This window comes from Paraburkholderia sp. USG1 (assembly GCF_031570135.1).
GTDB lineage: Bacteria > Pseudomonadota > Gammaproteobacteria > Burkholderiales > Burkholderiaceae > Paraburkholderia > Paraburkholderia dioscoreae.
This window is the reverse complement of sequence record NZ_JAMWXW010000032.1, coordinates 1-57,671: the sequence shown is the minus strand read 5'-3', so window position 1 is coordinate 57,671 and position 57,671 is coordinate 1. Positions and strand designations below refer to the sequence as shown.

Below are 57,671 nucleotides of genomic sequence, written 5' to 3'. Positions count from 1 at the left end.
CAACGGTTGCCGCTTTTCTTTGCATGCCGCCTGACAGAACTTGCGGAACTAGCGCGCTGCGTGCGTCGACTTGCGCAACTTGGCGACGTCTCCGGCCGTGACCGCCGGCGCACCGTTGTTCCACCCGGCCCGCACGAAGGTCAGCACGTCGGCGATCTGCTGGTCGTTGAGCACCGGCGCGTACTTCGGCATCGGATACGGCGCGGGAATGCCGCCGATCACCAGGTCTTCAGTACCGTTGAGCGTCACGTTGATCAGCGACGACGGATCCTTCTCCAGCACGTTCGGATTGCCGGACAACGGCGCCAGCATCGGCGCGAAGCCGCGCCCGTCGACGCCGTGACAGTGCATGCAATACGCCGTGTAGACGCGCGCGCCTTCATTGTTCGCCGGCCGGTTGAGCGACACCTTCGTCGCCTGCGGATCGTACTTGTATGGCGCCGCACCGCTGCCGCCTGCCGGCGGGAGCGACTTCAGGTACGTCGACATGGCCGCGATGTCCGTGTCGTTCATGCCCTGCGTGCTGTTGTTGATCACGCTGGTCATCGAACCGAACGCAGAGGCATGGCGATTCGCGCCGGTCTTCAGGAACGCCTGCAGGTCCTGATCGTTCCAGCGGCCCAGACCGACGTTGTGCTCGCCGGTCAAGTTTGCCGCGAACCAGCCGTCGAGCAGGCCGCCGGTCAGGAACGCGCTGCCGCTTTCATCCAGCGCCTTCTCCTGGAACGCGATGCCGCGCGGCGTATGGCACGAGCCGCAGTGCCCGAGTCCCTGGATCAGATACGCGCCGCGATTCCATGCCACGTCTTTGCCCGACTTGTCCTGGTAGACGCCCTTTTCGAGGAACACCATGTTCCAGAACTTCAACGGCCAGCGCATGTTCAACGGCCACTTGATGTCCGGCTCGCGGTTCGCCTGCTGCACGGGCGCCACGCCGCTCATGAAATACGCGTACAGCGCTTTCATATCGTCGTCGTTGACCTTGGCGTACGACGGGTACGGCATGGCCGGATAAAGATTGTGGCCGTCTTTGGCGACGCCTTCGCGCATGGCCCGTGCAAAGTCCTCTTCCGTGTAACCGCCAATGCCGGTCTGCTGGTCGGGCGTGATATTGGTGGTGTAGATCTGGCCCATTGGCGTGGTCATCGGCAGGCCGCCCGCGAACGGCTTGCCCTTCGGCGCCGTATGACAGGCGACACAATCGCCGACCTTGGCCAGATAGGCGCCGCGTTGCACCAGGGCTGGATCGGCCGATTGCGCGGCCGCCTGCGCCGGCGTCTGCGCGAGCAACGGCAGCGTCACGCACAACGCCGCACCGAAACCCTTCAGTGTATTTTTCATGTCGGGCTCCGTTAAGCGGTCTGCAACTGGCTGCCGACCGGCAATTGCCGCAGCCGCTTGCCGGTGGCCGCGAAAATCGCATTGGTCAGCGCTGGCGCGAGCGCCGCCGTGCCGGGTTCGCCGATACCGCCGGGCGCCTCGCTGCTCTTCACGATATGCACCTCGATAGGCGGCGTCTGATCGATCCGCAGCATCCGGTAGTCGGTGAAATTGTTCTGCTCCACGCGGCCGTCCTTGATCGTGATCTCGCTATAGAGCGCCGCCGTGATACCGAAGATGATGCCGCCCTGCACCTGCGCCTCCACCGTGTTCGGATTGACCACCATGCCGCAATCGACCGCGCACACCACCCGCTTGACCGCCACCTCGCCCTGATCCACCGCGACGTCGACGACAATCCCGAAGAAGCTGCCGAACGCATGCATGACCGACACGCCGCGCCCTTGCCCCTTCGGCACCGCGCTGCCCCAGTTCGCCGCCTGGGTGGCGACGTTGAGCACGTTCAGCGCGCGCGGCGTCTTGCCGAGCAGATCCTGACGGTATTTGACGGGATCGACTTTGGCCTGGGCCGCGAGTTCGTCGATGAAACTCTCCACCACGAAAGTGCTGCGTGTCGGTCCCACGCCGCGCCAGAATGCGGTGGGCACCGCATGCGGCTCCTGGCGAACGTAATCGACCAACTGGTTAGGCAAGTCATACGGCAGGTCCGAAGCGACTTCAACCGCGTCGGGATCGACGCCGTTCTTGAACGCGGGCGGCGCGAAGCGCGCGATCACCGACGAACCGACTATCCGGTGCTGCCACGCAATCGGCTTGCTGTTCGAATCCAGTCCCGCGGAGATCTTGTCGTAGTAATACGGCCGGTACATGTCGTGCTGAATGTCTTCTTCGCGCGTCCAGACCACTTTCACCGGCGTGGACACCTGTTTGCCGACCTTGACGGCCTGCGTGACCATGTCGAATTCCAGCCGCCGCCCGAAGCCGCCGCCGATCAGATGGTTGTGCACGACAATCTTGTCGGCGGGCAAGCCTGTGACCGCCACGGCGGCGTCCACTACCCGGGTCGGCACTTGCGAGCCGAGCCAGACATCGCAGCCGTCGGGGCGCACATGCACCGTGCAGTTGATCGGCTCCATCGTGGCGTGCGCGAGGAACGGCTGCTGATACACGGCGTCGACGCGCGTCTTCGCGTTGCTGAACGCATTGGCGACGTCGCCGTCTTTACGCGCCACCGCGCCGTTGCGCTGCGAGGCGTTGGCGAGATCGTCGACGATCTGCTTCATCGACAGATTCGCGCCCGAGCCTTCGTTCCACTTGATGACGAGCGCCTGCACGCCGCGCTTGGCTGCCCAGGTGTGGTCGCCGATCACCGCGACCGCGTTATCGATCTTGATGACCTGGCGCACGCCGGGAATCTTTTTCGCATTGGTGTCGTCGACGCTGGCGAGCGTGCCGCCGAACACCGGACAGTTCGCGATCGCCGCATAGACCATGTCGGGCACGCGCACGTCGAGCCCGAACAGCGCGGTGCCGTCCACTTTCTCCGGCGAATCGAGACGCTTGACCGCCGTGCCGATCAGCTTGAAGTCTTTCGGGTCCTTGAGCTTGACATTCTGCGGCGCGGGCAGACTGGCGGCCGCGGTCACCAGCTGGCCATAGCCGATGCTGCGCTTGCTGGCCGCGTGAATCACCTGCCCGGCCTGCGCATGGCAACTGGCCGGGTCGACCTGCCATTGCTGCGCGGCCGCGCTGATCAGGACCGTGCGCGCGGTGGCGCCGGCTTTACGCATCGGCTCCCATGCATAGCGGATCGAGGTCGAACCTCCCGTGAGCTGGCCGCCGAGCAGCGGGTCCATGAAGAGCTTTTCGTTCGGCGGTGCGTGGTCGACGGTGACCGTGTCGAGCGGCACTTCGAGTTCTTCGGCGATCAGCATCGGAATCGACGTATAGACGCCCTGGCCCATCTCCACCTTCGGAATCACCAGCGTGACCTTGCCCGCGGTATCGATCTGGATGAACGCGTTCGGCGCGAACACGCCGCTTTGCGGCGTTTCCACACCGTCGCCGCCAATCACCGATTTGCCGGCCTTCTGATCCTGGCTGGCGGCCGGCATGCTGAAGCCGAGCAGCAGGCCGCCGCCCGCCGCCGCGCCCACCGTCACGCCGAATTTCAGAAAGGTGCGGCGCGACAATCCACCTGCGGCGCGCGCGCCGGCTTTCGACGGCTCTGCGCCGTTCTGTGCATCGAGCAATCCCTGGGACATGTCAGGCTCCCTTCGCGGCTTGCTTGATCGCCGCGCGGATGCGGTTATACGTTCCGCAGCGGCAGATATTGCCGGCCATTGCGGCGTCGATGTCCGCATCGGTAGGATTGGGGTTGCTCGCGAGCAGCGAAGCGGCCGACATCACCTGCCCCGACTGACAGTAGCCGCATTGCACCACGTCGAGTTGACGCCATGCCTGCTGAACTTTCTGGCCGGCCGGCGTGCTGCCCACCGCTTCGATGGTGGTGATCTTGCGGTCGCCGACCGCGGCGGCCGGCAATACGCACGAGCGCACCGCCACGCCGTCGAGGTGCACGGTGCAGGCGCCGCATTGAGCGATGCCGCAACCGAACTTCGTGCCGGTCAGACCGACCAGATCGCGCAAGACCCACAGGAGGGGCATGTCGGGCGGCGCGTCGACGGTGTGCGTCTGGCCGTTGATATTGAGCGTTGTCATGGGGCGGCTCCGAGTGGGGCTTATTGTTTATGAGGCTGTTTAGAGAGAGACGTCGAACCAAACTGTAAAGACCTGCCGTTTTTATTCGACAAGCCGGACTAATACGCAATGCGGCTTTCGGTTAGTTAGAAACGGCAGTTAATACACGGCGCGAACTCGCCGGGACTGACCGGTAAATTGTAGCCGCGCATCAAGAAGTTCGCCGCCTGGCTGCACGCCGCCTGCCGGCCGAAACCGTCTCGCCGGGCATATTGCACCGCTGAAAGCAGATTCGAATCAACGCGTTACCCTTCACACACCGGCCTCACCAGAGAGCCGCTGCGCGATCAGTTAATCTTGTTGAATCAATGCCGTGCGATTTTGTTAGCATGGATCCGGTCTGACTATCCGAAGGAGCAGCACACATGAACGACTCGCAATGCACCCAATTCCTCTCGGAGATTCGCCGGCCGCTATTGGCGCTGCACAAAGCCATTCTCGATCACGAGCGCGCAGCGTACGAAAAGGAATTCGGCCCGGTAACGCCCGCGGCTTTCCTGCAGGTGCTGATCAACGGTTCGGGGTTTCGCTGGCTCACGCCGCTCTCGACGGTGATTGCGAATGTCGACGAAACTCTCGACGACAAGGAGGCCGATGCCACCGACCGGATCGCGGCGGCCGAAGCAGTGGCGGGACTCTTCTCGCCCGACATGCCGAACAATGCTTTCCTGCCGCGCTACCTGCCGCTGCTGCATGCCGATCCGGCGATCCTGCATCATCACGGCCAGGTGACGCAGTTGTTGCGTGGGATCGAATCGAAGTAGTCGGCTCCCGAATTCCCTCACCATTGAGAGCGGGCGTTTCGATCCATCCCGAGGTGCTCGCTCGATGGCCCCATATGCATGCCATTGCCGGATTACCAGGCATTTTCGAATGCGGCCAATCCGGTGAGGCCTATTTTCAAGACAATTTATGCGCGATTCGTAAGAGTATGGCTCGCCTGCATGGCTCGTTTGCTGCTGAAACGAGTGCGAGATGAAGCGCCGTTTGAATTTGCCTGGTTTTGCTGAATAAAATAAAGGTGAGCTTCTGCGGGAGTCGCTACGAGCACACTACGAAGAGCATGCTACGAAAAGGCGGCCAGCATGCGTTACGAAGCCCTGCTAAGGTAAGCAGACCTCCTTGCGACGCTCACCGCTATGCAAAATTTGCCGCTCCCCGAAAGCTATACCTTTAACGATCAATCCGTACGCTTTAACGTGACCGGCAACGGTCCGCCGCTGGTGCTGGTTCACGGCACGCCGTTTTCTTCTTACGTGTGGCACCGCATTGCCCCGCATCTCGCGCAGACGCGCACGGTCTACTACTACGATCTGCTCGGCTACGGGCAATCCGAACAGCGCGATGCTCAGGACGTTTCGCTCGGCGTGCAGAATGGCTTGCTGGCGGAATTGCTGGCGCACTGGCAACTGAAAAACCCGGACGTCATCGCGCACGATTTCGGCGGCGCGACTTCATTGCGCGCGCATCTGATCGACGGCTGCGACTATCGCAGCCTCACGCTGATCGATCCGGTGGCGGTGGCGCCGTGGGGTTCGCCCTTCGTACGGCATGTGCGCGAACACGGTGACGCGTTCGCCGGACTGCCGCCTTACATCCACGAGGCAGTGGTGAAGGCGTATGTGCGCGGCGCGATCGCGCGCGAGATTCCGGATCACGAACTCGCGCCTTATGTGACGCCCTGGCTCGGCGCAACCGGTCAGGCCGCGTTCTACCGCCAGATCGCGCAGATGGATCAGCGCTACACCGACGAGGTCGAAGCACGCTATCCGCAACTGCGCTGTCCGGTGCAGATTCTGTGGGGCGAAGAGGATCAGTGGATTCCGCTGGCGCGCGGCCGTCAACTGGCCGCGGCCATGCCGGAAGCACGGTTTCAGCCGGTACCGAAGGCCGGTCACCTGATGCAGGAAGACGCGCCGGAAGCGATCGTCGCCGCGGCGCTGCGATGGCTGGACTAGGCGCGCGTGCCTAGCCGCGTCCTTGCGGCAGGTACGGCATGGGATCGATCGGCTTGCCGTCGCGGCGCAACTCGAAGCCCAACGACACCCGTGAGTTGTTCTCGTCGCCCATCTCGGCGATCTGCTGTCCCTGCACGACGATATCGCCGGTTTTGACCAGCAGCTTGCGATTGTGCGAGTAAGCCGTCAGAAAGTCCTTGTTGTGCTGGACGATGATCAGGCTGCCGTAGCTGTTCAGGCCCGTGCCGGCGTACATCACCTTGCCGCCGGCCGCCGCCCGTACGGGATCGCCCGGCTTGCCGCTGATTTCGATGCCCCGCGTTTCTCCCGGCTGGAAGGCCTCAACCACGCTCCCGCCCGCAGGCCAGGCCAGCGACACGCCATTCGCGTGACGCGCGGTTTGCTGCGCCACTTCGCGTGCTTCGGCGGCGCTGGGCGCGGGCGACTGTGCGGGCTGCGGTTGCGCCGCGCCTGCTGATCCTGCTGATCCAGCCGATGCCGCCACGGTTTGCCGCGCCGCGCCCGAAGCCGCGGATCCAGAAGCCGCAGCGGCCTTTGCTGCCGCATTGGCTGCATTCACCGCCCGCACGGTTTCCGGCGACGCGACGCGCAACACCTGCCCGCGCTTCAGCCGCGAGGACGCCTTCAATCCATTCCAGGCCTGCAACTGCCCGACACTGCAATGATGACGCTGCGCGATGCGCGCGAGGGTGTCGCCGCGCTTGACGCGATACACCAGCGGCGGCGATTTCTTGAGTGGCGCGCTCTGGTCGGCGCCGGTCACGACCGGCGTTGCCGCCGCCGCGTCCGATGCCGGCACGCTTGCGGCCGGCACCGCTGAAGCAACCGTTGCGCCTGATGCCGCGCCGGTCTGCGCACCCTGCTGCCCCACACTCGCACACCCACTGACCGCCAGCGCAACCCATACGCCGGCCAGACTGGCCATCATCGTTCTGTCGAAACGCTTTCCCATCTTGTTCGACTCCTGCCTCATTCATTGTCGAGCCGGATGCCGGCTTGTAGCGGCGATGCGCACGCCCGAACGGCGCGCTGCTCTCCCTGCTACACAACCACGCCGCCTCGTGCGGCGCTCATCCATAGGCTGCCGGCAACCCAACTCTTCGCGTTCACAGCCTGCCGGATAGCCAGGACGCGCACCTACTGCCCGTCAAAACAGCCGATCTTCTGCGAAAAGGGTCAGATTACCGATTAAAATTCAAGCGGAATTGTAAAGTGCGTTTTATAAAAAACGCGTCAACTCACACACTCTGATACAAACCTTACCCACGGTATTGCCGACTTCGTTGCACTCGCAACGTGTCGGGCGGTAGCGGCTGGTCGCTGAAAGTCCGGCTCCACGCCCGCCTGCCCGCTTGTTGCCGGACTGCGCTTCATACGCCGCACACGGACAAGCGGCCGCATCCGCGAGACACGCAGGACGTACCAACGGCTACGTCTCGGCAACCGCACGATAACGTTTGCTTAACGGCAAAGTGAGGCAAAAACTTGAATCTTCTGTGAAGCGGTGGTGACAGCGGCGAGACAATCGTGACAGCACGAGGACGAATTTACGTCCGTCCCGCACGATGGGACGAGCACGGCTAGCTGTAGTACTCGCCTCGGTACTTCACGTAGCCGACCGGATGATGCGTAAAGTGCAGAACCGGCAGAACAGGGTTGCTATTGTCTTCGGTGGGATAGGCGCTGGCGTCGGGGATGTACTCGCCTTGTGCTTCGATCGGCTGCCTAGCCTCCAAGCCGGGAATTTCATGCGCGAGGCCCTCGTTGTCGCCGAAACGCACGGCGACGAACACCTCGGTGCCCAGCAGATTTTCCGTACCGCCTTCGAACTTCACGACCGTGTCGATCCTGATGATGAAGTGCTGGTGATTGGCGCCGTTGTGATTCTCCGGGCTGGCGAACACCTTGCTGATCGTGCCTTGTACGCAGGCCAGCGGCGCGCCCAGCGAATGAACGTAACTATGATGAGGAAGGATCTGCGTCGCTCGATTGCTCATGAAGTCTCCGCGAAAGGAATCAGCCTTGCTTACAGCGAATCGTAAGGCGCGCCGCAAGCGGGCAGCGGCGCGATACCGTTTGAGCCGGGCATGGCGCGTGAGTTCAGCGCACCGTTCATGGGAAACACGATGACCGTGAACTTCTCTGCGCACTTATGCCGCAAAGGATTGCTTTGCCACCGTGTGGAACAGCACGCCGACCCCGCTCGTGAAATACCGGTCGGCGCGAACGTGGCTGAGGGCTTCGATAGCCGCAGCCCCGACGTCGACCATCGAACCCCTGAACAGTCGGCGCCGATCATGACGATCTCGAGTTCCGCATGGTCGGCGAGTTCGAAGGAAGAGCCAGCATGCTATTGCAGTACGCCACGCTGAATCTGTTCGGCACCTGGCTGGAACGCGGCGAGTTTCCGTGTTTTTCGGACTAATCCTATCTGCCATTAGGAAAAGGACGATAGGTTGGAGAAGGCAATAAAAATATTCTTACGCATCCCATTGAAGTCGACGGGCACCGCGGTCAACCCGGCGCCGGTTTATCAAATGGGAAACCATTTCCGTCAGAATATTTTAAGTTCGCCGCCTTGACCGAGGCAGTGAATAAAGCCGAGGTTCAAGTGGATTCTCTCAGTTCAGCAAACCGGTTCATGAGCGGTTTTTTCTTCGGCACGCTGATTGCCGCCGTCGTCATGGTGCTGTTGTGCAATGCTGGCGAATTTTCGCCGTTTATGGCCAAACTGCATGCGCTGGAACAGGTTATCGTAACCGCGCTGATTTCGATCGTGATTGTCGACGCCAAACCATTGGCCTACAAAACCGTCTGGCGCGAGCGCCGCTGCAGCTTCGTACTCGATGAAGACATTAGCGCGACCCTGCGCGGCCGAACCTTCGGCATTCCGTTCGGCGTGATAGTCGGCATTCTGATTCAGAATTACGTGATCACCTGAGCGTTAATCCGTTCAGTACGCCGCCCGATATTCACGATTTTCGATTCTCACGCCACCGGATATTCGGTCGCGCGGCGCGGCGATGAAACGAAATCGGATATATCGCGCCTAGAACTTATGCCGGATCGCCGCCCGCACCACGACCTGCTTCGACGTCGATGAAGGAGACTGCGTGCCGGGCGTGAAGGCCTCGTCCAGAATCGAATAGGTCGAGTCGCCGGTCACCTGCTGATACTCGCCCTGAATGTAGACGTCGGTGCGCTTGGACAGGTTGTAGTCCGCCATCAGGCCGAACGAATGGATTTTCGGCTTCACACCGCCGGTCGAGGCGTCGTAGGTTTCCATCGTGTACACATACTGCGCGCCGACGAACAGCATTGGTGAGATCTGATACTTGCCGTTCAGCTCGAAGTTCTGATACTTCAGCGAATTCAGCAGTACGCCGGGCGGCACGAGCGGCGTCACGCCGAGATACCCGTTGCCGGTCGGATCCAGATAGTTCGAGTTGGTGTAGACGAAACCGGCCGTCGCCGGGCCGAACGTATAGGTAATGCCGCCGCCGAACACGCGCATGCGGGCAGCGATGAAGCTGGCGTCGTTCGCCGTGATCGCGCCGTTCGCGCCATTGCCGGGATTGTCGGCCTGCAGGTACGCCGCCGCCACCAGCAAGCCGCCATACGCATACTGGCCGCCGAAACTGTACGCGCGATTGTTGGCGAAACCGGTGTCGTTGCTGAAGCTGTAGACACCGCCGAACTGGAAGCCGGAAAGCGACGGACTGGTGTACTTGACCGCGTTGTCGAGGCGAAACGTGTTGTCCGTGTTGTCGTTATCGTACGGGTGCGAAAACAGCAAGCCGCCCCAATTGCCGTTGGCCGTGGTCTGGGCCAGATAGTCGACCACCGAGTCGTACTGGCGGCCGAACGTCAGCGTGCCGTATCGCTGCGCGCTCATACCCACGAAGGCCTGGCGGCCGAACATCCGGCCGCCCTGGTTGAACCGCCCGGAGCTCACGTCGAAACCGTTTTCCAGCTGGAAAATGGCCTTCAGTCCGCCGCCCAGTTCCTCGGCGCCTTTCAGCCCCCAGCGGCTACCCTGCGCATCGCCGCTCGCCAGTTCATAGACATGGCCGCGGCCGACATTGTTGGTGTAGTTGATGCCTTCGTCGAGCACGCCGTAAAGCGTCACGCTCGTCTGCGCCGAGGCGGACGCGGCAAAAGCGACAGACACAGCGGCAGAGACAGCTAGCGCGAACACTTGCCTGTTCATGAAGATCTCCCTGCACTCGAGCAATGGGACAACTCGACCCGGCCGCTGTTGTTCTGGCGCTTCGCCCAGGTGCTGACCGACCCTGACGCGCGCTTTACAGAAATCCTCACACGCCGTTAGCTCGCCGTCCATTGGGTGTGGTGTCGATATCTCAAATTGTTGCGAAATCTCCACTTGGTGCGGCAGCCCCTTTTACCTCGGCCCCCATTGAGGTAAACGAAGCAACGTCGCCTGGACTCGATCCGGACAACGGCTGACGCACCATGGACTTGCGGCGTGGCTGCGCAGTCGCGAGCGGATTTGTCACGGAAAGAAATATAATCGAAAGCTTTTTTGCGGCGCCGCAGCGGAACTCCGCCCCCGTCATGGGGTCATCTTTTACGCCTCCTGCAATCGCGCCGCGCCCGGCCCGGCCGGTTGAAAGCGGCGACGGGGATCGCGTATCCGCCGCTGTACCCCAATCCAATTTCCAGAAAGCCTTGTGAGACGCCTGCCGCGCTGGACTAGCGCGCCGTCGCACGGGGCCTGCTTTGGGCACCATACAATGCAAAAGTCGCAACCCCGCCTGATAGAGCTCGATTTTTTTCGCGGGCTGGTTCTTCTGATCATCGTCGTCGACCACATCGGCGGCAGCATTCTGTCGCGCGTCACGCTGCACGCCTATGCGTTGTGCGACGCCGCCGAGGTCTTCGTGTTCCTCGGCGGCTTCGCCACCGCCACGGCCTATGCCGCGCTCGCCGAACGGCGCAACGAGACGATCGCGCGCGGCCGCTTCCTGCGGCGCTCGCTGGAAATCTATCGGGCGTTTCTCGTCACCGCCGCGTTGATGCTGCTGGTCAGCGCCGCGCTTACCGCGTTGAGCATCGACGGGCCGAATCTCGCCACCACGGATCTCGACGACCTGATCGACACCCCGCTCGCCGCGCTGCGCGACATCCTGCTTTTCCGCCGTCAGCCCTATCTGGCCTCCGTGCTGCCCATGTACGCGTTTTTCGCCCTGCTCGTGCCCATGATCCTGCCGCTCGCGCGCAGCAAGCCGTGGCTGCTGCTGGCAGGCAGCGTCGCGCTGTGGGCCGGCGCGCCGGCGATCGACGCCTACCTGCCCGCCGCGCCGGACATGCACTGGGATTTCAACCCGTTCGCCTGGCAATTGCTGTTCGTGCTCGGCGTGCTGGCCCGTTGCCAGCCGGTCTATCAGCGCGCCAGCACGCACCGGCTGGGGTGGGTCGTCAGCCTGCTGGCGCTCGCCGTGGTCGCGGCCGCGGCGTATTACAAGCTATTTATCGAGCGCGAGCCGCTCGATGGCAGCCTCAAACAGAACCTCTCCTACCTGCGAGCCGTCAATTTTCTCGCCATTGCCTGGCTCGTCGCGAATCTGATCCAGCTAGGCTGGGCGAAGAAGCTCGCGCAATGGATGCCGTGGGTCGGCGTGATCGGCCGCAAAGGGCTGCTGTGCTTTGTCGCCGGTGCCGTGATCTCGCTGGTGGTCGACTCCGTGCTGTACGCGGCGACGGACGGCTATCTGAACTATCCGCTCGGCCTGCTCGCCGACGCGGTCGCGGTCGCCGCGCTGTTCGCGGTGGCGCTGGGCGCGGAGCCGCTCAAGCGTCTGGCTGGCCGCCTGTATGGCGGGCGGCTTGGAACGCAGCCCTGAGCGGCACACGTGGGCCAACGCTCGAGATTCCACAGCCGATCCTGATAAGCACGGTGGCCGCGCGCAACCTGCGCGGCACGCCTTCTGACCCGACATGCGTCAATTCCTACTGTCCGCACTCGTTGCGCTTTACACCGCGGCCACCAGCGCGCCGACGCTCGCCAGCACCGTCATCAGCCGAAGCTTCTATTCGGACGCGCTCGGCCGCGACTGGTCCTACACGATCTATCTGCCTACCGGCTACCGCCACGACGCCAGCCGCATTCCCGTGCTCTATCTCCTGCACGGCAACAATGGCGATGCCAACGACTGGATCACGCAAGGCCATCTGCAAACCACGGCCGACGCGTTGATCGACCACAAGGAGATGCCGCCGGTCGTGATCGTGATGCCGCAAGGCGGCACGGACTGGTACGTCGATCGCAAGGAGAAGATGGAGACCGCGTTCTTCGACAATCTGTTGCCCGAGATCGAAACGCGCTACGCGGTCTCGACACAGCGCGGCGGGCGGATGATCGGCGGCGTTTCGATGGGCGGCTTCGGCGCGCTGCGTTATGCGATGACGCAGCCGGAGCGCTTTTGCGGCGCGCTGCTGCTGAGTCCCGCGATTTATGCGAACGAGCCGCCGCGCGCGTCGACGGCACGCCGCGTGGGTGTGTTCGGCGAGCACGAATTCGACGCGCGCATCTGGCACGAGCTCAACTATCCGGCGCAATGGGAGCGCTACATGAGCCGGCCCTACCGTCTGCCCATGTTCATCGCCGCCGGCGACGACGATCTCGCGATCCAGGCCGAAGCGTCGTCGCTCTATACGCACCTGAGGCTGGCGGGGAATCCGGCGGCGCTGCGCATCATCGACGGCGGCCACACCTGGGACGTCTGGAGCGCGCTGCTGGCCGCCGCGCTGAAATACACGCTCGGCTGCGTGAAGCCGCCGCCGCAGGAACATCCGTCGAATCAGCGGCCTTGAAGGTCAGGGGTCCAAAGGGTCCGTGGGTCCAGGCGTGTCTATCCGGCGTTCGTCCGGATGCGTGGGCAAGTACCGTGCAACTATTGCACGAGGTCGGTCCACAACACCATCAGCACGGTCATCAGCGCGGGGCCGATGAAGATACCGAGCAGCCCGAACGTTTCCGCACCGCCAAGAATGCCGAACAGCACGAGCAGGAACGGCAAGCGCGTGGAGTTGCCGATCAGCACCGGCCGCACGAAATGCTCGGCGATGAACACCACGACGGAGCCGAACACGGCAAGGCCGATCGCCGCCGCCACCGAGCCTTGCAACAACAGCCACAAAGCCGCGATGCCGAAGGTGAGCGGCGCGCAGAACGGCAGCATCGCGGCGATCGCGGTGACGAACGCGAGCAGCGCAACGTGCGGCAAGCCCGTCACGAAGTAGGCGACGCCCAGCAGCGCGCCCTCGCCGAGCCCGACCACGACCAGCCCCGACACCGTGCCGCGCACCGCTGCCGCCATGCGCTGCAGAAGCTGCGCGCCGTCGTCGCCGAAACCGCGCCGCATGCCTTTGAGCAGCGCCCCCGACAAACGCGGACCCGCCTGGAAGATCACGAACAGCGTGACCAGCATGAACGCGAACACCGTCACGGCATGCACCGCACGCGCGCCGAAGTGCCGGCCGAGCGTCACCACGGCGGGGCTGTGCAGTCCCTTCATCGCGGCCGACTCGCGCAGCGGCTGAGTCAGGTTGGCCTGCCACCACGCGGAAATCTGTTGCACGCCGAACGGCAGACGCTGGATGAAATCCGGCAACGGAATGCCGTTTTCCTGCACGGTCTTGAACCACTCGTTCAGGTCATGCGCTTCGCGTAGCGCCTGAGCAATGCCGATGCCCACCGGCAGCACGACCAGCAGCGCGATCAGCAACGTCAGCACGGCGGCGATCAGCGTCGTGCGGCCGGTGAACCAGCGGTTGCCCTCGACCTTGCGCAACAGCGGCCACAGCGCAATGGCGATCACGCCGGCCCACGCCACCACCGCGATGAAATCGCGTACCACCCACAGCGCCAGCAGCACCAATCCGATGTACAGCGCGAGCGAGGCCGTTTTCTGCTTTTTCAGACGGTCTGGCGCATCCGGCGGTTCAGGAGGTGCAACAGGCGGGGATGAAATCATGTGAGCTCTTATGGTTCTGGAAAGACGTCCCTTATGAGGACTTCCTTCGGGCGTGTGCGAGCCGACCGGAAAAATGCAAAACCGCTACACTGGCGTTGCACGGTCGCTCATCAATAACCACATATTAAAGGAAGCGCCGGCGCCCTTTGCTGGCAACGCCCTTGTATCACTGGGTACAACACTGCGTTGCAGAAATCCGGCCTATTATCCTTTGCCCGTTTTTGTGACCCGCAAAGCCCCGTCTTATCGGCATGGGTCGAATGTCAAGTTTAATTGTTGCTGTTTCAAGAACAGTGTTTCAACGACGACACAATGGCTATCCGGGGCGCGCAGGACTACATTCGGCACACCACACAATACGGAGCCGACGACGATGACTTTAGAGTCCATCCCCCTGGACGGTGCCAATGGCGTACGCATCGAAATTCTCGAGCGCTCCGACACGACGCTGGTGATTCGCTGGGTCGAGCCGGGACGATGTCACTACGGTGAACAACGGTGGCGGCGCAGGTCGGCACACACATCCGGTACCTGCGCGGTATCGCGCCGCAAGATTCGCCGCGGCGACGCGGTGTTCAAACCGGCGGAACGGCCGGCACCCTCGAATGCTTCCGCCATGATTTGCGCTGAACTTCTGGAGTGCGTCGAGGACTGACGCCTCAATGCCCCTGCCGGCGCCGTGCACGCTGATCCACCGTGCCCGAGCCGCCCGGCGGAACAACCCACATAGCGGCAAGCGCATCATGCGACCCGTGTCGCACCGTGGGTAACACACCCTTTGATTGCGGCTCTTCGCCACGTGCGTTAAGGTGGACCACATTGCGCCGTGTCACCCTGCCGTGCCACGCACGGCGGTATAGTGACGCGCATTTCCACCCACCGCGCCGCGCCCCTCGCGGCGCCGTTTGAGGGCATATCATGGCCGAAGACACGCCGGAGACCCGCGCCCAGATCGCGCCCCCCGCGCCTCCCGCACCGCTCGTCGCACCGCAACAATTCTCCCTCGACGTTCTGCTGGAAAAATACGCGAAAGGCGATGAGCAATCGGCTGACGACGTATTCAAACGCGTCGCGCGCGGCGTCGCCGAGGCCGAACCGCCGGCGCTGCGCGAGTCGGTCGAGGCGCTGTTCGTCGACAATCTGCGGCACGGCGCGCTCGGCGCCGGCCGCATCATGAGCGCGGCGGGCACCGGCATTGCGGCCACACTGATCAATTGCTTCGTGCAGCCCGTGGGCGACGCGATTCAAGGCGTCGACGAAGAAGGCCTGCCCGGCATTTACGTCGCCTTGCTGCAGGCGGCCGAAACCATGCGCCGCGGCGGCGGGGTCGGCTACAACTTCTCGGCGATCCGGCCCAAGGGCGCGCGGGTTCATACCACCAGTTCGTCGGCCTCGGGACCGTGCAGCTATATGGACGTGTTCGACGCGTCGTGCCGCACCGTCGAGAGCGCCGGTTCGCGGCGCGGCGCGCAGATGGCCGTGCTCGACTGCAATCACCCCGACCTGCTGGAGTTCATCGAGGCCAAGCATTCGAAGGGCCGCTGGAACAACTTCAACGTCTCGGTCGGTGTGACCGATGATTTCATGCGCGCGGTCGAAGAAGATCAGCCCTGGCAACTCGTGCATCGCGCCGAACCGTCGCCGGCACAGCGTGCGGCAGACGACGTGCGGCAACGCGAAGACGGCCTGTGGGTCTACAGCGAACGTCCCGCGCGCGCGATCTGGGATCGCATCATGCGCTCCACTTACGACATCGCGGAACCCGGCATCGTGTTCATCTCGCGCATGAACGAGGACAACAATCTGCGCGCGGTCGAAACCATTCGCGCGACCAATCCGTGCGGCGAACAACCGTTACCGGCGTACGGCTGCTGCAATCTCGGCCCGCTGAACCTCACGCGTTTCGTGATCGATCCGTTCGCGCAGATCAAAGGCCGCAAGCCGTCGTTCGACTGGGATGGCCTCGCGAAACGCACGCGCACCCAGGTGCGCTTTCTCGACAACGTGCTCGACGTCACGCTCTGGCCGCTGCCGCAGCAGTACGAAGAGTCGCGCGCCAAACGGCGCATCGGCGTAGGCTTTACCGGTCTCGGCGATACGCTCGTCATGCTCGGCTTGCGCTACGACTCGCAGGAAGGCCGCGATTTCGCCGTGGGCATCGCGCAGCTGATGCGCGACGAGGCGTATCGCGCATCCGTCGAACTGGCGCGCGAGCGCGGCGCGTTTCCGCTCTTCGACGCCGCGCGCTATCTGGAAACCGGCACGTTCGCTTCGCGCCTGCCCGAGGACATCAAGCAGGCCATTCGCCGCGACGGTATCCGTAACAGCCATCTGCTCTCGATCGCGCCGACCGGAACCGTGAGCCTTGCCTTTGCGGATAACGCCTCGAACGGCATCGAGCCGGCCTTCTCGTGGACTTACACGCGCATGAAGGTGATGGCCGACGGCAGCCGCGAATCGTTCGACGTGGAAGACTACGCGTATCGTCTTTATCGCGAGCTCGGCGGCGACGTCGACCGGCTGCCGGACTATTTCGTCAGCGCGCTGGAAATGTCGGCGCGCGACCATCTCGACATGATGGCGGCCGTGCAACCGTATGTGGACACGTCGATCTCGAAGACCGTGAACGTGCCCGCCGACTATCCGTTCGAAGCGTTCGAAAGCCTCTACTTCGACGCATGGAAAAACGGCCTCAAGGGTCTCGCCACCTACCGGCCCAACGAGACGCTCGGCGCGGTGCTCAGCGTGAGCCCGCCGCAAGCCGACGACACGCTGACCGAGAGCGATCTCGATCCGCTGCGTATCGCAATCGATCATCGGCCCAAGGGCGAGCTGCCCGCGATCATCGAGAAGGTCGAGTATCTGACGCAGGCGGGCAAGAAGTCGCTCTATGTGGCGGTATCGTTTATCGAGGTCACGGGCCGGCTGGGCGGTGAGGACGTCACCATCGAACGGCCTATCGAGTTCTTCATTCCGACCGGTCAGCGCGACGAATCGCAGCAATGGATCACGGCGACGATGCGTTCGCTATCGCTCGCGGCGCGTGGCGGTTTTGTCGCGCGCAACCTGCAGGATATGCGCAAGGTCTCATGGGATCGCGGCCAGGTACGGCTCGGCGAGGTGCAGCGGCTGGACGGGCACCGCACGCCGCGCTGGCACGATTCGGAAGTGGCCGCCCTCGCCTTTGCGATCCAGCAGATTCTGCATCGGCGCGGCTTTCTCGACGCTGAAGGCAATCAGGTGCCCTCGCGCATGCTGGCGCGTCTATCGCGCGGGCAGATGCGGGCCGAAACCGCGCTACCGGCGGATTTCGGCATTCGCCCGCATCCCGTCGAAACCAATGCCGACGCCCTCGTGTTGACGCAGCCAGGCGGCGCGCAAGGGCTGCATACGATGCTCGGGCGCAAGTGCGGGTCGTGCGGAGCGAACGCGGTGATTCGCAAGGATGGCTGCGACTTCTGCACCGCATGCGGTGAAGTGGGCGCGTGCGGGTAAAGTCCGCGCGTGGTCGCGGTTAATGGCTGATCATCCACGGCCTGCCTGCGGGATTGGTCTTCAGGCCGCCCGCGCTCGTCGCGCCCTTTGTACTGCTCGATCCGCATCCACACCCCGGCCCATGCCGGTGTTTGTATTCGCCCGACCGTTGCGGCGCATGCGCCGAACGCTCATTGATCTGATGTCCGGTGCGCGCGCCTGCCGCCATCAACGACAACGAAGGCAGGCTCAACGTACGTTGCGCCTGCGACTCGCAGGTGGGACATGTGCAAGGCATGTCGCGCTCGGCAACGCGGCGGATCGCAGCGAATGGGCCGCAGTTTTCGCAACGGTAATCGTAAGTCGGCATGGTGTGCTCCTTTGGTGCCTCAAGTCGTTCCATCTCCGGTGACCGCCGCGCCATTGCCCGACTCGGCACGGCGGTCTTCCGGGCACGGCCCTCTCAGGTGTTTCGGCAAACCTCTACGTCAGACCAGATCCGGTGACAAAGGCAGATCCACGCCGCCGGTAATATGCTTGACCGGTCCCGCGGAATTCGGCCGGATATCGAAGTCGAAAATCTGCGTCGGCAACCAGAGCGTCGCGCATGCGTTCGGCACATCCACGACGCCGCTGATATGCCCCTGCACCGGTGCCGTGCCCAGAATCGAGTAAGCCTGCGCGCCCGAATAGCCAAACTTCTTCAGATATTCAATCGCATTCAGGCATGCCTGGCGGTAGGCGATATGCACGTCCAGGTAGTGCTGCTTGCCTTGTTCATCGACGGAGATGCCTTCGAAGATCAGGTAGTCGTTGTAGTGAGGCGTGATCGGGCTCGGCTTGAAAATCGGGTTCTTGATGCCGTATTTCTCCATGCCGCCCTTGATCAACTCGACCTTCATGTGCACCCAGCCGGCCATTTCAATGGCGCCGCAGAAGGTGATTTCGCCGTCGCCCTGGCTGAAGTGCAGATCGCCGACGGAAAGGCCCGCGCCATCCACGTACACCGGGAAATACACCTTCGAGCCGCGCGACAGATCCTTGATGTCGCAGTTGCCGCCATGCTCGCGCGGCGGCACCGTGCGCGCCCCTTCGGCGGCGGCTTTGGCGTGCTCGTCGCCGGCGAGACGCCCCATGTGCGCAGTGGCGGCGAACGGCGGATTGGCGAGGCCGGGCACGCGTTGCGGGTCCGTGGCGATCAGCGCGGCTTCGCGCTCGTTCCAGGTGGCCAGCATCTTCGGATCAGGCAGGCAGCCGATCAGCCCCGGGTGGATCAGTCCCGCGAAGTTCACGCCGGGAATATGGCGCGAACTGGTGTAGAGACCATGAAAATCCCAGATCGACTTTTGCGCTTGCGGGAAATGATCGGTCAGGAAACCACCGCCGTTCTTCTTCGAGAAGAAGCCGTTAAAGCCCCATTGGCTCTCCTGCTTCGCGCCGATGTCGAGCAGATCCACCACCAGCAGATCGCCCGGCTCCGCGCCCTTCACGCCCACCGGTCCGGACAGGAAGTGCACGATGGAGAGATCGATATCGCGCACGTCGTCGGCACTGTCGTTGTTCTTGACGAAGCCACCGGTCCAGTCGTAAGTCTCCAGAATGAAATCGTCGCCCGGATTGACCCAGCAGGCCATCGGAATATCCGGGTGCCAGCGGTTGTGGACGTTCTCGTTGTCGTAGGCCGACTGGTTCAGATCGACCTTGATTAGCGTTTCAGCCATTGCAAACTCTCCTCTTGGAAATTGCAGACAGTCGGCTCACACCGACAGGTACTCGCGGATCTTCGCGGTGTCGGCGTCGCTGCGCGTGCTCTCATGCACGAGGCGCCCGCCTTCGATGACGAAGAGCCGGTCGGCCACATCGAGCGCAAAACTCAGCACCTGCTCGGACACGACGATCGTGATGTCGCGCAGCTTGCGGATCTCGTTCAACGCCCGCGCGATGTCCTTGATGATGGACGGCTGAATGCCTTCGGTGGGCTCGTCGAGCAGCAGCACCTTGGGCTCCGTAACCAACGCGCGGGCGATCGCCAGTTGTTGCTGCTGACCGCCGGACAGGTTGCCGCCCTTGCGTGAGCGCATCTCGTAGAGCACCGGAAAGAGCGCATAGATTTCGTCGGGCACGCGCCTCGTGGGTGAGTTCTCCAGACCGGTCTGGATGTTCTCCTCCACGCTCAACGTGGCGAAAATTTGCCGGCCCTGCGGCACATACGCGATACCTTTGGCGACGCGCCGGAAACTTTCGTCGCGCGACACCTCTTCGCCATCCAGTTTCACCGAGCCCGCTTTCAGCGGCAGAATACCGATCAGCGACTTGAACAGCGTGGTCTTGCCCATGCCGTTGCGCCCCATGATCGCCACGGTCTCGTTGCGGGCGGCGTTGAAGCTGATGCCATGCAAGGCCTCGCTTTGGCCATAACTGACGAATACGTCGTCGACATTCAACATGCTGGGCTCCTCGTTGCTCGCTTCATGATCGCCTCCCGTTCGACTCGTGGTCGATTCAACTTCCGTTCCCCACTCAGTGGCCCAGGTAGACGTCAATCACGCGCGGGTCGTTCTGCACCTGTTCCATCGCGCCTTCGGCGAGAATCTTTCCCTGGTGCATCACCGTGACCTTGTGGGCGATCTGTTCGACGAACGCCATGTCATGTTCGATGACGATCATCGAACGGTTCTGGCAGATCCGTTTGAGCAGCTCCGCCGTGATCTCGCGCTCGCGCACGCTCATGCCGGCGATCGGCTCGTCGAGCATCAACAGTTCCGGCTCCTGCATCAGCAACATGCCGATTTCGAGCCACTGTTTCTGGCCGTGCGAGAGCAAACCCGCTTCGAGATCCAGTTGATTCGCGAGGCCGATCTCACCGGCCACGCTGCGCACGCGGTCCATCACGTCGTCAGTGCGGCGAAACGCCAGTGCGCCGAACACGCCACGTCCGCGAGGAAACGACACTTCGAGGTTCTGGAACACGGAGAGGTTTTCGTAAATCGACGGCGTCTGGAACTTGCGGCCTATCCCTTTGCGCACGCGACGAAACTCCGGCAACTGCGTCATCTCCTCGTTGCGGAACTTGATGCTGCCGTGGGTCGCGCGCGTCTTGCCGCAGATGAGATCGAGCAGCGTCGTCTTGCCCGCGCCGTTCGGTCCGATCACCACGCGCAACTCGCCGCGATCCACATACAGGTTGAGCGAATCGATCGCCTTGAAGCCGTCGAACGACACGCTCAGTTCTTCCACGGCCAGCACGAAATCGGTATTGCTCATGAGGCGCTCCTTGCGCCGCGGCGCGCGAGCCACGGCTTCACATGACTGTCGTAAAGACCGGCGAGGCCGTTCGGAAACGCCATCACCACGCCAATAAAGAGTGCCGCCATCAGGAACAGCCACAGGTTCGGAAAGCTCTCGGAAAACCACGTCTTGCCGAGATTGACGAGCACCGCGCCGTAGACCGCGCCGACCAGCGACATGCGCCCGCCCACCGCGGCATAGATCACCATTTCAATGGAAGGCACGATCCCGACGAACGACGGCGACATGAAGCCCACCTGCAACGTGAACATCGCCCCGCCGATCGCGGCCAGCACCGCGGCGACACAGAACGCGAACACCTTGAACATGGCCACGTCATAGCCCGAGAAACGCACGCGGTCTTCCTTGTCGCGCATGGCGAGCAGCAGCGTGCCGAGCTTGCTGCGCTGGATTTGCCGGCAACAGAGAATCGCCACCAGCAGCAGAACCGCATTGACGAAGTACAGGATCAGCTTCGCACCGTCGCCGCGAATGTCCCAGCCAAGCAGGGTGCGCAAATCCGTGATGCCGTTCACGCCGCCCGTATAGCCTTGCTGGCCGATGATCAGCACCGAAAGAATCAGCGCCACCGCCTGCGTGATGATGGCGAAGTACACGCCGCCCACGCGCCGCTTGAACATGGCGAAGCCCACCACGAACGCCAGCGCGCACGGCACGACCACCACCGCCGCAAGCGCGAACGGCAGTGAATGAAACGGCTTCCACCAGAACGGCAGCGCGGTGAGCTGGTTCCAGTCCATGAAGTCGGGAATGCCCGGCGTCGACTGGATCTTCGTGCTGACCGGGTCCGAGGCTTCGAGCTTCAGGAACATGGCCATGCAGTAGCCGCCGAGGCCGAAAAACACGCCTTGCCCGAGACTCAGCACGCCGCCGTAGCCCCACGCCATCACGAGGCCGACGGCGACGAACGCGTAGGTCAGATACTTGCCCATCAGGTTCAGACGGAACACGTCGAGCGCGAGCGGAAACACGACGAGAATCAGCACCGCCAGCACCACGATGCTGCCGTAGCCGTCGGTGGTGAGCCAGCGCCGCAGCGCGGGCCGCAAGCCGGCGCGGGCGGCTGCATGACCCGGCGAAGCGGGCGCGCCGGCGGAAGGGTTCAGCGGGTCCATATGCGTTTCTCCGGGCTGAAGCAATTGATGGAACGGTTCAGAGGCGCACTCGATGAAAAATTACGCACGGCGTACCTTCGACGCGAAGAGTCCTTGCGGCCGCAACATCAGCACGATCACGATGGTCAACAGCGTCACCACGCGCGCCGACGAACCCGTCATGAAGAACTCGCTGATCGACTGCATCTGCGCAATGCCGAAGGCGGACGCCACCGTGCCGAGCAGGCTCGCGGCGCCGCCGAACGTCACCACGAGGAACGAATCGACGATGTAGAGCGAGCCGCTGGTCGGCCCGGTGGAGCCGATCGCGGTGAACGCCGCGCCCGCGACGCCGGCCATGCCGCAGCCGATCGCAAAGGTCAGCCGGTCGGTCTTGCGGGTATCGATGCCCGCCGCGTTCGCCATCTGACGGTTCGCCACCGTGGCCCGCACACGCAAGCCCCAGCGCGAGCGGTACAGCGCCAGCAGCACACCGCCCGTCATCACCACGGCGAGGCTCATCACGAAGAGGCCGTTGATCGGAATGTCGAGCCCCGGCTTAGGCGACCAGGAGCCCATCAGCCAGTCCGGCAAGGTCGGGCTCACTTCTTTCGGGCCGAACACCGAGCGGAATACCTGCTGCATGCCGAGGCTGAGGCCCCAGGTCGCCAGCAGGGTGTCGAGCGGACGCCGGTAAAGATGACGGATCAGCGCCCACTCCGCGACCCAACCCGCCGCGAACGCCAGCGCGAAAGCCGCGCAGATGGCGAGCGGGAAATACACCGGCGCGAAGCCGTGCCAATAGTTGTCGGCCAGTTGGGAAAACATGTAGATCGTGTAAGCGCCGATCGTCATGAATTCGCCGTGCGCCATATTGATGACGCCCATCTGGCCGAAGATCACCGCCAGCCCCAGCCCCATCAGCAGCAGCACGCTGAAAAGGCTCAAGCCCGCGAAACCCTGCATCAGCGTGATGTTAAGAATGTCCGAAGCCGACATGTCGCTCTCCTCGAATTGATCGGCGCGCGCCCGCACAGCGGCGAGCGCGCTTCACGCGTGGCTTGCCGCTGTGATTACTGGTAGCCCTTCGGGAACGGATTAGGCTCGATCAGATCCGGCGATTCCGCGACCACCTTGAACTGGCCGTCCACCTGCGCCTGTCCGATCCGCGTGCGGCTCCACAAGTGATGGTTCGCGTGAATCTTCACGTAGCCCTCCGGCGCGGTCTTCAATTCGATGCCCGGCGAGGCCGCCACCACCTTGTCGACGTCGAAGCTGCCGGCCTTCTCCACCGCGGCTTTCCAGAGCCACGGCCCGAGGTAGGCCGCCTGGGTCACGTCGCCGATCACGGATTTCGGCCCGTATTTCGCCTTGAATGCCGCGACGAATTTCTTGTTGTTGTCGTTATCGAGCGATTCGAAATACTTCATGGCCGAGTAGAAGCCCGCGAAGTTTTCGCCGCCAATGCCGAGCACCTCGTCTTCCGTCACCGAGATGGTCAGCAGGAACTGCTTGTCCGCGGTGATGCCGGCCGCTTTGAGCTGCTTGTAAAACGCCACGTTCGAACCGCCGACGATGATCGCGTAGATGCAATCCGGCTTGGCGATCTTGATCTTGTTGATCAGCGAGTTGAAGTTGGTGGTGCCGAGCGGGTAATACTCTTCGCCCACCACCTTGCAGCCGGTCAGATGCTGCTCGATATGCTTGCGCGCAATCTTGTTCGAGGTGCGCGGCCAGATATAGTCCGAGCCGATCAGGAAGAAGCTCTTCGCCTTCTTGGTCTGGTTCGCCCAGTTCAGCCCCCAGAGAATCTGCTGGGTCGCTTCCTGGCCGGTGTAGAACACGTTGTGCGACTGCTCCAGGCCTTCGTAGAAGGTCGGGTAGTACAGCAGGCCGTTGTCGCGTTCGAAAATCGGCAGCACGGCCTTGCGCGAGGCCGACGTCCAGCAGCCGAACACGGCGGCGACGTGATCGTTCTCCAGCAGCTTCTTCGACTTCTCGGCGAACGTCGGCCAGTCGGATGCACCGTCTTCCTGAATGATCTTGATCTTGCGGCCAAGAATGCCGCCTGCCGAATTGATCTGTTCGATCGCAAGCCGCTCGGCCTGAATCGAGCCGGTTTCGGAGATCGCCATCGTGCCGGTCGCCGAGTGCAACTGGCCCACCGTCACTTCCGTGTCGGTGACGGCAAGGTGCGTGGTGTTGACCTTGGCGGTCGGAAACTGCTGGGCCCGCGCGATGCCGGACATGGCCAGCGCGGGAGCGGCAGCGAGCCCCATCAACAGTTTGCGGCGCAGCGCCGAGGGCATGCCGGACTCGTTCTGATCATCGTGTGACATCGAATTCTCCTTGTAGTCGTGGTCGGGCGACCCGCGCTGGGAACCGGATGGCGGTGTCGACGCCACGAAAGGTAGGTAGCCAATTTGCGCGGCCCAATACGTCAGTTGACGTAGGGCGCGACAAAAATCCGCTCCCTATAATCGCGTCGGCGTAGTAGCCGCACTGGCATGCGGGTAAGGAGGCAAGCGCGAATGGAATGCAATTTGCATGGCCGCACCGCTAGTCACGCAACCCGCCGACGAAAGGCCTCGATGCACCAAACGCAACCACAGACCCCTCTGCCCGCCGGTCCCGCCACCCAAGGTGGGGCATCGCGCCCGCCGGCCGGCGGCACGCAGCGCATCGTCAAGATCCGCCGCGACTACAACGCGTGGGTCGGCGACGAGACGCTCGAGGACTATGCGCTGCGTTTCACGCCGCGCGCGTTCCGGCGCTGGTCGGAATTCCGCGTCGCCAATACGGCGATCGGCGCGGTGTCGTTTCTGGTACTCGAAGCGATTGGCGGCGCGCTGGTCGTGAACTACGGCTTTACCAACGCGATCTGCGCCATCCTCGCCGTCTCCCTGCTGATCTTTCTGACGGGCATCCCGATCAGCTACTACGCCGCACGCAACGGCGTCGACATGGACCTGCTCACGCGCGGCGCGGGTTTCGGCTACCTGGGCTCGACGCTCACTTCGCTGATCTATGCGGTCTTCACCTTCGTTTTCTTCGCGCTGGAAGCGGCCATCATGTCGCTCGCGCTGGAGCTGTATCTGAAGGTGCCGCTTTCCGTGGCCTACGTGATCAGCGCGCTCGTGATCATTCCGGTCGTGACCTTCGGCATTACCTTCATCAATCGCCTTCAGGGCTGGACCCAGCCATTGTGGCTCGTGCTGCTGGTCGTGCCGTACGTCGTGGTGTTGTGGCGTGAACCGCACGTGCTCGCGGAATGGGTGACGTTTAGTGGCGTTTCAGGCAACGGCCACGAATTCAACCTCGTCGCTTTCGGCGCGGGCTGCACCGTGGTGTTTTCGCTGATCGTGCAGATTGGCGAGCAGGTCGACTATCTGCGCTTTCTGCCGCCGCGCACGCGCGCCAACCGGTTTCGCTGGTGGGCCGCGCTGATCGCGGCCGGCCCTGGCTGGATCGTGCCGGGCGCGATGAAAATGCTGGGCGGCGCGTTTCTCGCCTTCCTCGCCATCCAGCACGAGATCGATCCGGTCAAGGCCGTCGAGCCCACGCAGATGTATCTGGTCGCGTATCACTACGTGTTCCATTCGCCTGAAGGCGCGCTTGCTGCGATGACGCTGTTCGTCATCGTGTCGCAACTGAAGATCAACGTGACCAACGCGTATGCCGGCTCGCTCGCGTGGTCGAATTTCTTTGCGCGGCTCACGCATAGCCATCCGGGGCGCGTGGTGTGGCTCGTGTTCAACGTGCTGATTGCACTGCTGCTCGTCGAGATGGGCGTGTTCGAAGCCATCAGCAAGGTGCTTGCGCTGTATGCGAACGTGGCGATTGCCTGGATTGGCGCGGTGGTGGGCGACCTCGTCATCAACAAGCCGCTCGGGTATAGCCCGCGCCATGTCGAGTTCAAACGCGCGCATCTGTACGACGTCAATCCGGTCGGCGTGGGCGCGATGCTGATCGCCTCCGTGATTGCCGCGCTCTCGCATGCGGGTGTGTTCGGCACCACGGCCGAGGCGCTGTCGTCGTTCATTGCGTTGCTGGTGGCGTTCATCTGCGCACCGCTGCTGGCCATCGCCACACGCGGACGCTTCTATCTGGCGCGCGACGGCCGCGACCTCGAAGAAGGCGCGATACTGCGCTGCGTGATCTGCGAAAACACCTTCGAACGCGAGGACATGGCGCACTGCCCGGCTTACGCCGGTTCGATCTGTTCGCTGTGCTGCTCGCTCGATTCGCGCTGCAACGACTCCTGCAAGCCGCACGCGCGACTGCCCGCGCAATTCGGCAAGTCGATGCGCACACTCTTTCCCAGGCTCACGCTTGGGCCGGCGGGTTTGCGGCTCGCACAGTACGCCGGCTTGCTGATCGCCGTGGTGACGTTGCTCGGCGGGGTGCTGGCGGTGCAGTGGTATCAGAGCGTACGCACCCTGCCCAATCTCGACACGACCGTTCACGACGTGCTGCTGCAGGGCTATCTGAAGGCGTTTTTTGCGCTGGCGCTGGTCGGATGTATTGCCGCCTGGTGGCTCGTGCTCGCCAACGAAAACCGCAAGGTCACCCAGGAAGAATCGCAGCGGCAAGCCGAATTGCTGATGCAGGAGATCGAGGCGCACCGCAAGACCGACGCCGCGCTTCAGCGCGCGAGCGCCGCAGCCGAGTCCGCCAATCGTGCCAAGAGCCGCTATGTGACGGGCCTGAGTCACGAACTGCGCACGCCGCTCAACAGCATTCTCGGTTACGCACAACTACTGCTGCAAGGCACCGACGAACTGCCGCCGGCGCGGCGCAACGCCGTGGCGACCATCTATCGCAGCGGCGAGCATCTGCTGGCGCTGGTGGACGGCCTGCTCGACGTCGCACGGATCGAGGCCGGCAAGCTGCAGTTGAACGTGACGGAGATTTCGCTGCCGGACTTCGTCGCGCAACTCGCTGCCATGCTCGAACCGCAGGCCACCGACAAAGGACTGCAGTTCGAATTCCAGACGAGCGGCCGCATGGCGGACGTGGTGCGCATCGACGAAAAACGCGTGCGGCAGATTCTCATCAACCTGATCGGCAACGCGATCCGCTTCACCTCGCACGGTTCGGTGAAGGTGCGCGCGAGCTATGCGTGGGAAGCCATTACCTTTGAAATCGCCGATACCGGGCCCGGCATGCCGGCCAGCGAACTGGAGCGGCTATTCCTGCCATTCGAGCGCGGCGCGGCGGCGCGCGAACACGATCATGGCGCGGGGCTGGGACTGACCATCTGCCGCCTGCTCACGGAACTGATGGGCGGCAACCTGGAAGTGCAAAGCGAAGTGGGCAAAGGCACGCGCTTTATCGTCAAACTGTTCGCGCCTGAAGTGCGCGCGCCGCAGTTGCTCGCGAGCGGCCCGCTCAACGTGAAGGGTTACGACGGGCCGCGCCGCACCGTGCTCGTGGTGGACGATCTCGCCGAGCAACGCCGCATCGTCGTGCAGACGCTGGCGCCGCTGGGCTTCAACGTGGTGGAAGCCGCCAGCGGACCGGAGGCGCTGCAATGGCTCGGGACCGCGTCGGCGGATCTGATCGTGATGGACGTGTCGATGCCGGACATGGACGGCTTCGAGGCGAGCCGGCTGATTCGCGACAATCATCTGTCGTCGGCGCCGGTTCTGATCCTGTCCGCCAACGCATTCGCGGACGATCGCGACAAAGGCGCCGCAGCCGGTTGCGACGACTACCTCGCCAAGCCGCTCTACATTCCGCTGCTGCTCGACAAACTGGCCGCGCTGCTGCAACTGCACTGGATCGTCGAGCCGACCGAAGCGGTAGCGGCCGCCTCCGCCGTTGCACGTGTCGACGTGACGGCGAGCCTGCCCGCCTCGTTGCGCGAAAAGCTGCATGCGCAACTGGAAATGGGTTACGTGCAGGGCTTTATCGAACAACTCGACGCCGCCGAGCATGGCGCACCGGAACTCGCCGCCGTGCTCGAACCATTGCGCGCGCTTGCGCGCCGCTTCCGGTTGACTGAACTCGCGCATCTGCTCGCGCCTACCCAGCAGGTCCATCCCGATGCATGACGAAACTTTGCTTTTGCCGCCCGACACGCAACCGGACTTGCCCGATGGCAAACCGGTCGTGCTGATCGTCGACGACACGCCCGACAATCTCGCGCTGCTTTCCGATACGCTGCAGGCGGCCGGTTACGCGGTACTGGTGGCGCTCGATGGCCAGTCCGCGCTGCAACGCCTCGCGCGCATCACGCCTGACGCCGTTCTGCTCGACGCGCTGATGCCCGGCCTCGACGGCTTCGAGACGTGCCGGCGGATCAAGGCCGATCCGCGCAACCGGCATCTACCCGTGATCTTCATGACCGCACTGACCGATAGCGAGCATGTGGTGCAGGGCTTCCGCGTGGGCGGCATTGATTACGTCACCAAACCCGTCAAGCCAAGCGAGGTCAGCGCGCGGATTGCCGCGCACGTGCAGCGCTCGCGTCAGCAGCGTCAGGCGGACAGGGTGCTGGAGATCGGTATGCGCGCGGCGCTGATTGCGGCCGCGAGCGGTGAGATCAGGTGGCAGAGCGACCTGGCGCGGCAACGGCTGGCGTGGTATGGGTCGGGGCGTGGGCTGATGGATGAGGCAAATGAAGCGGGAAATCAAGCGGCAAATGAACAGGCAAATGAAGACGGCGGCTGTCTGGCTTCGACTTCGTTCACACCTCGACGTGTTGACGAAGCCGCGCTATTGCATCACCCGCTGAGCGAAGCTGGCCTGCGTCTGCCGATGGTGCTGGAGCAATGGTTCATGCGCTGGATCGAAGCCGGTTGCGACCTGCAAGCCGCCTTCGAGACCGCCGCCGACGGCGTGCGCCGCGTTGTACGCGTATTGGGACCGGCGACGCGCGGCGAATGGGTGATCCTGCTGGAAGAGTTCGACGACGCCACTCACACCAGCGCGCTCGCCGCGCAATTCAGCCTGACCGCACGCGAAGCGGAAGTGCTGCTGTGGCTGTCGCGCGGCAAGACGAACCGGGATATCGGCGACATTCTTGGAATGGCGCCACGCACGGTCAACAAGCACCTCGAACATGTGTTCGGCAAACTGCATGTCGAAACGCGCGCTGCTGCCGCAGCGATTGCGGCGAAGGCGAGCACGCGGTATTGAGGTTTAGCGTGCCCGGGTAGGAGCGGTTCGTCGTCTCAGGGGAATTGCTCTTTCAGCACCCTTTGTCCATCGTCGCAATTATCTGGTCAATTTCTGCCACTTTCGCCTACAACAGTCGGCGTTCGACAATCATTCGTAAATGATGATTGAGCAGGCACGCGCCCGCTCCGTTCATATGCGTCCTGCCGCCCTGCCGACAGGGCGGTAATTCTCATAGTCAGCCCCGCACATTCGAAGGACAATTCATGATTCTGGTAACGGGCGGCGCCGGTTTTATCGGCGCCAATTTCGTGCTCGACTGGCTCAATGCCTCGGACGAAGCGGTACTGAACGTGGACAAGCTGACGTATGCCGGCAATCTGGGTACGCTCAAGTCGCAACAGGGCAACCCGAAACACGTTTTCGTGCGCGCGGACATCTGCGATCGCAGCGCACTCGACGCGTTGTTTGCTGAGCATAAGCCGCGTGCCGTGCTGCACTTTGCCGCGGAAAGCCACGTGGACCGTTCGATTCATGGACCGGCTGATTTCGTGCAAACGAACGTGGTCGGCACCTTCACGCTACTCGAAGCAACCCGTCAGTACTGGAACGCGCTCGGCGAGGCCGACAAGGCCGCGTTCCGCTTCCTGCACGTCTCGACCGACGAAGTATTCGGCTCGCTGTCCTCTACCGACCCGCAGTTCTCCGAAACCACGCCTTATGCGCCGAACAGTCCTTACTCGGCCACCAAGGCGGGTTCCGACCACCTCGTGCGCGCTTACCATCATACGTATGGGCTGCCGGTGCTGACCACGAACTGCTCGAACAACTACGGTCCGTACCAGTTCCCCGAAAAACTGATCCCGCTGATGATCGCCAGCGCGCTCGCCGGCAAGCCGCTGCCGGTCTACGGCGACGGCCAGAACGTGCGCGACTGGCTGTACGTGGGTGACCACTGCAGCGCGATCCGCGAAGTGCTCGCGCGCGGCACGCCGGGCGAGACGTACAACGTGGGCGGCTGGAACGAGAAGAAGAACCTCGAAGTGGTCCACACGCTGTGCGACCTGCTCGACCAGTTGCGTCCGAAGGCGGGCGCGTCGTACCACGACCAGATCACGTATGTGAAGGATCGTCCGGGCCACGACCGCCGCTATGCGATCGACGCGCGCAAGCTCGAACGTGAGCTTGGATGGAAGCCTGCGGAAACGTTCGAAACGGGTCTGGCGAAGACGGTCCGGTGGTATCTGGACAATCAGGCGTGGTCGGACGAAGTCGCCTCGGGCGAGTACCGCAAGTGGGTTGAGACCAACTACGCGCAGCGCGCGTAAGGGCACGGCAATGGCGCGTAAAGGCATTATTCTCGCGGGCGGTTCGGGCACGCGCCTGTATCCGATCACGCACGTCGTCTCGAAGCAGCTGCTGCCGGTGTACGACAAGCCGATGATCTACTACCCGCTGTCCACGCTGATGGTGGCGGGCATTCGCGACGTGCTGATCATTTCGACGCCGCAGGACACGCCGCGCTTCGAGGCGATGCTCGGCGACGGCAGCCAGTGGGGAATGAATATCCGGTATGCGGTCCAGCCTTCGCCGGATGGTCTTGCGCAGGCGTTTATTATCGGTCGCGACTTTGTGGGCAACGATCCGTCTGCGCTGATTCTGGGCGACAACATCTTCTACGGTCACGATCTGGCGAAGCAGCTGGAAAACGCCAACGGGAAAACGGAAGGCGCGACCGTCTTTGCGTACCACGTGCAGGACCCGGAACGGTATGGCGTGGTCGAATTCGACCGGCAGTTCCGCGCGCTGTCGATCGAGGAGAAGCCTGTGAAGCCGCGTTCGAACTACGCGGTCACGGGTCTGTACTTCTACGACAACCAGGTGTGCGATATCGCCGCCGACATCAAGCCATCGCCGCGCGGCGAGCTTGAAATCACCGACGTCAACTCGCGCTATCTCGCCAATGCGGCGCTCACTGTCGAAATCATGGGCCGCGGTTATGCGTGGCTCGACACCGGCACGCATGATTCGCTGATCGAGGCGGCCACGTTCATCGCCACGCTGCAGAAGCGTCAGGGGCTCGTGGTCGCGTGTCCCGAGGAAATCGCTTATCGGCAACAATGGATCGACGGCGAGCAACTGCAGGCACTCGCCAAACCGCTCGCCAAGAACGCCTACGGCAAGTACCTGCAAAACCTTCTTACGGATCAAGTGGCATGGCCATCCAAGTAACCGCTACCGCACTGCCTGAAGTCAAGATCATCGAGCCGAAAGTGTTTGGAGACGCGAGAGGCTTTTTCTTCGAGAGCTTCAATGCGAAGGAATTCGTTGCGCGGATCTGGCCTGGCTTCCGGTTCGAGACAAGCAACGTGCAGAACGATCCGGAATTGACATTGAATACCCGATCGACTGTGAACCGCTGCTTGCCACGAAGGACTCGGCCGGCAGAACGCCAACAGATTCGCAGTCTGAAATGTGAAATGAAATTCTTCGACCTGTCAGGAGCCGCGGTGAGACTGTTGCGCGCGTGTCTGTTGTGTCTTGTTGCAGTGTCCACCTCCGGCTTCGCTCAATATCGCACCGCATCGAGCCGGCAGCCCACTCCGTCGCCTTACTCCACCGGTAATGCGAGCGAATTGGACTATACGTCAGTCGATCCGGCCACATTGACCTCTTATTCATCGACAGGTTTGCCTGTGTCAGATGACTCGGACGCGTCGAAGTTGGGGCATTACAAGCGTCGCTATGCAGGCCACCAACGTCGACGGGATCTCGACGACAGAAAAAACGCCAGCAACTCGCCATACACGCCACCCGACCTCACCAAGGAAGCGACAGTAGGGAAAGATTTGATAGATGAGCCGGACTACCTCACCAGCATGATGATTGAATCCGCATCTGAAAGCGGCGACGATCTTGCCCTTGGCGATAACGACAAAAAAGGCCGTCAATCAAAGTTTCAAACGTCAAAGAAGCGGGCACTTGAGTCGTCTCTCCTCTCTCAAGGCGCTTCTGCGGACACGAGTAGCCTTACTTCCTATTCCGCAGCGACTTCAACACTTGATAACACCGAGGCGTCGCCCAACTCGAAGCGCTTCAGGCTAAGTCCTGCAATGAAGTCCTACAGGAGCATGCTGAGCGGTGTGGGCGCCAACTGACGAAGCTATTGCGCCTTCGCTTATATTGCTTGAATCCTGCTTCAGTCGCTGACCGCAACTCCCGCTGGCAAGGACCGCCCTCCGCCAGGCGGCTCCATCGCCCGCGCAAACGTTTGCTCAAAGCTTGCCGACGCTCCGCTCCGAACTGGTAGACTAAGGCGCTGCCTGCTTTGGAGCCATCGTGCGAGATTTGCGAACACTGACACGCTTAAGGAACGTTGGCGAGAGTCTCGCCCTGGTGTTCCTTGCCATTGCCGTTTGCATTGCCGTCGTGATCCGCAAGGTTTGTGGCAGCGTCGCTCGCCTGTGGGGACATCGCAAGGATCGTCCTCAACAGACTGGCGCGATGGATGAATATGTGCGGTCCCTGCATGAGGCACGCACGAGGCGCACGTCTGCCGATCGGGTCGGGCAACGTCTGGAAAAACGTCACGAATCCAGTCAACACCAGAAGCGATCGGCCAATGAGGAGAATGCTCCGACTCCTCATTGCCCGGCCGAAGACGCTCACAGCCGGGACTGAGCGCGAGGTCGCGAGCCAGTCACGCACGCGCCGAAGCCGCAAGCCGAAACTACTCATCAGGAGTTGGCGCATCGCGGAGATCCTGAACCACGTTATCTTCCACGGAAACCCTCCCCGGATTGTCGGAGCGAATCCAGGCAGTGACGCTCGCCATGTCTTTCTGTCCGGGCTCAGCAGAAAGTGAATTGGCGGACCGGGACGTATCGGTCGAAACAAAAATCCGGTTTCGGGCCACCTGCCATCGCCGGGAAAGGCTTCCCGGGCCAATCCAGATCGCGTAATAGCAATCGCCAATCAACTCGTTCTCGTAGATCCCGCCAAAATTCCAACCCTTGCTCGCCGAATTGGCACCGGTAACGACATGGCTGCCCCGCCCCAGCATCTGCTCTTTTCTCACCCTTCCGCCCGCGATCCATTGCGGAGAGAAACTTGTGTTCTGGTATATCTCGGCATTCCCCGCGCAGTAGAAATGAATGTTATTGCATTTATTCAAGACATTATTCATTACCCTGATGCCGCGATTTCGCTCGGAGATCCAGATCCCACCCACCTCGGCATATCGGCTATTCGACGCGATGGCGCACTGACTCAGCGAGTTATGGTGAATATCCACGTTCAGATTCGAGTTATTCACACCGTTGGCGTAGAAGAACTCGGAAAACCGGTCTACCGTATCTCTGGCCAGCAGAATGCCAATGGCGTCCGTTCTCGATATCTTGTTGAAGCAAACTTCACCGCCCGATACGCCGCCGAGGAAAATTCCACGAGCGGCCCCGTCCTCGCAAATATTATTTGCGATTCTGACGTTCGAGCTATATTTTTCGCCCAGACCATTTCCGACGTACGACTCCTCATTTCCCGTGAACCACGTTACGGCAACACAGTCGTCGCCCGGAAACCTCACCCGATTCGAAATAATTCTTATATTGGCTCCACAACCCTGACAGGTTATGCCGTCGGCTTTGGTGTGATGGACATCATTGTCGTGAATATAAACATTGGTCGATTTCTGCACCCAGATACCGGCCGACCAACTTCCATCGATCTCAACGCCCGAAATCTCGATCCCCCGAGCACCCTCCACATAAATGGCAAAATTATTGTCGATTCGGGTAGCCGGCGCCGATACGTAGGTTATTTTTCCATTTCTCACTTGCAGATTCTGGCATCCACCTAACCTGGACGACGATTTAAAGGTCAGCCCCGACGGCGAAGGACCTGTCGGCGTAGGCCTATCTACCAGGAGGGTCGAACCATTCAGATCCAATGTTGCGTTCTTTAAATCGACAAACACGAGCGGCTTGACGCGATACACCTTTCCCTTTTCAGCAACGACCGTGACGTTGGAACGCAAGGCACGCGTGAAATAATCCGTATCGTCGTCAATTCCGTTACCGTTCGCACCCGTTTCGTCGATGCGCACGCTAATTTTTGTGCCGTTCGCCACTGCAATGCCAGATGAAACAGCTACACCGCCCGCCGCTGGTCGCCCCAAAGATGGCAACAGAAAAGACATCCCGGCCAGGATAACTTTCGCAACGGAGCGTCTTTTCTCCAGGCGATCAACCCGTTTCATCGGCTCTCCGTCGACCGCGATCCAAACGTCTTGGCCGGTTGAACAGCATCTTCGGCCAACCCGTCAGTTTGCTCTTCCGCGGCCGGCACGATTGCGCCATACACGCCCTCATGCTGGGCCGCTATCTCGTCCCACGTGGGTGCAATATGCCTTCTCACCGGCGGATTCCACGGTTCCGTCCAGTCCAGAATCCTTGCCGCAATATCGGCAGGATCATCGCCCGCGGGAACCAGCAGCACACGCTCGTCATGCGAAGGCTCATAACCTGTTCCGCACTGCTCGAATTCGTCCGCCGCGCCTGGAAACGTGGAAAGAACCCGCGTTCCCAGTTCGGCCGAATACCAGAAACTTCCCCGTCTTGCCGATAGACCGTCGGAGAACAGTTGAAGAACTACGTCACACGCAGAGAGCCTTAACGCCAGTTCATCCGCCCGCTCGATGTAGCCGCATAATTCGATATTGCCTTCAAGTCCATTCTCCGCAATTTTCTTGCGAAAATCTTCCCGTTTTTCGTCGTGCCCATCCGGAAAATCACCGCACATAACCAGCTTCACCGCGCAACCTTTGTTCAGCAGTTCCTTGACGATATACAGCATTTTGTCCGGCTGCTTCCATTCATAGACGAACCCGAAAAAGCCTAGCACGATCTGCCGGGTGTACCCGTTATCGTCATGCGGGCTTTTTTCGGCGTGCAGGCGCGATAGCACATTTTCACGTGCCGCCAGAACATCGGCGGTTTCAAGTTCTGGAATATCGACATTCACGGCGATCGGAATCACAACCAGTTTTTGATTGCGCCTCGTATACCTCGCGATTCGTGAACTCAAAAATGCTTTCCGCTCCCGTTCGGAGGCAAAGATCAGGACGTCTGCCAGAAGAATGGTCAAGTAAACGCTTGCACGGCGCAGCACGTGCATGCTTCTCCATTCGTGCAACGTGATAGCCAGGCGGCTCGATCGAAAAAAGATCCGGCCAATGACCGGCACGACGCCAGGCATGACAGATGTTCCCCATCCTTCAACCGGATATTGAATATGTACGATATTCGATCGGCTAAAGAATCGAAGAAATCCCAACCATTTAAAAATATTTCGCGGTTTGAACCTTGAATGAACAAAGCCAATCCTGGTACCGGGAGTTGCTCGTCGGCCCAGAGCTGCCGCCACTTGTTCCGCATAGTCGCCGATACCGTCACGATCAATAGCGGGGTCGTGACCAACCACGTAGTCGACATGAATCATATAATCCTCGATAAATCCGGCCAACTACTCCATGAACCCCGCGGCGCCCACCGTCTCTGCGTGCGGAATTACCGCCTGATACATCTGCAGCATTTTTTCGTTCATCGCTTGCGATTTAAAAACGCTGGTATAGCGCTCGCGCGCTGCATGTCTCAGGAGGGTCAGGTTTTCAAGCTTCAGGTCCGAGAAGAAGGCCACCGCGTTCTCTTCATTTTCAAAATCGAGGTGGTATCCGCTAATCCCGTGTTCCACGATATCCGGCAACGCTCCCGCCACATTGCATATCACCGGCGTGCCCGCTCTGAATGCCTCAACGGCAACGAGACCAAATCCTTCCCAACGTGAAGGCACCACGAGAGCATCTGCGAGATCATAAAAAATCTGCAATGCGTCTCGCTCCTGCCAGCCGACGATCTGCACATTCTCAGGACACGATCCACGCACCTGAGCCCACCAGCCGGAATTGACGACCGCCTCCCCGACCAGCGTCAATTCGATATCTTTTCGCGCAGCCAATCGAAGCGCGTTGAACAACAGATCGACACCCTTCTGGTAATCCAGCCGACCGACGAATAACAGGCGTATTGCACGGTTTTCGGATGACATAGCCTGATTCCGCGGGGCGTCCGAGACGACATCGGAGATTCCGCTTACGATCAGTTCGAGCTTCTGTTTCGGCAAGCCGGCATCGAGTGCCGCGTTGTACTCATGTTTGGAGATGCAAACGATCTTGTTACACGCCAACGCAAGCATCGTTTCGATCTTCTTCCACAGCCAGTTCGTACGTTCGGCACCCTGGCGCAGATACGACCAACCGTGCGGACAATAAATAACCTTCGTCTCCTTGCGTAATGCCATCAATACGACGCGACCAATGGCGCCGGCAAAAGAGCTGTGCAGGTGAATGACATCCGGCGCTTGTGTCCTGACGATCTGGAGAATCGCGAGGCAGAGATTCAGCATCGTCGAGAAGGAACGCCCCTGTCTCCTGAATTCCCAGATAACGGCGTCGTGAAACTCCCTTCGCCCATCATCTCCATCGCGCGGGACGATTATGTGGATATTGTCCGCCCCGTACAAACCCACCTGGTACGGAATAATCTCCGCCAGATACGATTCGATGCCGCCCTTCAGGGTCTCGCACACGTGCACTATTTTCATCAGGTCCCCCCGATTGCATCTCGAGCCAGAATCAAACTCACTTGCTGGTCAATGTAGTTTTTTGAGGTCAGCGTTTCGTTGCGCGCACGGTCGAACGCTGCACGCTGATAACTCCGTCGCGCCGAGACATCCGTGGCAAATCTCCTGACTTGCAAACCAAGCGATTCGGCACTACCGGTCTCGTAGTACATCACCTCGCCTTCGTCGAAATAGTCAGTCAGCCCTCCGGTATTTGCCGCAATAACAGGCACGCCGAGGAACGCCGCCTCCAGTACGCATGTAATGCCGGACGCGTGCATATTGCCTTTAAGCGGCACCACGACGAGGTCCGCCCAGGCATACGCGTTTTTCACTTCACTTAGCGAATTCGCGGACTCTATTTCCCAATCGTCTGGACATGACGCAACCGATTTCCTGAAGGTGCGGCTAAGCACGCGGACGCGCACGTCGCCCATGTCGGACAGAGCCGAACAAAACGTCTTCCAGTCGCGATGTTCGTCGTTACCGATTGCGAGAATTCTCAGCGCCGAATCGTCCCGTATAGCCGGGAGCGCCTCAGCCGAAAAGCTGTCGTGACAAATGCCGAATTTCACCGACTTCGCGTTGATCCGGCTATCGAGCTGATTCAGCCAGTCCTGGTTCTGGCTGGACAACGTTATTACCAGATCTGACTTCCTCAAAACGGCGCCCAGCAGCTTTGCGCCGAATTTACTCTGCTGTTTCAGCAGGTCCGGGGTCCAGATAATCTGGCAGACGGTCTTTGCTTTTATCAGCCACGGGAAAACCGTTCTCAACAGCAGAACGGAGAAAGTTTCTCTATCCGTGTGCGTAAATATGTAGTCCGACTTTGCCATGCCTCTGATATTTCTCAGCGCATGCACAAGATCGGCACGAAAGATTCTGGAGATACTTTTCCTGATAATTCTGGAAAGGTGGTTTTCCTTAACTGATTTCGAATAAAGCACATCGAATCCAGACTCCTCCAGATAATGATATCCATAGGGAGACCTGTCCGGCCGAATACCTTCTTCGAAGGATTTCTTCCAGTTCTCCACGGAAATCTCGGCCCAGAGCAATACGAATGCTTTTCGCACGGTTCACGCTCCGTTCGCAGAAAGAACCACATTGGGGAGCACCTTCGTCCAGCATTCGTAATAACCCGAATTCTTGCCGTACGAGTTATCAATCAAAACGATTTCCTTATCCAGCAAAGCGCCAAGAATGTGCCCATGCAATCTGGACGTCACGACGCGCTCATATTTCGAGAAAAAATTCACATTCGCCTCGATGATTGAGCGCACCATCGGCAGGTACATTTTCCACGGACGAACTACCCTGACCGGAGCCATCCCGGCAACCCGATGAAATTTGCTCGACCATTGCTCAAGAAACGGCGCTGAAAATTTTTGCAAATCGTTCCAGTCGCCCTGGAAATCCCGTCCGTGAACCGGCAATTCCGAAACATGTGAAGTCTGCGGCTGCTCCTTGTCTTCACGAATCAGCCAGAGCGTGCCTTTTGCGGCGTCGCGCGTTGCCGGTTTGAACGCCGATGATCCGTAAAGCCAATGCGCCATATCCGGCAACAAATAGACTTTGTCGCTCAGAAAATTCACGGCAAATTGGTAGCTTTTTTCGTCTCTGACGCAGATGTGCAGATTTTTATGGCTTCTGAAAATTGCCGCCGATTCCCTGGCCCTGGCCATATCAGAAAAATGGATCGTCTGCGGCAACAGAACAATCCTGTTGTCGCGAAACTGACTTACGATGTGTTCGCGGAACGACTGATGCCACGGATAAAGATCACCGAAATTCCCCCCACCCTGCAATACAATCGTTCTGTCGCCAACCGTGTGTCTGGAAAGCTGCGATTTTTCCTTCAGACTAAATCGGTCATCGATCAAAATATTATTATCGCGGAAGAAATTCTCACTCCCCTGAAATATCAGCAAGTCCCCGATGTTGAAGTAAACGGGATAGTCGGCAAATATTATGTGCTCGCCCTGTGGAATAATTTCCAGCAACGACGTCAGTTTGTATTTTAATGAATTCATTTAGCCACCCCGTTTGAAAAAACCCAATGCCCCACCCCAGTCGGTTCGTGAAGGCATCCAATTTTCAGATCGCGTCTCAAAAGCACTCTTGAACATCACCCACGCTACGGTGAGTTTTAGAACGGAGGACATCAGAATCCCGGTCGCAACGCCCACGACTCCGAGCTGCAACCCGAGAAAATACGCAAATACAATCGCGGACAAGCCGCCCACCAGTTGGCGGATCGCCCCCTTATGCGGCTCGCCTACCGCACTGAACGCCTGAGAAACAATCAGGCTTCCTCCGGCCACACAGGAGTCGATAGACAGAATGCACAGCACCTTGACGAATCGGGAAATCTCCACGTTCGTGATAAAGAACGACGACAGCATTACCGGAGCCAGGCAACCCGCCATCAGCACGGACAAAACCGTGATATATCGGAAATTAACCGCGGTTTGTTCCACAACCGCGCTTCTTGATTTCCCGATTGCCTTTGCCAGAAGCACCTGACTCAACGAAATTGGAATCTGGCCTACACCCCGCGCAATTGCTGCGACGATCGTATAGATACCCACTTCCCGCATCGGCATGGACAGTGCGATTAGCGCGATCTTGTCCACCTGCCAAACCAGAATATTCATTACATCGCCAATCCAGTACAGCGACGCGAGGCGGCCCAGTTCGCGAACGTCCTTGCGGGCCAGCACCCCTCTATTTTTGTATTCCTTGACGCAGACGACTATCGTGAACGCACTGCTTACCAGCGATCCGGCGGCGTAAGCAGCCAGATAAGCTTGCGTTTCCACCACCGAGAAAAGACCGAAAACCAGAATGCCCACTGCGGTCACGGCGGGCGACATCAATCGCGAGACACTAAATACGTGGAACAGCTTTTCCGTTTGGCATGCTCCTGAAAACAGCGCGTAGACGATCGTCGTATCGGTCAGAACGATTGTCCAGATCGTTACCAGCGTTTTGTCGGCCGAAATTTTGCTGGCGATATACGGCGCAATTGTCAGGCTGACGAGCGTGCCCGCACCGATGGAAAAAATGGCGCAGACAATCAGACATTTAAATAGACTTTCCGCCCGCTCGGGGAATCGTTGCGTCAGGTACACAAAACCCAGATGAAGACCAAAGCAGCATATCGAAGCTAACAATGGCGGATAGGCCATGATCGCCGTAACGGCACCGCGCGTGCTTAAACCGGCGAACAGCGACGTAAGGGCCACGTTGCCAAAATTCAGCCCCAATATCGCGACGTTCGATCCCAGCGCCTGGCGAAAGAGTGAGTTGAAGTGCCGCGTCATATCCGCACTCTCATCGAGTTCGCGGTAGCCATTCGTCTGGAACCACGGTTAAACACCCACTCAATCAAGGCAACGAAAATTACCAGGAATAAGTACCGGTTGGTATAAAACACCGCCAACACCGGGTCACCGTTTCTAAACAGAAACCAGCAGTACATGATGAAAATCATGTAGGCGCTCAGGAAACTCCAGTGTTTCCGCGTTCTGCTCTTCAGCCACCGATCAACCCGGCCGATAACGTATCCGAGCGCAATCCCATATGGAATCAGGCCAAGCCACCCGAACACGAGAAAGGCGTAACCGAAAATAGTGGGCGGAATTCCCCAGCCGGAAATTCCCATTGATCGCTCAACCAGAATGTGGTCGAGCGGCACGTAGGAGTCGAACGGCATGAACGGCGAGACGAACGCCGTGAGGTGAAGCCAACCATAGTCATAATCAGTCAATGCAATGCCGTTCTGGTACACGTTCATGATCTGATCGAGTACCCAGAACTCGGACGTGTCGAGTAGAGCCAAAGGAACGACAACTGCGTCGCCAGGCTGAAATCCGGATCTGACTAGAAACAGCAGGAAGAGCATTCCCGCAGCCGCAAAGCCGATTAGTGCGAGTCTTTGCAGCCTGACCACGGATTTTCTTGCAACCAGCGTGACGATAATCGCCATCAATACGTCGAACGCGTACTCGCGCTTGATGAAGCAGACCGACATCACCAGCGAAATCCCGCACAAAACGGAATAGGAAATCACCATTTTTCGCGATTTCTCCAACGTAAACAGCGCTGCACTTACGATAGTGAATCCCGAAATCAGCGTGTAAATCGACCCGTTCTTGCTCGCGGAACCGACCTCGTCCTGAGTTGCCGCAAAATAGGTCTCTGCGTTGTAATTGGCGATCAGCCCTTGCACCCCGCCAACAGCCTTTAAATAGCTGACAAAGAACAGGATGGAACAGGCGATCATGAACAGACTGATCATGACCGCCAGTTTCGAACCCTTTGCCGGTGCGCCAAGCGGAACGCTGTCGGTCCCACTAAGCTTGGTCCCGGACAAAAACGCGTAGACAAATAGAACCGTTCCAATGATCCACTGGTTGTCATCACTCAGATCGAAACCCGAGAACTTGTCGATCGCACCTAGCAGCACCAAGGCGGCGCGCGGCAGCACGTAAAGACTAAACACAATGAGCATCACGAACGCCGGCCCGGCGAGGTTCTTCCTGGTCGCCTCCAACAGCGAACACGCGATCGTCACCAAACAGATGATTCCGAAAACGGGATAAATCTGGGCGCCGAGCGCGGCAAAAAGCGCGCTCAAGGCCAACAGCAAACTTAGCGGGAGCGCCCTTCGCGGTGCCGTATATGTTCCAAGGGTTGCCATAGCGGTTCGTCAGTTGGGACGCCGAAGTTGACCTGACAGGCCATGTGCTACTCCGGTCGCAATTGCCACGGCTCCCGCGTAATTGCCCCTTATCACACGGCGAGCGAGCCTGCCCGACAAGGAGACGAGTAGCGGAACGACCCAGTGATATTTGAAATGGCTTCTGAGAAAAATGACCGAGCCACGAGAAAAGAAGTAGTCGAATCGAGGGCTTCCTTTACCGACCGTGTTCGACTCCGCATGCATGACGATCGACTTGTCGGCAAACGAAATCGACCAGTTCTTTTTCGCCAGCCGAAAACTGTAATCAGCGTCTTCCCAGTAGAGAAAGTATTTCTCCGAGAGCGGCCCGATGTCTTCGTATGCATCGCGGCGAATCAGGCAACTTGCACCACACAGGTAGTCCAGCTTGGTGTCGACCGTGAAATTTTCAACGTGCATGGATCGACCGGTAATACGGCTGATTACTCCGCCGCCGGCACAGATCGTCTTATCGGAATCGTGCAGATCGACGATCCGCGATCCGACGGCGCCTATGGCGTCACTCTGTTCAGCAACCGCGACGAGCTCTGACAGCGTGTCTTTTCGAACAACGGTGTCGTTGTTCAGCAGCCAGAAGTATTTGACCGCGGAATCCCGCAATGCATTCATCGCCATATTGCATGCAGCGGCGAAACCGTCGTTGGAGTCCGAGCGTATAACCTTGACCGACGGCTCAAGCTCCTTGAACCGTTCATAGGAGCCGTCGCCCGAGCAATTGTCTACAACGACAATGGAATAAGAGCCGTAGTCCAGTTGTCCAAGCGATTCGATACAGCGCAACGTATCTCTGGCGTTCTTATAATTCACGAGGACCACTGCGACGTGATGAGCGTCGGTCGACGTGCTCGCCGCAGGACTTTGTCCGTCGCGATGACGCGTGCTGATTGACAGGATTTTGTTCATTTCGTTAGCTGCCCGTATTCATACGCGTAGTACCGTCCATATCTGCGGCCGTAGCCGAGCGCGGTGCGAGGCAGATCGTTGAGCAATGCGCCTTTCAGTGCAACTCCGCCGTGCTGCAGTCGCCGAACGGACTCAACGATTTCATGCAGTGGGTGCTGCGCATAGCGCAACGCCAGAAGTGTCGTCCCGGCATGCTTGCCGATAATCGCAGCATCCGTCACGGCGAGGACTGGCGGACTATCCACGATCACTATGTCGTATGAAGTACGCAGCTTCTGCAGCATTTCCGCGAATCTCGCATTGGTCAGCAACTCGGACGGATTCGGTGGCACAGTGCCGGTCGAAATGAAATCGAGCCCGGGAAGAACGTCGCGCTGAATGACCTTGTCGAGACTGATCTCGCCCAATATGAAGTCACTCACTCCTGGTTCGCGTGCCAAACCAAAGCAATCGTGCACGTGTCCACGACGCAGGTCACAATCTATTAGCAACACCTTCTTGCCGGAGGAAGCAAGTATCGTCGCGAGGTTGGCGACAATGAACGATTTACCCACGCTAGGGCTCGGACTCGTGACCATAGCGACGTTGTCCTCAGCTTCGAGCATGGCGAACTGAATTGCCGTTCGCAGGCTGCGCAAACTTTCAACTGTCGTATCCGCGGGATTCCGGTGAGCAAGAATATGAAAGCCCTTTACACGCTGACGAACGGCATCGTCCAGCGCGCGCTGCTCGTCGCTGTGCGGAATCGTTGCAAAAATGGGCAAACCAGTAGCGCGCTCAATCGTATCACCACTCTCCACGCCACCAAAGAACGCTTTCCGCACGAACGCAGTCGTCACGCCGAAAATGGCGCCCAACACGACACCCATTGCGATCACCAAAGCCTTCTTCGGCTTGATCGGCTCTTCCGAATCCTGTGCAAAATCGACCACACGCACGTTGCCGACTTTGCCCGCCTTCAGGACGCGAAGCTGCTGTGCACTGTTCAGAAGGCCCGTGTAGAGATCGGTATCGACAGCAACGTCGCGCATCAGGCGCAAAGCGCCCTGCTCCAGGTTGGGCAAGCCGGAGATTCTGCTGCCGAGCGACTCGGTTTGACCTTTTGCAGCCGCGATCTGCTTGTCAAGCGCAACGACACTCGGGTGCTCCTCCGTGAAACGCTGCCTCAACTCCAGACGTCTTTGCTGCAGTTCGAGAAGCGCCGTGTTCGAATCCACGGATTGCTGCAATATGAGTTTCGCTTCCTCACTCAGATTGACCGTGCCTTTCTCGTTTCTGAAACGGTTGTACTTGGCCTCGGCATCGTCAAGCTGGCTCTTCAACTGAGGCAGTTGGCGGTCGAGGAATTCAATGGTTTGTTGTGCTTCCGCCGACTTCAACGCTACGTTTTGCGTCACGTACTCGTTAGCCACCGCATCCAGGATGCTTTTCGTCTTCTTCGGATTCGGTCCGTTCAGGGTGACGCTGAGGATACCGGACTGCTTGCCCTTTTCTTCGATCTTGAGATCGTCCTGAAGATCTTCCACCGCCTGAAGTTCCGAACTGCGCTTGAGAATGAACTCGGTTCCCGGACGAGCAGCCAGCTTAGCTACGAGCAGCGTGACTTCGCCGTCGTCGACCCGGCCTCTGGCGACACGATTCAACTTTCCTTCGAGCACGACGTCGCCCGAACTCTTCAATACATAAGAGTCACGACCCGTAGCCACCAGCGTGAACTTTTTCTTCCAGTATGTCTTTGGAACGTCGAATTGATCGATCTGAATGCTCTCACCGCCCCAGGCAAAGCGGCTCAGACCAAGAAATGGAGGCGCGATCTCGGTCGGTTCGCTGGCCGACATCCTGCTCTCGTAGCGATTGCTGACCCACCCGCCGATGATCGGAAAATGCCGGGGCATAGCCTCGATAAACAGCTTCAGACTCGAAACCGCGGAACCCACCACAAGTCGTGATCGCAGAAGTTCGATCTCAGCGGTGGTCGCAGATTTGGCGTCCAGGAGCGGCGCGAGATCTCCCAGCAGATTCTTTTCGGAGAGGTCGGAATCTTCGACCTGAATCAGAATGTTAGCTTCGTAGATGGGACGAGCGCCGAAGGCATAGATGACACTGAGCGCGACCACAAACGCCATGATTCCCGCAATGAGCCACCGCCCTTCGTATATCAACGAAAGGTAATCGGCAAACGAAACGTCGTCATCGGCACGGGTGGCGTCAAGCGACGCGGGTAGATTAGCAGCCATTTGTTACCTATATTTATACGTTCAGTTCTTCCAGCGCGTATGACCAACGCTTCAAGCCCGCTTCGATCGATGCAAACGCTTTTTCAAACTCGGCCCTGCCTCTCTGGTAAGGGTCAGCCACGTCGAATTGCTGGAAATGGCCCACTCGATAAGTTCGTCCTGTTGCGAACCTGTAAGTGTCCTCAACCCTCTTCTTCTGCTCGGCGGACATGACCAGGATCATGTCCGCGGCCTTCACCATTGACCAGCTGAGTTGACGCGCCACGTGCTTCTCCAGACAGAGCCCTCGCTCCGTCATGACCGACATGGCAAGCGGATCGGCCTTTCTTCCAATCAGCGCATTCAATCCGGCGGAGCTGACGCGAAGCCGTGGAAACAGATCATTAGCCAGCGCCTCGGCCATAGGGCTTCGGCAGATATTCCCCTCGCAAACGATCAGAATGGAATTGACGCTCATTTCGTCACGATTGCCGTGGTTAGACCCGCGTTAATCGCCGGCAAGAGCAGGCTAAGAACACGGCTGAATCGGACAAGCCCGCTGCCGTCCACATACACCACGTCCTTCGGTTGCAATTGGAACTCGTTCGCCAGAATCATTGATACGGGCGAGCGGGCGTCCAGATGGAAGACTTCGGGATTGGCGCCCCCCGAACTGCGTATTACGAAGAGTTGCGCAGCGTCGGCAGAATTCGAGTTGATGCTTCCCGCCTGCGCCAGCGCTTCGCTAAGCGTCAGCGCGCCGTTTCTCAACGGATAAGCGGTAGATGGTTTATTGACTTCGCCCATGACGTAGACGCCGCTTTCGTCGCGCGAGACGACCCGCAGCAGGTCGCCGTTCTGCATCAGGATTTTCGAGGGATTCTCTCCGCGAGCAAGCATCTTCGCGAGATCTATCTGATAGGAGACACCGTCACGCACCAGTATCATGCGGCTCTGGTCAGCGCTGTCTGCGAGGCCGCCTGCCCGAGTGATCGCTTCGTAGAGCGTCATCGGGATGTCCGTTATGGATATGGCTCCCGGACTTCTGACCTGGCCGTCGACGTAGACCTCCTTGGCACGGTAGGACGCAACCCTGACAGTGACCTGTGGATTCTCGAAGACGCGCTTCAAGGCCGCGGCAATCCGGTCCTGGGCTTCACCAACCTGAAGGCCGCGGACAACAATCTTCCCGGCGTACGGAAAACGAACCGTACCGTCTTTTTCGATAACGAAACCGGCCGCCGGATCCGTACTGCGTTGTATGTTTGTCTGGGTCTGCTGCATGCCTTGCGCTACTGCAAGTTCAGGATGATCCCAAACCGTAATCTGCAGTACGTCGCCCACTCCGAGCGTATATCCGGAGGTGTAGGCGAAAAGCTTGTTGCTCTCGACCGCGGTCGGTTGCCCGACTTCATCGCGCATCTTCCTGATCAATGCGGTATTGATGTCGACTATCGGAACCTGGAGATCGACCGGCGGAGTCTGTGCGTCACCACTAGTCAACGGTAGCGTCGGAGGTGTCGTCATTCGCATTCCAGGCGCGACCGAGCAGGCCGAGAGAATGACGCTTGCAGCCAGTCCGGACAGCAATTGAAAACCGCGACGGCAATCAGTTCCTTTACAGCCACCGGCCCACTTCCACAATAATGCCATCAGATAATCCTTCAAATTCTTTTTCATTGATTTCGAATTCGGCGGCAGCGTCGACTGCAACAAAATCGCACGATCTCCCCGTGAATCGTGTATGAAAAATTGCGCTGCCCTTTTTCGGTCCGCGGTTCGATTGACCAGTAGATTTCCGCGCTATCGGGCACGGGAACCCTGCCACGGTTCCCGCACACGCCCGGCGGATAATGTTTCCGTGCGTCGACTTAAGCTCACGCGCGGACTTATATGGAACTCGCTCGCGTTGCTGATTCGTTAATAGGCGTTGCTGTTCGCCAAGCCTTTAACCATCGTCGCAATCACGATTCGCATGTCCAGACCAAACGACCAGTTCTGCAGATAGTAGAGATCGTGCTCGACCCGCTTCTGCATTTTCTCGAGTCGATCGGTCTCTCCCCTGAACCCGTTTATCTGCGCCCAACCGGTAATGCCGGGTTTTATCCGATAACGATGGATGTAGCCGTCCACAACCTTTTGATACATCTCGTCATGCTCGATCGCATGGGGCCGCGGCCCGACCACCGACATTTCTCCGCGCAGCACATTAAAGAACTGGGGCAGTTCATCGAGACTCGTGCGGCGCAGAAGCGCACCTACTCGCGTGATGCGCGGATCGCCCTTGGTGGCCTGTGTGACGACGCCCGCTTTCTCGGCATGAGCACGCATGGACCGGAACTTATAGATACGGAACACCTGACCGTCGGCACCCTTCCGATATTGCGTAAAGAAGACCGGACCGCGCGACGAGCACTTCACCGCGATCGCGATGATCAACAGCAATGGCGTCAACGCGAGCAACGCCAGCGCCGCGAACAGACGGTCGAAGATCTCTTTCTGCACCATTGCCCGTGCGGGCAGCGGCGATGCAACCAGGCTGATTGCCGGCGCGCCGATCAGGTCCACCACGCCAGCGTCGAACAACGCCATGCTGCGCACATCCGGAATGAAACGGATGTTCACGAGGTCCTCACGGAATTCATTCACGAAACGGAGCATGGTCTGCGCTTCCGACAACGGCAATGCCAGCCAGATTTCTTTAATCGCGCTATTTCTAACGTATTCAGAGAACTTTCCAAAGTTTTCGAATACCGGAATACCTTTGGGTGCGAAAACTTCACGCGCGCCAACCTCGAATAGAGCGGACATGCGAAATCCGCTCGCCGGAGACGCCTGCACCTTGCTCACGACTTCCTTGCAATGAACCCCGCCGCCCACCACGGCGACGTCGCGCAAATTCATACCAGCGTGGCGCACACTACGCAGCACCGAATGCAGCACCAGACGTGATCCGATCAAGCCTGCTGCGCTCGTTGCGGTCCAATAGATAAACCAGAGCCGCGAGATCATATCCGTGTGATGCACGGAGAACATCAGCACGAGTCCGCCCGCCTGGACCAGCAGCCACGCCAACGAAACCTGTCCGCTCAGACGCAACAACGAGCGGCCGCGCCACGATTCATAGAGGCCGAACACCGGGAACGACACCAGAGCAAGTGCGACTGAAAACGTAATGAACGCGCCATCCACCCGGGTCTGGGCAAGATCCTCAAAGCGGATGTGCGACGCCAGAAGTGCGCCGGCCACGATGAGAATCACGTCGACAAGCCGCGCCAACAACCCCTGTATTCCGAGCATGTTCCGATTTCCCCGCCAGAAGATGGACTGCGTGCTCCGCCGAAGCGTCACGCCCGACCGTATGTGTCATCAAACCGAACAATGTCGTCTTCACCGAGATATGACCCGGACTGCACTTCGATCAATTCGAGCGGCAGCTTTCCCGGGTTCTCGAGGCGATGCGTCACGCCCAATGGAATGAACGTCGACTGGTTCTCGCTCAGTAGAAATTCTTCAGCACCACGCGTAACTAGGGCAGTGCCGCTCACTACGATCCAATGCTCGGCGCGGTGATGATGCCGCTGCAGTGAAAGGCGACCGCCGGGGTTGACCACGATCCGCTTGACCTGGAAGCGCTCACCGTGATCGACCGAATCGTAGTAGCCCCACGGACGCCGCACCTTGCGATGGACCTCTGCTTCAGGCGCCTGCAACGCCCGCATCCGGCTAACTACACTCTTCACTTCCTGAACACGGGAACGGTCTGCTACCAGCACGGCGTCGTCCGTTTCGACCACCACTACGTTGGTCACGCCAACGCATGCGATCAGACGCTTCTCCGAATGCGCGAAACTGGAAGTGGCGCCCTCGAAGACGACCCGTCCGCGGGAAGCATTGCCGTCGGCGTCTTTTTCGAGCGCATCCCAGACTGCGTCCCACGAACCGAGGTCGGACCATCCCGCGCTGAGCGGCACCACGACGCCCTCCGCGATGCCTTGTTGCGAACCGAGGTGTTCCATCACCGCATAGTCGATAGAGTCGGCCGGGGACGATCTGAAGGCTTCCTCGCCCGGCCGGAAAAACGAAGCGTCGCTGTGGCCCCGCGCCTGCGCTTGCAGACATGCGTCGTACATTGCCGGCTGGAGCCGCTTGAGCGTCGCAAGCCACACACTCGCGCGCAGAACGAAAATACCGCTGTTCCACCAGTACTCGCCCGACGCCACGTATTGAGCAGCGAGTTCTGCAGCCGGCTTCTCGACGAAACGCTCAATGCGATGCGCTCCACCGCTAATCTCCTCACCGAGCTTGATATAGCCGAAGCCCGTATCGGCACGCGTGGGCGGCACGCCCAGCGCCACGATAGCTCCCCGCTCGGCGTGCTGCGCGGCCAGAGCGATGGCTGCCTGGAAAGCCGCGACGTCGACGATCGCGTGGTCCGCCGGCATGACCAGCACGATCGCATCATCCCCGTCCGCGCACGCTGTGGTGGCTGCCAACGTCAGCGCAGGTGCCGTGTCGCGGCGCGCCGGTTCCACCACGATGCGCGCCTCGACGCCCCGTTCACGCAACTGCTCCAACGTCACAAAACGGTGCTCGTTTCCACAGACGACAATCGGTGTACCCACCAATCTTCCCTGCGCGTTGAAACCCTTCATCCGCTGCACGGTGGCTTGCAGCAGCGATTCCGAACCGAGTACGTCAATCAGCTGCTTCGGATACTGTTCTCGCGACATGGGCCACAGCCGTGAACCGGCCCCGCCCGCCAGTACCACCGGAACGAGCCGGACAGCCGCCGCCGAAAACCCCTGTTCCGTCGAAACCGCCTTGTTGTCGCCGGCATGCGCGACAGTTTCATCCGTTGAGGTGTTCACCATATGCAGTCCTATTCGTAGTTCCAGCTTGAACAGCCTTCGCAAAGTATTTTCTTGCTCTGCGCTATTTATTTCATGTCACGCAACCGTTCATTACGGTCCACTCAGATGAACTCGGTTACATGAGCAGTTGCGCAACCGAATCAAAAAAAACAATGCCGCAATCCCTTTCTTGCTGGTCATCGTGATCCAGCAACGAGGTCACTCGTGGTTCCCAAAGGGACTTGTCCATCGCCATAAAAACATCTGTGGTGGACCGAACCGATGTGATATTCGTGGCGTCTCCAGCCACTCCCGACTTTCGCCCTTCTACCTTCTATTGCACGAGCGAAATCAAATTGAAAGCCACACGAGCTTTTGAATCTACGCGCGACCTTTTACTGAAAACGTATCCCGATCCAATACCGGTACTCGTGTTGCCAACAAAAAATCGTGTTCTTCTATTCGTATTCGGGATCTCGCACAAGTCGCTTACCTGCAACAAGTAGGTCGACCTCAGTTGCAGTGCATCATACATAGACCGTCTTCTGACTTTATGTGACTGACGGAAAACGCCAACATGTTGGCGTTTTAGCCCACTCGCTAATTACGGCCTGGAATAGGCCCCATCTGAAGCGGACACGCGCAGCCGCGTAATAGCAGCAGGAACCGGAAATCGCCCGAGTAATTGCGTTCTGGAAGTGGGAAGCGCTTGTTCTTTTCCAAGTCAGAAAAGCGTCTGCTCATCTTCATTGGAAATTCATTTTGCGCCGTCCGCCGGATCGCCAAACGTCCCCTGGTGCACGGCGCGTTTTCGCAAAAGTCCCTAGCAGGCTACGCCATCAATCTGGCCGACCGACGCCAATCTCATTGGCGATTGCGGACAACGGAAGGTCGCCGGAAGCCGCGTCGAGCGACCTTTTCGACGCACTTACCCCCGGAACAAACACAGAGCTGCAGCCTTTACGAGAGCAACAGATACGCGGTAAGCGACGCAACCCCAATCAACACGCTGAGAATTGCCCATAGCCGCAAGCGCGACATCAGTTTCGCCCGCGATGCTTCCCAGTTCCCACGCGCACGATGCGGGTGGAACTCGAGAAATATCAATGGCTGGTAGTGCCGCCGCCCGACCTTCAACGCGGAGAGAACGCTGAAAACCACATAGAAGATCGCCCATCCGAAGCAGAGATTTGCGAGGACGGAAAGAAGAGTTGCCATATATTTCACCAACTTAGGAGCAGCGATTGAAGTTCTTTAAGCGTACCGGCCGGTACTTCCCGTTTCATGACAAACGCGTGGCTGCATCCGTCTAATTCATTCATAGTCCGGACAAGTTTCACACTCCTCCAGTATCCATCCGCCCTAATCCGCGTCGCACCCGATCCAGCGCTCAGGGGATCTGCGCCCTGAGATGACGAGCACCATGCAGACTCGGTACACTTCGGCCACCGCCGGAGACCGGTAGTCGAGATGTCGTGAATCGACGAATGCGTTCGTCAGGGTTTTTGCGTCGAATAGCTGTTTCGACACACGCAGCATTTGCACCGCGAGCGCTTCCGTTCGGCTCGCCAACGATACGCGCGCCAGCAGATCAAGCGGGCCATTCACATACATCCAGAAATGCGTGAATTCGACGGCACGCTCGACCGTCAGCCATTTTCCGCTTAGAGAATGCCTCAGCAATTGCGACACGACGAGATAGGTCAAAAGATCGGCGCAAGCATCAGTGTCGGCGTAATTTGATTAGGACATGTCGAGTCAGTGGGATTAGCTGGGTCACGCATATGGCGCGCAACGAGTGACTCCGTTTGCGCGGATTCGCGTTCATGTCAGCCGCCCTGCCTGTGAAAGACGATCTCTCCCGGCAGATTGGCCACACAGGTGACGAAAATTTCGATCACCGCCGGGGAGCGCAAGTCCAACCTCACGCCACCAAAGAACATGCGCGCCAGACTGCGAGCGTCGCACGTTTCCCGCGAGGTTCGCTCGAGCTGCTCGGCCAGCCGTTGCGCACGGCATGCCAGCGTCACGCGCTGCAGCCAGTCGGCGCGACGACGATTCAGGCGCAGCCAGAGTCGGGTGGATTCGACCAGCTGCTCAGGCCTCAGCCATTGGCCGGTTTTCTGGCGTACGACCAGTTGCGACGCAACCAGATAGGCGAGCAGTTCCGTACGCGCCTGAAGATCAAATTCGAGAAGCCGGTTCATTATTGGTGACTTAAGTCGACGCGGTCGTGCGCTCGCGTGTTTCTGGAAATGAGCATGGCGCCCCCGTCATGCAGCACGTGAAGCCGGCGCAATGCGCCGCCAACCGGTACATGTCTAACGCCACGCTGGATCTACAATCACGCGACGCATAGTCCTATGGACGATCTGATCGGGTCCGCCAAAACATTGAAGGATTCCGCCGACTGTCGAAAATCCGTGGACGAGAACGATGGCCCCGTCCCCGTCGCGGCCTTGCATCGCACGATCGGACCGGTTGCCTTCGTTGAAGTACGCAAATGGCGTATCACACCAATCTTTTGGCGCTCAGGGATAAACGGCCGCTTGTAATATGAGTGGCGTGGCTCACGCAGCACACCATGCAGGGTGTCCGCAATCCCTCATCCTATCCGTCACAATGGCAATCCAGGTCAAGCACACGGCAATTCGCGACGTCAAACTGATCGAGCCACGCATTGTTTCGGACACGCACGGCGTTTCGTTTGACAGCTTCGATCAGGAGGACTTCGAGGAGCACGTAGCGCGTGGCTATCGTTTTGTGCAGGAGCGCCATGCGGTTTATCCGCACAACGTATTGTGCGGGCTGCACTATCAGATTCAGCGGCCACAGGGAAAGCTCGTGCGTGTCGTCAACGGGGAAGTGGCGAACGTTGCGGTTGACTTGCGCCGCTGGTCGCCCACGTTCGGTCGCTATATCAGCACGCGGCTTTCGGCCGCCAACTGTCGTCAGCTATGGGTTCCGCCCGGTTTCGCACACGGTTTTCTCGTGCTGTCGGACGTGGCAGAAGTTCTGTGCAAAACCACCGAGCGCGGTTTGACGGAGCACGAACGCACCCTGCAGTGGGACGACCCGGATATCGCCATTGAGTGGGATCTGAATACGGCGCCGATCACATCGGAGCGCGATTCGGTGGGCACCCGTTTCAGCATGGCCGAAGTGTACCGACAGAAGCCGCCATTCGCGCAGCAAGGGTCTTCCACGTCGACCGATTAAAGGTCTTCCAACCGCAGCCATCCCGAGCGGCGGCATGATCTCCTCAGGCCGGCTTGGAAGAGCGCTTGCTCGCGCGATACTCGGTAGGCGTGACGCCAAGATAGCGGCGAAATACTTTCGAGAGCTGGCCCCCGCTGCCCATGCCGCAGCGCCGCGCGATCTTGTCGACGGGCAGATCAGTTTCCGACAGAAGGCGGCAGCATTTATCGATGCGAACGTACAGAAGATAGTCTGACGGCGTCACGCCCATTTCCGTCTTGAAGCGACGCAGGAAATTGCGCTCGCTCATCGCGACGAACTGCGCCGCTTCTTCAATCGTGATTGCCCTGCCGCAATTCATCTCCAGCCACTGCGCCGAAGACTGAATCTTCTCGCTCACCACGCCGAACACATTCCTGTTTGGCGCTCCGGTAAACTGCGCCTCGAAGCGCAGCCTGACCAGCCCTGTAATCTCGCGCGCGACTTCTGCGCCGAGATCCTCTTCGATTATCGCCAGTGCCGCGCGCAGCGGAGTATTGGATCGTTGTGTATCCGATACTTTCAAGCCGCTCCGGGCAACCGTATGATCACCTTCATTGCGGCGCAATTTGTGGGACTTATCCGCGAATTCAGCGGCATCCAGAAGCAACTGTCCTTCGGCGATGGGAAAAATCTTTTCGCTTCGTAAGTCGAGCCAGCGCAGCCATGCAATGAGACGCTCCTCGCTCAGCATGTTGTGAACGCCGGCGCCACCGGCAATGAAGAGTGCGTGAAATTCATCCGCGTAACCGCGTGATTCGATACTGTCGGTCCAGACGAATACCGACGATGAGCTCGCTATTCTTCCACCGCCAACCGAGAGCAAATAGATATCGTAGAGCGGGGCACCAATTCGCATGGACGTACAGAACGCATTGGCCGACCGAAAGATTTCCACTACCGTCGCTGCCTCCGGCAGCGCGAATCCATTGAAAAGGGCTATCCCGATGCGTTTCACTGCGCGAACTTCATGCAACATCTGATGCTGAGTCGCATGGCGACTAGCACGGGAAAAGAAACCTGCCATCCAAGCCGTCCCCCGAAGATAAGTGGCCTCCTACGGCCAAATATGGGCCGTTTCTGCAAATCGTACACAAGCGATCCGCATAAAACTGATGGCTGGCTGAATAGGATAATAGGTTGGCGGTCACGGACGACCGCCACACGCGATAGAAATAGCGAAATCGTGCCAGCGCACGTGATCGCAATTATTTTATGGATTCCGAACAACTACTCGACTTCCCGCCGTATGGACGTGTTCCTTCACTCCCATTCACATCGGCAGCAGAGACAGATACTCCTCGAGGTACTCACGGAACTCGACACCTACCTCGGGATGCCGCACCGCGAACTCCACCGTGGCCTTCAGGTAGCCGATTTTGCTGCCGCAATCAAAGCGCGTGCCGCGGTACTTGTAGGCCAGTACCTGTTCATCGGCAAGCAGCGACTCGATTGCATCCGTCAACTGGAGTTCGCCACCGGCGCCGGGCTTGATGGTGCGCAGATGTTTGAAAATGCGCGGCTTCAGCACATATCGACCCACAACACCGAGGTTTGAAGGAGCCGCGCTCGGCTCAGGCTTTTCCACGATGCCCGACATCTTGATGATCGACTGCTCCCATTCCTTGCCGTCGACGATGCCGTACGATTTGGTATCCTGTGCCGGAATTTCCTCAACGCCGATCACCGAGCTATGGTAGTGATCGAACACCTCGATCATTTGCGTCATAACAGGAGGGCTGCCGTATAGCAGGTCATCCGCGAGAATCACGGCGAACGGGCTATCGCCTACCAGCTTCTCCGCGCACAGCACCGCGTGCCCGAGGCCGAGCGCCTCCGGCTGGCGCACGTAAAAACAATCGACATGGCTGGGCTTGATGCTGCGTACCAATTGCAGCAGCTTGTCCTTGCCGCGCGCTTCCAGTTCCGCCTCGACCTCATACGACTTGTCGAAATGATCTTCGATCGCGCGCTTGCTGCGGCCCGTCACGAAAATCATTTCGGTGATGCCGGCGGCCATCGCCTCCTCGACGGCGTATTGAATGAGCGGTTTATCCACAATCGGCAGCATCTCCTTTGGGCTCGCCTTCGTGGCAGGGAGAAATCGCGTACCAAGGCCCGCTACCGGAAATACTGCCTTTGTAACTTTTAGCATGAGGGACTCCGAGTGTCATTAATATGGGCAAATCGCAGTTAGATCATCCCAGCGCCACTGATCGGCACGCAGGGCCGGGCGCGGTTGATGGAACACGCGAGGGCAAAGTACGCCAAGGTCAACGCTTGACGTTGAGACCGGTAGTTCGGCCGAGACCGCCGATTCCGCGGAAGTCGTCGCTCACGCGAGCCGAAACGACGAGGCGGGACTCACCGTCACCCCGATCTTCCCTTCGGCTCCGAGCCGTCAATTCAGTTTGAATTCCGGGATTTTCTCAAGTAATTGTCAATGCCGCCACATGACCTGAACATGTGCCTGGTTACCAATTTTCCGGTACGCGGGCAGTGAATCTCGCCGAGATATCGTGAAAAAACATGCGGCGCGGACAATCCCGATCGCGACCCGTTAATTTCCGCAATTTTATGGTTATTAGCAATGACCTCAGCAATACAGATTACCGGTAATTTCGCAAGCAAGTTCCGGATGTGGAAAAATACCCGAATGCACCCGAAATAAACGATACGAACTTCTTTTTACAGGCAAATTAACGAATTCGAGGCAGCCAGAAACTTAATTCTCCGTTCAAACCCGCTTGCTCATACGATACTCGGTGGGCGTTGTCGTTAGATGCTTGCGAAAGAGTTTCGCCAGCCGACCACCACATCCAATGCCGCAATGGCGAGCTACCTTATCGACGGGCAGATCGGTTTCGACAAGGAGTCGACAACTCATATCAAGCCGCACGTACAGCAGATAATCTGACGGCGTCACACCCATTTCAATCTTGAAACGCCTGAGGAAATTACGCTCGCTCATGCCTGCCATCTGCGCGGCCTCGTCGATTGAAATATGGCGATGCCCATTCGCTTCCAGCCATTTTGCCGATACCTTGATTTTCTCGCTCACGCCGACCGAGGCATTCTTGCGCACAATCGCCGTAAACCGGGTATCCGTGGATGGCGCAACCCAATCAGCGATCTGACGCGCGATTTCGGCGCCGAAATCTTCCTCGATCACCGCAATGGCGGCTCGAAACGGACTGACAGAAAGGCCCGGGGAGCCATTGCCAGCGCCCGTTCGCACGATTTCGCCCGCGCGTTCGCCGTAGCGCCTGATACTGGCCGCCTGCCCGAACCCCGCGGCGTCGAGTAGCGCCCGTCCTTCACCGATCGGGAATACCAGTTCCCCGCGGCGATACGTCCGCCGAAGCCAGGCAATCAGGTGTTCGTCGCGTAGCGCATCAATTACGCCTCCGCCACCCGCTATGAACAAGGCGTGAAAGCGCTCCGATTCGCGCTGAACTCCGATGCCCTCAGTCCAGACGAACACCAATGAAGAGCTCGCAACCCTGCCCCCGGCTGCCGACAACAAACTGACGTCATATCGCGTCCTGCCGTACTGCCCGCCCTCTGTGAGCGCATTCGCCGACTGGAATACCTCTGCGATCGCTGCCGCCTCAGGAAGGGCAAAGCCGCCGAACAAAACTATACCGATGCGTTTCGCGGTACCGGCCTCTGGCAAAACGTGAGGTACCATTGCGCTGTTGCGATAAGCGACTGAAGACCACCCCATCAGATTTTCCCCGGAAATTGGTTGTCCGTTCCGACTTGCTTTTAGTCTGATTAATTATCGGGATTGATCGTACATAAGGATGGTCTACGACATTTTTTTCTGGCCGAATCGACCAATATGTTGGCGGATATGATCAATCCTTTAGGCGACATACAAGATCGTGCGCTTCAGCGCAAGGAATTCCATTTTTTTGGAACAGCATTCTCTAAGGCCGCGCATCCGGACAATCCATTTATTCAAAAGCTATATTCATATTTAGTATTTGCAAATCAGCAAACGCACATGATCACATCATCGAAATGTAGTAATGCTCGATGAGTGCATGCCGGGACAGATGGACGTTCATTCCCCGCATGTAAAGCCTCATCAAATTAAATTGATCAGCTGGAATCGAATGAATAGGTGAAGTTCACGTGCGGGCGGCCGCTCGCAACCGGCCTGGCATGCGCTCCTAGCCTTCCTGCCGTGCCAGTTGTCGTCATCAGGTCTGAAGCCTGACCGGTACAGGCTGCGCCGAAATGGCAGGACTCCCTAGAATAAACTCCCGTGCCAGAGATACCGTTTCCCGGGCGGATATGCCGACAATCTGCGCCACGGACAGCGGTGGGTCATCCACGGTTATGCGACCGGCGTCTCACCCCAATGTGTTCGTCGCTCCTACCTTATGCCTCTTTCTCATGTCCCCTTCAGTCAACATTTTGACTCCGTCCGCCACGCACACCCTCCGTCTGCATCAACCGATTAAACTTCGCTTCGGTCTTTCGAGGGGGCGCTTCTCTCTGAAGCAACCCCGCCCCTCGATTTCGCCTGTCGCCCTTCGGGCGGCAGGCTTTTTTTCTTGATCTGCCAGCGATTTCCCGCTCGAGTCGACGTGTGAAGTTCGGCACGCTGACCGAGATGGCTGTTCAGTACGGTGATTTCCGCGTCACTCAGCTGAAGATGAGTTTATGTTTCCCCAACGCTTCATCGGATCGCAATGACATAACCGCTGGCAGCGCTCGATTGGCCAAGTCAGACGCAGCGGTAACGCAAACGGGACATGTATGGACGAGAAAGTGACGTATGTGTACGAGTACACGGGCGGTTTTGGTACATACCGCACCACCGGGGGGCCTGTCATAAATTTTGTGTGTAAGGCATAACATGTAGCTCAAGGAGCATGTATGCCACGCAAACCGAAGACGGCCACCGAGGCCCAGACGGCGTTGCCGTCGATTCCGAAGGAATTGATTGAC

At 59.5% G+C, this 57,671-nt stretch carries 46 protein-coding genes and 1 pseudogene; 14 read left to right on the top strand and 33 right to left on the bottom strand.

The genetic code is table 11. The annotated features are described in order from the left end of the window. Positions 1-48: 48 nt before the first annotated feature. From NE850_RS31730 to NE850_RS31720, 3 genes are read right to left on the bottom strand one after another with little or no spacing between them, the layout of a single operon-like run. Positions 49-1,341, bottom strand: a complete 1,293-nt coding sequence (locus NE850_RS31730; RefSeq protein ID WP_007177019.1) for a cytochrome c — start codon at positions 1,339-1,341, stop codon at positions 49-51. 11 nt (positions 1,342-1,352) lie between these two features. Further along, entirely contained in the window at positions 1,353-3,605 is a 2,253-nt protein-coding gene (locus tag NE850_RS31725; RefSeq protein WP_007177018.1) for a xanthine dehydrogenase family protein molybdopterin-binding subunit, read from the bottom strand. Position 3,606: 1 nt separating this feature from the next. Then, complete coding sequence (locus NE850_RS31720) at positions 3,607-4,062, bottom strand: (2Fe-2S)-binding protein (RefSeq protein WP_007177017.1); 456 nt, start codon at positions 4,060-4,062, stop codon at positions 3,607-3,609. 404 nt (positions 4,063-4,466) lie between these two features. On the opposite strand from NE850_RS31720, the gene NE850_RS31715 reads away from it, so the two are divergent. Continuing rightward, positions 4,467-4,865 carry a hypothetical protein gene (locus NE850_RS31715; RefSeq protein WP_007177016.1) on the top strand — a complete coding sequence of 133 codons (399 nt, stop codon included), beginning with the start codon at positions 4,467-4,469 and terminating at the stop codon, positions 4,863-4,865. A gap of 375 nt (positions 4,866-5,240) precedes the next feature. Then, positions 5,241-6,059, top strand: a complete 819-nt coding sequence (locus NE850_RS31710) for an alpha/beta hydrolase (protein WP_310699849.1) — start codon at positions 5,241-5,243, stop codon at positions 6,057-6,059. 10 nt (positions 6,060-6,069) lie between these two features. Here the strand turns inward: NE850_RS31710 and NE850_RS31705 are convergent, their stop codons facing one another. Together NE850_RS31705 and NE850_RS31700 are read right to left on the bottom strand one after the other, a co-directional pair. After that, entirely contained in the window at positions 6,070-7,032 is a 963-nt protein-coding gene (locus NE850_RS31705; RefSeq protein ID WP_165188264.1) for a M23 family metallopeptidase, read from the bottom strand. 628 nt (positions 7,033-7,660) lie between these two features. Beyond that, positions 7,661-8,077 (bottom strand): hypothetical protein, encoded by a 417-nt coding sequence (locus NE850_RS31700; RefSeq protein WP_310699848.1) that lies wholly within the window; start codon positions 8,075-8,077, stop codon positions 7,661-7,663. A 644-nt stretch (positions 8,078-8,721) separates the two neighbouring features. On the opposite strand from NE850_RS31700, the gene NE850_RS31695 reads away from it, so the two are divergent. Further along, positions 8,722-9,021 (top strand): hypothetical protein, encoded by a 300-nt coding sequence (locus tag NE850_RS31695; RefSeq protein ID WP_007177011.1) that lies wholly within the window; start codon positions 8,722-8,724, stop codon positions 9,019-9,021. Between the two features lie 108 nt (positions 9,022-9,129). Here NE850_RS31695 and NE850_RS31690 read toward each other — a convergent pair whose 3' ends face one another. Next, positions 9,130-10,290: a porin gene (locus NE850_RS31690; RefSeq protein WP_007177010.1), complete on the bottom strand. Its 1,161-nt coding sequence runs from the start codon at positions 10,288-10,290 to the stop codon at positions 9,130-9,132. Positions 10,291-10,834: 544 nt separating this feature from the next. Between NE850_RS31690 and NE850_RS31685 the strand changes: the two genes are divergently transcribed. Both NE850_RS31685 and NE850_RS31680 read left to right on the top strand, forming a co-directional pair. After that, positions 10,835-11,944 (top strand): OpgC domain-containing protein, encoded by a 1,110-nt coding sequence (locus NE850_RS31685; RefSeq protein ID WP_007177009.1) that lies wholly within the window; start codon positions 10,835-10,837, stop codon positions 11,942-11,944. A gap of 94 nt (positions 11,945-12,038) precedes the next feature. After that, positions 12,039-12,914 (top strand): alpha/beta hydrolase-fold protein, encoded by an 876-nt coding sequence (locus NE850_RS31680; protein ID WP_310699847.1) that lies wholly within the window; start codon positions 12,039-12,041, stop codon positions 12,912-12,914. Positions 12,915-12,994: 80 nt separating this feature from the next. Here the strand turns inward: NE850_RS31680 and NE850_RS31675 are convergent, their stop codons facing one another. Continuing rightward, a complete protein-coding gene (locus NE850_RS31675; protein ID WP_165188258.1) occupies positions 12,995-14,077 on the bottom strand; it encodes an AI-2E family transporter in 1,083 nt (360 codons plus the stop codon). A gap of 373 nt (positions 14,078-14,450) precedes the next feature. Here NE850_RS31675 and NE850_RS31670 point away from each other — a divergent pair, with 373 nt between their 5' ends. Beyond that, positions 14,451-14,732 (top strand): DUF3331 domain-containing protein, encoded by a 282-nt coding sequence (locus NE850_RS31670; RefSeq protein WP_007177006.1) that lies wholly within the window; start codon positions 14,451-14,453, stop codon positions 14,730-14,732. A gap of 263 nt (positions 14,733-14,995) precedes the next feature. Beyond that, positions 14,996-17,572: an adenosylcobalamin-dependent ribonucleoside-diphosphate reductase gene (locus NE850_RS31665; RefSeq protein ID WP_007177005.1), complete on the top strand. Its 2,577-nt coding sequence runs from the start codon at positions 14,996-14,998 to the stop codon at positions 17,570-17,572. A 19-nt stretch (positions 17,573-17,591) separates the two neighbouring features. Here NE850_RS31665 and NE850_RS31660 read toward each other — a convergent pair whose 3' ends face one another. The 7 genes from NE850_RS31660 to urtA all read right to left on the bottom strand — a co-directional run bounded on the left by NE850_RS31660 (position 17,592) and on the right by urtA (position 24,293). Continuing rightward, positions 17,592-17,921, bottom strand: a complete 330-nt coding sequence (locus tag NE850_RS31660; RefSeq protein WP_165188256.1) for a zinc ribbon domain-containing protein — start codon at positions 17,919-17,921, stop codon at positions 17,592-17,594. Between the two features lie 118 nt (positions 17,922-18,039). After that, a complete protein-coding gene (gene fmdA, locus NE850_RS31655) occupies positions 18,040-19,272 on the bottom strand; it encodes a formamidase (RefSeq protein ID WP_007177003.1) in 1,233 nt (410 codons plus the stop codon). Positions 19,273-19,308: 36 nt separating this feature from the next. Next, on the bottom strand, positions 19,309-19,998 hold the full coding sequence (gene urtE / locus NE850_RS31650) for an urea ABC transporter ATP-binding subunit UrtE (RefSeq protein ID WP_007177002.1): 690 nt from the start codon (positions 19,996-19,998) through the stop codon (positions 19,309-19,311). A 73-nt stretch (positions 19,999-20,071) separates the two neighbouring features. Beyond that, a complete protein-coding gene (gene urtD, locus NE850_RS31645; protein WP_007177001.1) occupies positions 20,072-20,815 on the bottom strand; it encodes an urea ABC transporter ATP-binding protein UrtD in 744 nt (247 codons plus the stop codon). Next, positions 20,812-21,975, bottom strand: a complete 1,164-nt coding sequence (gene urtC, locus NE850_RS31640) for an urea ABC transporter permease subunit UrtC (RefSeq protein WP_007177000.1) — start codon at positions 21,973-21,975, stop codon at positions 20,812-20,814. The genes urtD and urtC overlap by 4 nt, the downstream gene beginning before the upstream one ends. Positions 21,976-22,035: 60 nt before the next feature. Continuing rightward, complete coding sequence (gene urtB / locus NE850_RS31635) at positions 22,036-22,953, bottom strand: urea ABC transporter permease subunit UrtB (protein ID WP_007176999.1); 918 nt, start codon at positions 22,951-22,953, stop codon at positions 22,036-22,038. Positions 22,954-23,027: 74 nt separating this feature from the next. Then, a complete protein-coding gene (gene urtA / locus NE850_RS31630; protein ID WP_007176998.1) occupies positions 23,028-24,293 on the bottom strand; it encodes an urea ABC transporter substrate-binding protein in 1,266 nt (421 codons plus the stop codon). A gap of 252 nt (positions 24,294-24,545) precedes the next feature. Here urtA and NE850_RS31625 point away from each other — a divergent pair, with 252 nt between their 5' ends. The 5 genes and pseudogenes from NE850_RS31625 to NE850_RS39550 form a co-directional block, all read left to right on the top strand. Further along, positions 24,546-28,010 carry an ATP-binding protein gene (locus NE850_RS31625; RefSeq protein ID WP_232292832.1) on the top strand — a complete coding sequence of 1,155 codons (3,465 nt, stop codon included), beginning with the start codon at positions 24,546-24,548 and terminating at the stop codon, positions 28,008-28,010. After that, a complete protein-coding gene (locus tag NE850_RS31620) occupies positions 28,003-29,097 on the top strand; it encodes a response regulator (protein ID WP_310699846.1) in 1,095 nt (364 codons plus the stop codon). Before NE850_RS31625 ends, NE850_RS31620 begins: the two co-directional genes overlap by 8 nt. A gap of 245 nt (positions 29,098-29,342) precedes the next feature. Further along, on the top strand, positions 29,343-30,404 hold the full coding sequence (gene rfbB / locus NE850_RS31615; protein WP_165184707.1) for a dTDP-glucose 4,6-dehydratase: 1,062 nt from the start codon (positions 29,343-29,345) through the stop codon (positions 30,402-30,404). A gap of 10 nt (positions 30,405-30,414) precedes the next feature. Next, positions 30,415-31,308 (top strand): glucose-1-phosphate thymidylyltransferase RfbA, encoded by an 894-nt coding sequence (gene rfbA / locus NE850_RS31610; protein WP_007176994.1) that lies wholly within the window; start codon positions 30,415-30,417, stop codon positions 31,306-31,308. Further along, positions 31,197-31,445, top strand: a pseudogene (locus tag NE850_RS39550) (dTDP-4-dehydrorhamnose 3,5-epimerase family protein); the annotation flags it as partial. The gene rfbA and the pseudogene NE850_RS39550, both read left to right, overlap by 112 nt. 1,361 nt (positions 31,446-32,806) lie before the next feature. On the opposite strand, the gene NE850_RS31600 reads toward NE850_RS39550, so the two are convergent. From NE850_RS31600 to NE850_RS31525, 16 genes are all read right to left on the bottom strand, one after another. Beyond that, positions 32,807-34,333, bottom strand: a complete 1,527-nt coding sequence (locus NE850_RS31600; RefSeq protein ID WP_007176991.1) for a right-handed parallel beta-helix repeat-containing protein — start codon at positions 34,331-34,333, stop codon at positions 32,807-32,809. Beyond that, entirely contained in the window at positions 34,330-35,574 is a 1,245-nt protein-coding gene (locus NE850_RS31595) for a glycosyltransferase (protein ID WP_035517149.1), read from the bottom strand. Before NE850_RS31595 ends, NE850_RS31600 begins: the two co-directional genes overlap by 4 nt. 24 nt (positions 35,575-35,598) lie before the next feature. After that, positions 35,599-36,735 (bottom strand): glycosyltransferase, encoded by a 1,137-nt coding sequence (locus NE850_RS31590; protein ID WP_007176989.1) that lies wholly within the window; start codon positions 36,733-36,735, stop codon positions 35,599-35,601. Continuing rightward, positions 36,735-37,829: a glycosyltransferase gene (locus tag NE850_RS31585; protein WP_007176988.1), complete on the bottom strand. Its 1,095-nt coding sequence runs from the start codon at positions 37,827-37,829 to the stop codon at positions 36,735-36,737. The genes NE850_RS31590 and NE850_RS31585 overlap by 1 nt, the downstream gene beginning before the upstream one ends. Before the next feature lie 3 nt (positions 37,830-37,832). After that, complete coding sequence (locus NE850_RS31580) at positions 37,833-38,786, bottom strand: polysaccharide pyruvyl transferase family protein (protein ID WP_007176987.1); 954 nt, start codon at positions 38,784-38,786, stop codon at positions 37,833-37,835. Continuing rightward, complete coding sequence (locus tag NE850_RS31575) at positions 38,787-40,079, bottom strand: lipopolysaccharide biosynthesis protein (RefSeq protein WP_007176986.1); 1,293 nt, start codon at positions 40,077-40,079, stop codon at positions 38,787-38,789. Then, the gene (locus tag NE850_RS31570; RefSeq protein WP_007176985.1) at positions 40,076-41,458 is read right to left on the bottom strand and encodes an O-antigen polymerase; all 1,383 of its coding nucleotides are present in this window, start codon (positions 41,456-41,458) and stop codon (positions 40,076-40,078) included. Before NE850_RS31570 ends, NE850_RS31575 begins: the two co-directional genes overlap by 4 nt. 9 nt (positions 41,459-41,467) lie before the next feature. After that, on the bottom strand, positions 41,468-42,403 hold the full coding sequence (locus NE850_RS31565) for a glycosyltransferase family 2 protein (RefSeq protein WP_007176984.1): 936 nt from the start codon (positions 42,401-42,403) through the stop codon (positions 41,468-41,470). Continuing rightward, positions 42,400-44,640, bottom strand: coding sequence for a polysaccharide biosynthesis tyrosine autokinase (locus NE850_RS31560; protein WP_310699845.1), 2,241 nt, complete (start codon positions 44,638-44,640; stop codon positions 42,400-42,402). Before NE850_RS31560 ends, NE850_RS31565 begins: the two co-directional genes overlap by 4 nt. Before the next feature lie 13 nt (positions 44,641-44,653). Continuing rightward, the gene (locus tag NE850_RS31555) at positions 44,654-45,097 is read right to left on the bottom strand and encodes a low molecular weight protein-tyrosine-phosphatase (RefSeq protein WP_007176982.1); all 444 of its coding nucleotides are present in this window, start codon (positions 45,095-45,097) and stop codon (positions 44,654-44,656) included. Continuing rightward, positions 45,094-46,152 (bottom strand): polysaccharide biosynthesis/export family protein, encoded by a 1,059-nt coding sequence (locus NE850_RS31550; protein ID WP_035517147.1) that lies wholly within the window; start codon positions 46,150-46,152, stop codon positions 45,094-45,096. The genes NE850_RS31555 and NE850_RS31550 overlap by 4 nt, the downstream gene beginning before the upstream one ends. 387 nt (positions 46,153-46,539) lie before the next feature. Then, positions 46,540-47,919, bottom strand: coding sequence for an undecaprenyl-phosphate glucose phosphotransferase (locus NE850_RS31545; RefSeq protein WP_310699844.1), 1,380 nt, complete (start codon positions 47,917-47,919; stop codon positions 46,540-46,542). Positions 47,920-47,966: 47 nt separating this feature from the next. Further along, the gene (locus tag NE850_RS31540) at positions 47,967-49,493 is read right to left on the bottom strand and encodes a mannose-1-phosphate guanylyltransferase/mannose-6-phosphate isomerase (RefSeq protein WP_310699843.1); all 1,527 of its coding nucleotides are present in this window, start codon (positions 49,491-49,493) and stop codon (positions 47,967-47,969) included. Positions 49,494-50,432: 939 nt separating this feature from the next. Further along, positions 50,433-50,690, bottom strand: a complete 258-nt coding sequence (locus NE850_RS31535) for a hypothetical protein (protein ID WP_007176978.1) — start codon at positions 50,688-50,690, stop codon at positions 50,433-50,435. 144 nt (positions 50,691-50,834) lie between these two features. Beyond that, positions 50,835-51,179, bottom strand: a complete 345-nt coding sequence (locus NE850_RS31530; protein ID WP_157187696.1) for a hypothetical protein — start codon at positions 51,177-51,179, stop codon at positions 50,835-50,837. A gap of 122 nt (positions 51,180-51,301) precedes the next feature. Beyond that, entirely contained in the window at positions 51,302-51,679 is a 378-nt protein-coding gene (locus NE850_RS31525; RefSeq protein ID WP_007176976.1) for a hypothetical protein, read from the bottom strand. A 156-nt stretch (positions 51,680-51,835) separates the two neighbouring features. Between NE850_RS31525 and NE850_RS31520 the strand changes: the two genes are divergently transcribed. Further along, entirely contained in the window at positions 51,836-52,027 is a 192-nt protein-coding gene (locus NE850_RS31520) for a hypothetical protein (RefSeq protein ID WP_310699842.1), read from the top strand. Between the two features lie 67 nt (positions 52,028-52,094). Beyond that, positions 52,095-52,691, top strand: coding sequence for a dTDP-4-dehydrorhamnose 3,5-epimerase (gene rfbC / locus NE850_RS31515; protein WP_007176975.1), 597 nt, complete (start codon positions 52,095-52,097; stop codon positions 52,689-52,691). A gap of 43 nt (positions 52,692-52,734) precedes the next feature. Here the strand turns inward: rfbC and NE850_RS31510 are convergent, their stop codons facing one another. The 3 genes from NE850_RS31510 to NE850_RS31500 form a co-directional block, all read right to left on the bottom strand. Continuing rightward, the gene (locus tag NE850_RS31510; RefSeq protein ID WP_007176974.1) at positions 52,735-53,736 is read right to left on the bottom strand and encodes a GlxA family transcriptional regulator; all 1,002 of its coding nucleotides are present in this window, start codon (positions 53,734-53,736) and stop codon (positions 52,735-52,737) included. Between the two features lie 246 nt (positions 53,737-53,982). Continuing rightward, positions 53,983-54,864, bottom strand: a complete 882-nt coding sequence (gene galU / locus NE850_RS31505) for a UTP--glucose-1-phosphate uridylyltransferase GalU (RefSeq protein ID WP_007176973.1) — start codon at positions 54,862-54,864, stop codon at positions 53,983-53,985. A 582-nt stretch (positions 54,865-55,446) separates the two neighbouring features. Beyond that, positions 55,447-56,436 (bottom strand): helix-turn-helix domain-containing protein, encoded by a 990-nt coding sequence (locus NE850_RS31500; RefSeq protein WP_310699841.1) that lies wholly within the window; start codon positions 56,434-56,436, stop codon positions 55,447-55,449. Positions 56,437-57,671 lie beyond the last annotated feature (1,235 nt).

Bases quoted from the DNA above. Each gene is read 5' to 3' on its own strand.
- NE850_RS31730 (WP_007177019.1), bottom strand. From the start codon at position 1,341: ATGAAAAATACACTGAAGGGTTTCGGTGCGGCGTTGTGCGTGACGCTG.
- NE850_RS31725 (WP_007177018.1), bottom strand. From the start codon at position 3,605: ATGTCCCAGGGATTGCTCGATGCACAGAACGGCGCAGAGCCGTCGAAA.
- NE850_RS31720 (WP_007177017.1), bottom strand. From the start codon at position 4,062: ATGACAACGCTCAATATCAACGGCCAGACGCACACCGTCGACGCGCCG.
- NE850_RS31715 (WP_007177016.1), top strand. From the start codon at position 4,467: ATGAACGACTCGCAATGCACCCAATTCCTCTCGGAGATTCGCCGGCCG.
- NE850_RS31710 (WP_310699849.1), top strand. From the start codon at position 5,241: ATGCAAAATTTGCCGCTCCCCGAAAGCTATACCTTTAACGATCAATCC.
- NE850_RS31705 (WP_165188264.1), bottom strand. From the start codon at position 7,032: ATGGGAAAGCGTTTCGACAGAACGATGATGGCCAGTCTGGCCGGCGTA.
- NE850_RS31700 (WP_310699848.1), bottom strand. From the start codon at position 8,077: ATGAGCAATCGAGCGACGCAGATCCTTCCTCATCATAGTTACGTTCAT.
- NE850_RS31695 (WP_007177011.1), top strand. From the start codon at position 8,722: ATGAGCGGTTTTTTCTTCGGCACGCTGATTGCCGCCGTCGTCATGGTG.
- NE850_RS31690 (WP_007177010.1), bottom strand. From the start codon at position 10,290: ATGAACAGGCAAGTGTTCGCGCTAGCTGTCTCTGCCGCTGTGTCTGTC.
- NE850_RS31685 (WP_007177009.1), top strand. From the start codon at position 10,835: ATGCAAAAGTCGCAACCCCGCCTGATAGAGCTCGATTTTTTTCGCGGG.
- NE850_RS31680 (WP_310699847.1), top strand. From the start codon at position 12,039: ATGCGTCAATTCCTACTGTCCGCACTCGTTGCGCTTTACACCGCGGCC.
- NE850_RS31675 (WP_165188258.1), bottom strand. From the start codon at position 14,077: ATGATTTCATCCCCGCCTGTTGCACCTCCTGAACCGCCGGATGCGCCA.
- NE850_RS31670 (WP_007177006.1), top strand. From the start codon at position 14,451: ATGACTTTAGAGTCCATCCCCCTGGACGGTGCCAATGGCGTACGCATC.
- NE850_RS31665 (WP_007177005.1), top strand. From the start codon at position 14,996: ATGGCCGAAGACACGCCGGAGACCCGCGCCCAGATCGCGCCCCCCGCG.
- NE850_RS31660 (WP_165188256.1), bottom strand. From the start codon at position 17,921: ATGCCGACTTACGATTACCGTTGCGAAAACTGCGGCCCATTCGCTGCG.
- fmdA (WP_007177003.1), bottom strand. From the start codon at position 19,272: ATGGCTGAAACGCTAATCAAGGTCGATCTGAACCAGTCGGCCTACGAC.
- urtE (WP_007177002.1), bottom strand. From the start codon at position 19,998: ATGTTGAATGTCGACGACGTATTCGTCAGTTATGGCCAAAGCGAGGCC.
- urtD (WP_007177001.1), bottom strand. From the start codon at position 20,815: ATGAGCAATACCGATTTCGTGCTGGCCGTGGAAGAACTGAGCGTGTCG.
- urtC (WP_007177000.1), bottom strand. From the start codon at position 21,975: ATGGACCCGCTGAACCCTTCCGCCGGCGCGCCCGCTTCGCCGGGTCAT.
- urtB (WP_007176999.1), bottom strand. From the start codon at position 22,953: ATGTCGGCTTCGGACATTCTTAACATCACGCTGATGCAGGGTTTCGCG.
- urtA (WP_007176998.1), bottom strand. From the start codon at position 24,293: ATGTCACACGATGATCAGAACGAGTCCGGCATGCCCTCGGCGCTGCGC.
- NE850_RS31625 (WP_232292832.1), top strand. From the start codon at position 24,546: ATGCACCAAACGCAACCACAGACCCCTCTGCCCGCCGGTCCCGCCACC.
- NE850_RS31620 (WP_310699846.1), top strand. From the start codon at position 28,003: ATGCATGACGAAACTTTGCTTTTGCCGCCCGACACGCAACCGGACTTG.
- rfbB (WP_165184707.1), top strand. From the start codon at position 29,343: ATGATTCTGGTAACGGGCGGCGCCGGTTTTATCGGCGCCAATTTCGTG.
- rfbA (WP_007176994.1), top strand. From the start codon at position 30,415: ATGGCGCGTAAAGGCATTATTCTCGCGGGCGGTTCGGGCACGCGCCTG.
- NE850_RS31600 (WP_007176991.1), bottom strand. From the start codon at position 34,333: ATGAAACGGGTTGATCGCCTGGAGAAAAGACGCTCCGTTGCGAAAGTT.
- NE850_RS31595 (WP_035517149.1), bottom strand. From the start codon at position 35,574: ATGATTCATGTCGACTACGTGGTTGGTCACGACCCCGCTATTGATCGT.
- NE850_RS31590 (WP_007176989.1), bottom strand. From the start codon at position 36,735: ATGAAAATAGTGCACGTGTGCGAGACCCTGAAGGGCGGCATCGAATCG.
- NE850_RS31580 (WP_007176987.1), bottom strand. From the start codon at position 38,786: ATGAATTCATTAAAATACAAACTGACGTCGTTGCTGGAAATTATTCCA.
- NE850_RS31575 (WP_007176986.1), bottom strand. From the start codon at position 40,079: ATGACGCGGCACTTCAACTCACTCTTTCGCCAGGCGCTGGGATCGAAC.
- NE850_RS31570 (WP_007176985.1), bottom strand. From the start codon at position 41,458: ATGGCAACCCTTGGAACATATACGGCACCGCGAAGGGCGCTCCCGCTA.
- NE850_RS31565 (WP_007176984.1), bottom strand. From the start codon at position 42,403: ATGAACAAAATCCTGTCAATCAGCACGCGTCATCGCGACGGACAAAGT.
- NE850_RS31560 (WP_310699845.1), bottom strand. From the start codon at position 44,640: ATGGCTGCTAATCTACCCGCGTCGCTTGACGCCACCCGTGCCGATGAC.
- NE850_RS31555 (WP_007176982.1), bottom strand. From the start codon at position 45,097: ATGAGCGTCAATTCCATTCTGATCGTTTGCGAGGGGAATATCTGCCGA.
- NE850_RS31550 (WP_035517147.1), bottom strand. From the start codon at position 46,152: ATGCGAATGACGACACCTCCGACGCTACCGTTGACTAGTGGTGACGCA.
- NE850_RS31545 (WP_310699844.1), bottom strand. From the start codon at position 47,919: ATGCTCGGAATACAGGGGTTGTTGGCGCGGCTTGTCGACGTGATTCTC.
- NE850_RS31540 (WP_310699843.1), bottom strand. From the start codon at position 49,493: ATGGTGAACACCTCAACGGATGAAACTGTCGCGCATGCCGGCGACAAC.
- NE850_RS31535 (WP_007176978.1), bottom strand. From the start codon at position 50,690: ATGGCAACTCTTCTTTCCGTCCTCGCAAATCTCTGCTTCGGATGGGCG.
- NE850_RS31525 (WP_007176976.1), bottom strand. From the start codon at position 51,679: ATGAACCGGCTTCTCGAATTTGATCTTCAGGCGCGTACGGAACTGCTC.
- NE850_RS31520 (WP_310699842.1), top strand. From the start codon at position 51,836: ATGGACGATCTGATCGGGTCCGCCAAAACATTGAAGGATTCCGCCGAC.
- rfbC (WP_007176975.1), top strand. From the start codon at position 52,095: ATGGCAATCCAGGTCAAGCACACGGCAATTCGCGACGTCAAACTGATC.
- NE850_RS31510 (WP_007176974.1), bottom strand. From the start codon at position 53,736: ATGGCAGGTTTCTTTTCCCGTGCTAGTCGCCATGCGACTCAGCATCAG.
- galU (WP_007176973.1), bottom strand. From the start codon at position 54,864: ATGCTAAAAGTTACAAAGGCAGTATTTCCGGTAGCGGGCCTTGGTACG.
- NE850_RS31500 (WP_310699841.1), bottom strand. From the start codon at position 56,436: ATGGGGTGGTCTTCAGTCGCTTATCGCAACAGCGCAATGGTACCTCAC.